Source organism: Trinickia sp., from assembly GCF_051954495.1.
GTDB lineage: Bacteria > Pseudomonadota > Gammaproteobacteria > Burkholderiales > Burkholderiaceae > Trinickia.
In genome coordinates, this window is sequence record NZ_JBQCHR010000081.1 from 1 (window position 1) to 49327 (window position 49327).

Below are 49327 nucleotides of genomic sequence, written 5' to 3' on the forward strand. Positions count from 1 at the left end.
GGCCGGCTGCTCCGCTTCGAGCAGAAAGGTCAGGTGATTGGAGAGCATCGCGCCGAAAAGTTAACAGCTCGGCGCGCGGTTTACAACATCTTCCTGACCCACATGCAAAAATGCCGTTCAGTGCTTAACTGAACGGCATTAGGGCCTAAGCCCCGTCTTTCCCATACGAACCGGCGCGCGGCTTAATGTTGCCCACGCCCGTTCGCTGTTCGACGCTTCAAACCGAAAACGACGAGCCGCACCCGCACGTGGTACTGGCGTTCGGATTCTTGATGACGAACTGGGCGCCGTTGATGTCGTCCTTGTAGTCGATCTCGGCGCCGACCAAATACTGGTAGCTCATCGAATCGATCAACAACTGCACGCCTGCTTTGTTCATGACGGTGTCGTCTTCGTTGACCGCTTCGTCGAACGTAAAGCCATACTGGAAGCCCGAGCAGCCGCCGCCTTGCACGAACACGCGCAGCTTGAGGTCGGGGTTGCCTTCCTCGTCGATCAATTGCTTCACCTTATCGGCCGCCGCGTCCGTAAAGACGAAGGGGCTCGGCATTTCGGTCACGGGGGTATCGGTGACGGCGCTCATTCGAACTCTCCAAAAAAACTTCTAAGCGCTATTGTAGGGCCCTTCGGCCACTCGTGCTGATCCTCGGTGCGGTAACCCTATGAATGCAATGGGTTCTCGCGCACGGGGCACAGCGGAAAAGCCAATGAAAAAGCAAAAAGCCGCCGTGCGTGCGCAGCGGCGGCTTTCTGCAGCAACCCGCCATGGGCGGGCGCGTCGAAGCGATTAACGCTTCGAGAACTGCTTGCGGCGACGTGCCTTGTGGAAGCCGACCTTCTTACGCTCGACTTCACGCGCGTCGCGCGTGACGAAGCCGGCGCTCGACAGAGCGGGCTTCAGCGTTGCGTCGTAGTCCATCAGCGCACGCGTGATGCCGTGGCGAACCGCACCGGCTTGGCCCGTTTCACCGCCGCCCGAGACGTTGACCTTGATGTCGAACGTCGTGCCGTGGTTCGTGAGCTCGAGCGGCTGACGCACGATCATCAGCGACGTTTCGCGCGAGAAGTAATCCGCGATGGGCTTGCCGTTGACGACGATCTCGCCCTTGCCAGCCTTGATGAAGACACGTGCGACGGCGCTTTTGCGGCGGCCCGTACCGTAGTTCCAGTTACCGATCATGTGGGCTCCCCTTAGATCTCGAGCGCTTTCGGCTGTTGCGCCGAATGCGGATGCGTGGCTTCAGCGTAGACCTTCAGCTTCTTGATCATCGCGTAGCCGAGCGGGCCCTTCGGCAGCATGCCCTTGACCGCCTTCTCGAGCGCGCGGCCCGGGAAGCGTTCTTGCATCTTGCCGAACGTCGTTTCATAGATGCCGCCCGGGTAGCCCGAGTGGCGGTAGTACTTCTTGTCCGTGGTCTTGTTGCCCGTGACCTTCAGCTTGCCGGCGTTGATAACGATGATGAAATCACCGGTGTCGACGTGCGGAGTGAACTCAGGCTTATGCTTGCCGCGAAGACGGCGCGCCACTTCGCTGGCGACACGGCCGAGAACCTTATCCGTCGCGTCAATCACGTACCATTCGCGCGTCACCTGTTCGGCTTTGGCGGAAAACGTCTTCATGATCGATCCAAAAAATTGACCTGCCCTTCGTATTTTTCCTGCTTGGATGTGACGCGTCGAGGCGTCGTGCAGGCTCTCCCTGTTCTTCTTCCGCGGGCATGGATGCGGAAAAGCCCTGAATTATAAAGGAATTTGCACTACCGAGTCAAAGGCGAGGATTCCCCGACGGAAAACGACGCTCAGCGGCGCGGAAACAGACCAAGTGCGAGGCCAAGTGCGGCAGGGTGCGGCCAAGCAACGATCGTACGAACCGACAGCCTGTCGGCCCCTTGGCCTTGCCCCGCCGAGACCCTGCCCCAAACAGGCGAAAAAAAGCCCGAACTCTCGGCTCGGGCTTAATCCACCTAAGGAGGAGGGTGGAGGAGACATGCGGAGATTGTCGAAGACGACAACCAATGAGGCGCATTGTACAGAGCGAACGGCAGCTAGGCAAGAAAATTTGCATTGCGAAACCAAACTTCATAATATGAAATTCAACTGAACTCACGGTGTCCGCTTATCCGATGCGCGGGGCAGCCGATCCCTCCTGCGCCGCGAGGCTACAATGCCAATCCGATCGGATGACAACGTACGAGAACACAGCGGGAGTCGTGCTATGGAATGCAAAGTAAGCTGGATGGGGCCGGACGGCATGGCCTTTGCCGCGGAGACGGGCAGCGGCCATTTGGCCATGATGGATGGCGCGCCGGAAGGCGGAGGCCGTAATCTGGCCCCGCGGCCCATGGAAATGGTGCTGCTCGGCACGGGGGGCTGCACGGCGTACGACGTCGTCATGATCCTGAAGAAAAGCCGTCAGGAAATCGCAGGCTGCTCTGTCACGCTAAAAGCCGAGCGTGCGAGCGAAGACCCGAAAATCTTCACGAAGATCCATTTCCACTTCACGGTGACGGGCCGGAACCTGAATCCGGCTACCGTCGAGCGCGCGATTAACCTGTCGCACGACAAGTACTGCTCGGCGTCGATCATGCTGGCCAAGACGGCCGAACTCTCGCATTCGTTCGATATCGTCGAAGCCTGAAGCATCAGGGCGCGACGCGCCGCGCGTTCGATATGAAAAAGCCGGCGCCTTTAGAGACGCCGGCTTTTCGGTATGGGAGGCAAAGTAGGCCGGTAAGCCGGATTCTGTGCGCTCCGGGCGCCTTGCGGCGCCCTGGAACGTGGCAGCCATTCCTCTAGGCGCGCCATTGCTGACGCGCTCGAGCTTCCTACCCGCAGGCAAGACGGGGGCCCCGCCTTGCATCCGAAGATGCGTGCCTGCCTATTTGGAATTGCTCCGGGTGGAGGTTGCCGTGCCGCCTGCGTCGCCGCAGCCGCGGTGCGCTCTTACCGCACCGTTTCACCCTTACCTGATCCCGGTTCGTCACCGGGCCATCGGCGGTTTGTTCTCTGTTGCCCTGTTCCGCGTGTCGCCACGGATGGCCGTTAGCCATCACCCTGCCCTATGGAGTCCGGACTTTCCTCGCCCTTCCGGAGTTGCCCCCGAAAAGCCGCGACTGCCTGGCCTGCTTTGCAGTCTGTGAGTCTACCACCGCGGGACATGGCGCAGAAAGCGATCGCAAACGTCCGCGCCAATGCCGACGGTGCGGCCGCCAGGTTCCGCTACGCACGCGCCGCGACGCCTCGAGCCCGCCGCCCCGGGCGAAAGACCGTCGCATCGTCATAGAACGCGGGCTCGGCGTTGGCTGACCAAAAACCAGGCACGCCGAGGACCGGCAGCGGCGAGTAACGGCTATTCTCGAGCACGGTCGCATCCGCAAGCGACGCAGCAACGGTCTCGTCCAGCCACGCGTCGCGCCGGTCGGTCTGCCAGCCGAAGTAATCGGCGGGCGCGGCGACGATCCACGCGTGCCCCGTGCAGGCCTTGTACGGAGCGACGAGCTTTTCGAGCAACGCGTGCCCGAATACGCGCGCTTCGCAGCGCGTGCCCCATGCGGCGCGCTCCTTAACGAACAAGCGCCGCCAATCGAACGCCGTGAGCGCCGCGCTCAAGGACGGATCGGCGCAGACGAACAACATCGCGTTTTCGTCGAACAGCGTGAGGAAATCGCGGGCGGCGCCGCGCGCACCCTGAACGCCGTCGCGCTCGATCTCTCTGGCTTGATGCGCGTTGAGCATCGCCTTCACGCGCGGGTGCGCGAACCACATCAGCGCGTTGAAAAAATCGTGCAGATTGTGCCGCGTCGGCACGCCGCCCGTTGCGGCGATGTGCGCCTCGTAGGCGGCGCCGACCGGCAGCTCGGCTTGTTCGATGAACGAGAGCGGGCGGCCTTTGCCGGTGAGATGGCCCGCTGCGCGGGCTTCGCGTGCGAGCATTGCGATGAAATCGGTGCCCTCCTCCACGCAGCGATGCCAGCGCGCCCCGCGGCGCGCATAGGGCGCAAGCCAAGGCGCCGACCAATCGACCTGCGAGAGCGTCGCGATCGACGAGCGCGATGGAATGCCCCCGTCGGCATCGACCCCGTCATCGGCGGTGGCACGGTGAGTCATGTCCACCTGGGCGATCCCTCTCTCAGACGAGGCGCCAACCAATCGGCTCGCCGCCGCGCAGCGGCACGACCAAGGCTTCGCCCGCGACGATTTCGGCCGGCAACGTCCAGCGCTCGCGCACGAGCGTCACCCGCTCGCGGCTGCGCGGCAAACCGTAGAAGTCCGGCCCGAAGAAGCTCGCGAATCCTTCGAGCTTGTCGAGCGCGCCGGCGTTGTCGAACACTTCGGCATAGAGTTCGAGCGCATGCAATGCCGTGTAGCACCCGGCGCAGCCGCATGCATGCTCCTTCAAACCCTTGGGATGCGGCGCGCTGTCGGTGCCGAGGAAAAAGCGCGGGCTGCCCGACGTGGCCGCTTCGACTAGCGCAACGCGATGCGTCTCGCGTTTGAGCACCGGTAGGCAGTAATAGTGCGGACGAATGCCGCCCTGGAAAATGGCATTGCGGTTATAGAGCAGGTGGTGCGCCGTGATCGTGGCGCCGAGCAACCCGGCCGGCGCGTCGTCGTCTCGGACGTATTGCGCCGCGTCCTTCGTCGTAATGTGCTCGAAGACCACCTTGAGCCCCGGAAAATCGCGGCGCAGTGGGATCATCACTCGGTCGATGAACACCTTTTCGCGATCGAACAGGTCGATCGACGAATCGGTCACCTCGCCGTGCACGAGCAACGGTAGCCCGACTTCCTGCATCGCCTCGAGCGTCTTCGCGCATTTGGACAAATCAGTCACGCCGAAATCGGAATTCGTGGTCGCCCCGGCGGGATAGAGCTTTACGCCATGCACGAAACCGCATTCCTTCGCGCGGCGAATCTCATCGGGGGGCGTGTTGTCAGTGAGATAAAGCGTCATCAACGGCTCGAACGTCGCGCCGATCGGCAGCGCGGCGACGATGCGCTCCCGGTAGGCGCGGGCCGCTTCGACCGTCGTCACGGGCGGTTTCAGATTCGGCATGACGATCGCCCGGCCGAACTGGCGGACGGTATGCGGCAGCACGGCGGCGAGCATTTCGCCGTCACGCAAATGCAAGTGCCAGTCGTCGGGACGGGCCAAGGTGAGCGAGGACGGCGCGCCGGTCGGCGGCGCGGCATTCGGGGACGAATCGGAAACGGTCATGGCGACGATCTGGCAAGTCTTGCAAGGGGGCCGGCGGGCAAGCCGCGCGGCGACAAAAAAGCGAATCGAGCGATGTGAACGAATAGCGTTGAGCCAAGCATGCGCGCCGCCATCGTGGAAAAACCGCAACGGACGCCCTAGGCGGCCCGGCGATTTCGCTTTTTTCGGCCGGCGGCTCGGTATATGCTTCAAAAAAACATATTGTAGCGGGTTCGCCTAGCGCGCCCGCCCGACCACACGCATCGCCAGCCTGTCCTATGTGCCAACTCCTCGGAATGAACTGCGCCGCGCCGACGGACGTCACGTTCTCCTTCACGGGCTTCGCTGCGCGCGGCGGCATCACCGATCATCACGCGGACGGCTGGGGCATCGCCTTTTTCGAAGACAAGGCATGCCGCTTGTTCATCGACCATCAATCGTCGGCCACCTCCCCGATCGCCGAGATGGTCAAGCGCTATCCGATCAAGTCGAAGAACACGATCGCGCATATCCGCAAGGCGACGCAGGGCCACATCCTGCTTGAAAATTGCCACCCGTTCATGCGCGAGTTGTGGGGCCGCCATTGGATCTTCGCGCACAACGGCGACTTGAAGGACTACAGCCCGGAGATCAACGGCGTTTTTCAGCCTGTCGGAACGACCGACAGCGAACTCGCCTTTTGCGCATTGATGCAAGGCTTGCGCCGGGCGTTTCCGGGGGCGCAGCCGCCGCTGCAAGAATTGTTCGATTCGCTGACGGCGCTGACGCGAGATATTACCGATTTCGGCGTATTCAACTTTCTCATGTCGAACGGGCAAGCCCTCTTCGCCCATTGCTCGACCCACCTGCACTACATCGTTCGGCGCTGGCCGTTCTCGACGGCGCACCTGATCGATGCCGACATGTCGATCGACTTCGCGCAATACACGACGCCGGAAGATCGCGTGGCCGTCATCGCGACGCAGCCGTTGACCGACGACGAGATCTGGACTGCGTTCGCGCCCGGCGACCTGCTGATGTTCCAAGACGGGGAAGTGGCCGCGCACGCGCATATCCCGGTGCCGCCTTCCGTATTGGAAAAAGCACGCAACCCGGCTTGCGATGCAAGCGCCTCGGCGCCCAGGCGCTTACCGGCCGCCGCCTTCGGCACGGCCGCCGATACTGGCGATACAGACGACATCGCGGCGTTCGAATCCTGAGCGATCGGAGCGCCTAGGCACCCTTGTGCTCAATGCAGAATCTTCGCTAGGAATTCCTTCGCGCGGTCGGACTTGGGATTGGCGAAGAACGCGTCCTTGCGGTCGTCCTCGACGATGGCGCCTCGGTCCATGAAGATGACGCGGTGCGCGACCTTCCTCGCGAAGCCCATTTCGTGTGTCACGCACATCATCGTCATGCCTTCTTGCGCAAGTTCGACCATCACGTCGAGCACCTCGTTGATCATCTCGGGGTCGAGCGCGGACGTGGGCTCGTCGAACAGCATCGCCACCGGATCCATCGACAGCGCGCGCGCAATGGCCACGCGCTGCTGCTGACCGCCCGAAAGCTGCGCCGGAAATTTATCGGCCTGCGCTTTCAGGCCCACCCGTTCGAGCAGTTTCAGGCCCTTGTCGCCCGCTTCATCCTTCGATCGGCCCAGCACTTTGATCTGCGCGAGCGTGAGATTCTCCATGATCGACAGATGCGGAAAGAGCTCGAAGTGCTGAAACACCATACCGACTTTCGCGCGCAGCTTCGACAAGTTCGTCTGCTTGTCGCCGAGCGATTGACCGTCGACGATGATCTCCCCTTGCTGAAACGGCTCGAGACCATTCACGGTCTTGATCAACGTCGACTTGCCTGAACCGGACGGCCCGCAGACGACGACCACCTCGCCCTTCGCGACTTCCGTGGTGCAGTCGGACAGCACCTGAAACGTGCCGTACCACTTCGAAACGTTCTTGATTGAAATCATCCGGTGATCCTTATCGCAAAAACCGTCGACGGCCGCTGCCCGGGCCGACGAAGCCTTCGCATGATACGCGGCCCGAGCCCGTGAGTAGAAATGGACGTCGAGATACGGCTACCGCTCGTCGGATGCCGAATCCAAGGTTCAACGCTACAGACACCGGTAAACGTAAAACGGGCGACACCTTGCGATGCCGCCCGCCGAGGGGAAGCCGGAAGCGCCGTGAGGGGCGCGCCGGCAAGCTAGACCCGTTTCGCTTGTGGCGAATAGGGAATCAGGGATAAAGGCCGCGCAGCTCGCGGGCCAGCAAAATTCTCTTACACGCGACGATGAACGCCGCCGTGCGCATCGATACCTTGTTGTCGCTCGCCACTTGCCAAACGGCGCTGAAGGCTTCGCGCATCACGCGCTCGAGGCGCTGGTTGATCTCGTCCTCGGTCCAGAAGAAGCTCGAGAAGTCCTGCACCCACTCGAAGTACGAGACGGTCACGCCGCCGGCGTTGGCGACGACGTCGGGGATCACGAGCACACCCTTGTCGTGCAGAATGTCGTCGGCCGCCGTCGTGGTCGGGCCGTTCGCGCCTTCGACGATGATCTTCGTCTTGATCTTGGCGGCGTTCTTCTCGGTGATCTGGTTTTCGAGCGCGGCCGGGATCAGGATGTCCGTTTCGATCATCCAGAACTCGTCGTTCGCGACCGGATCGGCGCCCTTGAAGCCGCCCACTCCGCCCGTGTTCGCCACGTGTTCCAGCAAGGCATGCGTATCGATGCCGCTCGCCTTGTGCAGCGAGCCCGTGTGATCCTGCACGGCGATGACCTTGGCGCCCGCCTCCTCGAACAAGCGCGCCGCGATGCCGCCTACGTTGCCGAAGCCTTGCACGGCGATGCGTGCGCCTGCGATATCGAGGCCCACGCGGCGCGCCGCTTCCGTGCCCACGACGAACACGCCGCGGCCCGTCGCTTCGCGGCGGCCGAGCGAACCGCCCAGCGAGATCGGCTTGCCCGTCACGACGCCCGTGGCCGTCTGGCCCTGGTTCATCGAGTACGTGTCCATCATCCACGCCATGATCTGCTCGTTCGTGTTGACGTCAGGCGCGGGAATGTCGGTGTTCGGTCCGATGATGATGCCGATTTCGCTCGTGTAGCGGCGCGTGACACGCTCGAGCTCGCCGCGCGACAGGGTGCGCGGGTCGACGCGGATACCGCCCTTCGCGCCGCCGTACGGCACGTTCACGGCCGCGTTCTTCACCGACATCCAGGCCGACAGCGCCATGACTTCGGAGAGCGTCACGTCTTGGTGATAACGCACGCCGCCCTTGCCCGGGCCGCGCGACACGTTGTGCTGAACGCGATAACCCTCGAAGTGCGCGATGGTGCCGTTATCGAGCTCGATGGGCACATCGACGATGAGGATGCGCTTCGGACGCTTCAGTGTTTCGATCCAACGCGACGACGAGCCGAGGTACGGCGCGACGCGATCGACTTGACGCAGATAGTTTCCCCAGGGGCCGAGATCGTCGGCATGAAGGTACGAGGGGATCGATTGTGCAGACGTGGTGGACTGCAGTTGCGAAGACATGAAGACTCCAACGGTCACGGAATGTGCGCCATTGTCGAAAAAGCCCATTCTGAAATCCAATGCCGTTTGGTCATCCCGTTATGCATTTCTTGCATAAGCTTCGGAAGGACGTAGGACGGCCGGCGGGCCGAGCTGCTACGCCGGCTTGACGCCGAGCTCGTCGGCGACGACCTGCCATAAGCGGCGCACGAGCTGTTGGCGCGGATCGTCGCCGCCCGCCGCGAGCTTGTCGCGATACAGGCGGATTTCCATCGTCAACGTGAAGCGATCGGCGGGCAGACCACGCGAGGCGGAGCGATCGAGCCGGATCAAATCGCCCGCGGCCACCGCGTCTTCCACCGCGCTGTGCGGCAGGAAGGCGACGCCGTGGCCGGCGAGCGCCATCGCCTTGAGCGCCTCGGCCATGTCGGTTTCGTAGATGCGGTCGAGATAAAGCCGCTCGGGCGCGTTCGCGACGATGACCTCGGTCATGCGCCCGAGATACGCATTCGGCGTGTACGACAGATACGGCACCGGCGCATCGGCCGTGCCCGGTAGCGTGTAGCGCGCACGCGCCGCACGCGACGGCGCCGAGAACGGACTGATGGGCTCGAAGCCGAGCGTGAGCATGTCGTAGCGGCCCGGGTCGAGCGCGACGGGATGGCTCGGATGGTGATAACCCATCACGAGGTCGCAGCCGCCCTCCACCAGCGACAACACGGCGTCGTGCACGTTCAGCGCGCGCAGACGCGTGTGCACCGGCCCCATCTTCGCTTCGATGCGCTGCAGCCATAGCGGGAAGTACGTGAGCGACAGCGTGTGCGGTACGGCGAATTCGATCGTCGCCGCGGGCGAGCGCACGTGGCCGCGCAGCAAAATGCGTGACTCGTGCATGTGCGACAGCATCGCGAGCGCTTGTTCGAGGAATACCTCGCCCGCTTGCGTGAGGCGCGTCGGATAGACCGATCGGTCGATGAGTTCGGTCGCGAGCCAAGCCTCGAGCGCTTGGATGCGACGCGAGAACGCCGGCTGCGTCACGTGCCGCAACTCGGCGGATCGGCTGAAGCTGCGCGTCTCAGCCAGCGAAACGAAATCTTCCAGCCACTTGAGTTCCATGCGAAAGGGCGGCCCTCTGGAGCCGAACGAGCGGTGACGACGCATTGTACCGGCGCGCCCGGTGGGAATATTTCAGCGCAATCTTGATGCAGCGCACCATCGCTGCGCGCCCCGGCACATCGTCAGTGCTAGGGCGCGCGGCGCAGGTGCGTCGCCGCGCGCGGCTCGCGACCGTCGCGGCTCGGAACGCAGCCGGCGCCAAGCCCATGCGCGGCGCCGCAACCGCACGCGGCGCCTAGCGCAGCGCCCGGGCCAACGCGGGGCGGCATGCCGATGGCATAGGGCTTGCATTGCCGAGCCGTCGCGCGCGTTCCGCTGGGCTGGACGCAGCGGCGTGCACCGCCCCTAACGATTCATCCGACATTCGATGCGAGGACGAAACATGAAGAACCTGCAACTTGCGCTACGGAGCGGCAACTGGCGCTCGCTCCTCGCATGCTTTCTCTACTTCGACACAGGCTTCACGGTGTGGGTCCTCTACGGGCCGCTGGCCCCGTTCATCGGCAAGAGCATTGCGATGTCGGCCGCACAGCAAGGTTTTCTCGTCGCTGTTCCGGTGCTTTCGGCCGCCATCTTGCGCGTCGCGCTCGGCAATCTCTATCAGTCGGCGAACGGCCGGCGCGTCGCGTTGATGGGCGTGCTGATCTCGGCGCTGCCGACGATCGTCCTGCCGCTGTGGCCGACGACGCCTTCGTACACGCTGCTGCTCGTGCTCGGCGTGTTTCTCGGCGTAGGCGGCGCGAGTTTCGCCGTCGCCTTGCCGATGGCCGGCAGCAGCTACCCGGCCAAGGTCCAGGGCCTCGTGCTCGGCCTGGCCGCGGCCGGCAACATCGGTGCGGTGCTCGACGGCTTCTTGTTCCCGCGCGTGGCCGACGCGCTGGGCTGGCAATACGCGACGGCGGCGGCGCTGCCGCTGCTGGCGATCGCCGGTTTCGCGCTGTTCGTCTGGGGCGACGACCGAGGGGAAAAGGCCGGTAGCGCGGCGCGCGCGATGGCGGGTTTCGCGACGATGCTCGCGGGCCTCGTCGCACTCGTGCTCGCCGTTCACGCGGGCCTATTCGGCGCGGGCAAGACGGGCGTGCTGCTGCTGCCGGTGCTCGGCGCCGCCGGCGCGATCGCCCTGCTGCCGGCGCGCTATCGCACCGTACTCGCCGAACGCGACACGTGGGTCATGATGCTCGTCTACAGCATCACGTTCGGCGGCTTCGTGGGAATGTCCTCGTACGTGACGCTGCTCCTCACGACGCTCTACCAGATGCCGAAGCTCGAAGCCGGATTGTTCATGTCGCTGCTCGCCTTCCTCGGCGCCATCGTGCGGCCCATGGGCGGATATTTGGCCGACCGCATCACCGGCGTGCGCGCATTGACCGCGTTGCTTGCGCTCATCTCGCTCGCGGATTTCGCGTTCGCCGCATGGATGCCTCCGCTCGCCGGCGGCATCGCGATCCTCGTCTGTTTGTATCTCGCGTTCGGTCTCGGCAACGGCGCGACGTTCCAGCTCGTCCCCCATCGCTGGAAAGGCAAGACGGGCCTGCTTTCCGGTGTCATCGGCGCGGCCGGCGGCATCGGCGGCTTCTATCTGCCCGTCGTGATGGGCATCGCCAAGGAAAGCACGGGCAGCTACCAAATGGGCTTCGCCACGTTCGGCGCGCTGGCCGCATGCGCCTGCGTGGCAATCCTCGCGCTGCGTGCGCAGTGGCTCGTCTGGGCCGCCCCGGGCAGCGCGAACTCGCCCGCCGCGCAAGTCCCGCACGTCGGACAAGCGGCGACGGCCAGCGAATGACCGGGCCGATCGAGCAGGCCGACGCCCGCCTGCTCGATGCCCCTTACGAGGGCGGCGCTCGGGCGGTGGTAAAATCGCGGGTTCTCCCCTGCTCCGAACCCGCGCCTCGAGCGCGACGTCTCATCATGTCCGATACCCGCGCCGATACGCTGTTTTCCCTTACCGCCCTCTCGCCGCTCGACGGCCGCTACGCCTCCAAGACCGAAGCGCTGCGCGATTGGCTCTCCGAAGCCGCATTCATGCGCCACCGCGTGACCGTCGAAGTCCATTGGCTCATCGCGCTGTCGCAAGCGGGCTTCGCCGAAATGCCGCGTTTTTCCGAAGCGGCGGAAACCTTTCTGCTCGATCTCGTCGCCCGGTTTTCGCCGCATGACGCCGCCCGCATCAAGGATATCGAGCGCGTCACCAATCACGACGTGAAGGCCGTCGAATACTGGCTCAAGGAATCGGTGAAGGGTCAGCCGGAGTTGGAGCGCGCGAGCGAATTCATCCACTTCGCCTGCACGTCGGAGGACATCAACAATACGTCGCACGGCCTGATGCTCTCCGGTGCGCGCGAACACGTGATCCTGCCCGCGCTGCGCTCGGTGCACGGCCGCCTCGTTGCCCTCGCCCATGCGCTGGCCGAGCAGCCGATGCTCTCGCGCACGCATGGCCAGCCGGCCAGCCCGACCACGCTCGGCAAGGAAATCGCCAACGTCGCCGCGCGTTTGGCCCGCGCGATCGATCGTATCGCCCGCGTCGAAATCCTCGGCAAGATGAACGGCGCGGTGGGCAACTACAACGCGCATTTGGCCGCCTATCCGGAATTCGACTGGGAAGCGTTCTCGCGCAACGTGATCGAGGCGCGGCTCAAGCTCACGTTCAATCCGTACACGATTCAAATCGAACCGCACGATTACATGGCCGAGCTGTTCGACGCCGTCGCGCGCGCCAACACGATCCTGCTCGATCTCGACCGCGACGTCTGGGGCTACATCTCGGTCGGCTACTTCAAGCAAAAGACGAAGGCCGGCGAAATCGGCTCGTCGACCATGCCGCACAAGGTCAATCCGATCGATTTCGAAAACTCGGAAGGCAACCTCGGTCTCGCCAATGCGACGTTGCGCCATCTCGCCGACAAGCTGCCCGTCTCGCGCTGGCAGCGCGACCTGACCGATTCGACGGTCTTGCGCAACATGGGTGTCGCGCTCGGCTATTCGCTGCTCGCCTACGATTCGCTGATTCGCGGCCTGGATAAGCTTGAAGTGAATCCGGCTCGCTTGAACGAAGATCTCGATCAATGCTGGGAAGTGCTGGCCGAGCCGGTACAAACGGTCATGCGCCGCTACGGCATCGAAAACCCGTACGAGCAGCTGAAGGAACTGACGCGCGGCAAGGGCATCACGCGCGAAGCGCTGCAGCAGTTCATTGCCACGCTGGCAATCCCCGACGACGCGAAAGCGCTGCTGGCGGCCATGACACCCGGGTCGTACACGGGCAAGGCGGCGGAGCTCGCCAAGCGGATTGCTTAAAAAACACCGCTTCCAGCGAAAAGGGCGCGCGGTGCAAACCGCGCGCCCTTTTTATTCGCCAGGCACTCAGCCGATTTCGAGCACCGCTGCGAGCTTGCAGCAAGGTCGCGCTATCACTGGCGCTGAAACCACATTTCGGCCTCTCGGGCGGCCTGCTTGACGTTGGTTCCTAGTTGCCGGCTAACGCCGGCCGCTATGACCAGCCGCAGCATCCGCCCCCGTGCATCAGACCCGAGTGCGCCGAAACGGCTTTCCGCGCGCGCGACGAACTCCTCGCTCTCGACCCGGGACGCGCCAAATAGGCTGCCTCGGGGAAGCGCGTAATTCTTATGCACCTCGAGTCGGCCTTCAACGAAACGCTCAATATCGGGCGAGGCCACATAGTCCTCCAGCGCTTCCATGAGGAGTGCGATCTGCGGCACGTCTTCCGAAGTCAGCGCGCGCCTGGACGTTACGTACCGAGGTACGAGACCGAGCGGATCGACACCTTTAGGTACGTGCCTATCACTTGGCCAAGCGAAGTACGAATCCTCGCGCAACACCGCTGGCCCATACCCCCATGGGTCGATAATGACATCCTCGCGGCTTGGATGAGGACTATCGAGCCGCACCTCCGTCCATCCGTGATCGCACTTCGATGAGTTGACCTGGTGGAGGGGCGGCCATCTTGGGTGTCTTAAACGACCGATCGTCGCGGCTACGGCAGCAAAGTCTCTGCAGTGGCCCGCCTCCAATTTCGTAGCGCAAACAGCACGGAGCTGCTCCAGATGGACTTCGGTCAGCCTCTTAGCGTCTCCGCTTTTCAGCGTTTCCGTCAGACGCTTATCGGGCTCGCTAAGGGCTTTACCAGCGTTAGCCTTCAATAAAAGCCTATTAAGCCGATCCTCGACCTCGCGCCTCAGCTCATAGGCGACTTTGACGTGGCGGGACGACGCACCGCGAGTATCCTCAATGTCATCGATCACGTTGCCGCGGCCAAGGTCGAGCTCTTCCCGCGTTTCATTGACGACATGGTTAGCCGCACGCAACCGATCGAACGAATCGCCTTCGATGGATCGGCCTTCCACCGCGCGGTACATCAAATATAGGAATAAGTCGTGCTCTTGCTTAGGCACGCGCTTGGCATAGGCACCTCTTCGATGCATGGCAACGAGTTCCGCGTTGCGCTCTTCGCGTATTTTGTCGGCCCATCGATTCCACGCCTCTTGACCGGGCTCCACCGCACCATCGACTTGCGGCGCCGCTGCCTGTCTTTCGCGTCTTCTTATGCTCATTCGAGATACCGCACGAGTCAACTGGTCTGGTTCCACGCGTGACTCCATCATCGGCTTGCAAATACCGGAAACGCACCTCCTCGGAGCAGCACGGCAGCCATGGCGGGAGCGCCTGCGCGGTGTCCGCGGCTATGCCCACCAGTCACTAGGCAACGATGCGCAAAGCCAAAGCCAGTTGTACTGCGCTTCATCTCTGCGATCGTAGCATCGCGCGTCCCGATGCAAGCGACGCCGCAGATCCAAGCTCTCGAAAAGCGTTCAAGCCTCTCACAATGTGCGTGCCCGTCAAGCAAACGGCGGGCGCTCCGACATGTGCTCGATGCGTTCCTCCCCAGCTTCTGCTCCTAACGCCTACAGGCACTTCACGACTTCATCGACGATCACCTCGGGAGCAAGCTCGATGCTGACCGTCACCGCTTCGTCGTCGCCAGGCTCCTCGAGCGTATCGAGCTGGCTTTGCAGCAGTGCTGGATTGAAGAAATGCCGGCCGCGCGTGGCGAGGCGCTCGTGCAACAGGTCGAACGAACCCTTCAAATAAACGAACCGCACGAGGCCGTCGCCTTGCGCGCCGCCGCGCAACACATCGCGATAGACGCGTTTGAGGGCCGAGCAGCCCACCACGAGCGATTCGCCCGCATGCGCCTTCTGCTCGATCGCCGCACGAATGGCCGCGAGCCAAGGCCAGCGGTCGTCATCGGTCAGCGCGATGCCTTGAGCCATCTTCTCTTTGTTCGCGGCGCTATGGAATACGTCGCCGTCCACAAAGCTGCACCCGATGCGCTCGGCCAGCATCTCGCCGATCCGCGTCTTGCCCGCGCCCGACACGCCCATCACGATCAAAATCATTGCCGTTCCACCGTTTCTAGATCGTCTACACGACCGTCGCGAGGGCGAACGTCAAGCCGAGGCCGAGCAGCGAGATGATCGTCTCGCACAGCGACCAGGTCTTGAACGTCTGCCCCACGGTCATGCCGAAATACTCTTTGATCAGCCAGAAGCCGCCATCGTTCACGTGCGAGAAGATCAGCGATCCGGAGCCCGTCGCGAGCACGAGCAGTTCCGGCTGCACGTGAATGGCGCCGGCCTTGGCGATTGGCGCGACGATCCCGCACGCCGTCGTCATCGCCACCGTGGCCGAACCCGTCGCCAGGCGAATCAATGCGGCGACGAACCACCCGAACAGCAGCGGCGACAACTGCGCCTGCGTGGCGACGGCGACGATCTGCTGCGAGATGCCGCTATCGCGCAGCACGCCGCCGAAGCCGCCGCCCGCGCCGACGATCAGCGTAATGCCGGCAATGGGCGCCAGACAATCGCCGCAAAATTTTTGAATCTGCTCGCGCGTGAACCCGCGTTGCGCGCCGAAGGTCCAGAAGCTGACGATCACGGCAATCAGCAGTGCGACGTCCGAATTGCCGACGAAGCGCAGCAAATCGTTCGCGGTCGATTTCGGTGCGAAGACAAGATCGGCCCAGCTGCCGACGAGCATGAGCAAGACCGGCAGCAAGATCGTGAACAGCGTAATGCCGAAACCCGGGAGGTCGCGCTGCTGCGCCTCGGCTTCGTCTGCCGTTTCGACGAATTGGGCCGCGAGCGGGTTGTGCGCGGGCAGCTTGACGTGCCGATGCACGAGCAGCGCAAACAACGGGCCGGCGACGATGGCGGTCGGAATGCCTACGATGAGACCGTATGCGATCGTCTTGCCGATGTCGGCGCCGTACGCCTGCACGGCGAGCAGTGCGGCGGGGTGCGGCGGAATCAAGCCGTGCACGACTGACAGGCCCGCCACCATCGGCAGACCGATCAAGAGCAGCGACTTGCCCGTTCGCTTGGCCACGTTGAACGCAATCGGAATCAAGAGCACGAAGCCCACTTCGAAGAACACCGGCAAGCCGACGATGATCGCCACGAACATCATCGCCCAGTGAATGTGCTTTTCGCCGAACCAGCGAATCAGCGTCGTAGCGACGCGCTCGGCGCCGCCCGATTCGGCCATCATCTTGCCGAGCATCGTGCCCAGGCCGACGACGATGGCGATGTGGCCGAGCGTGCCGCCGTTGCCGGTCTCGAACGACTTGACGATCTGGCCGACCGGCATGCCCGAGGCCAGCCCGAGCAGCAGCGAGACGATGATGAGAACCAGAAACGGATAGACCTTATACCGCGCGATGAGGAGGATGAGCGCCGCGATTGCGATCAGCGCGTATAGCAGCAAGAGTCCGCCGTGGACCGATCCCATGAAAAGTCTCCTTTACTTGTTCGAAACGAGGCAGGTGGACGAACGCGGGGGCTCGCAGGCATGGTCCGCCCCAACGCGGACGATGCATTGTAGTCGGCGCGGCATTTTGGCGATAGAACCGGTTCCATCAACCAAAACCCGTAGACATCGCTCGCGTCGAGCGCGAGAGGCAGCGTGTTCGGGAACTGCGGGACGCGGGCCGGCCGCATGGGAAGGCATCGCCCGGCGCCCGGGTCTGTCCGGGCGCCGCGGCAAGGCGGGTCAATGCTGATGCGCGGCGAGTTCGGAGGCAGCGCGGGCGAGGCGCGTGACCTCGTCCCAGTTTTGCGCGGCAAGCGCCGCTTTCGGCGTGAGCCAGGAGCCGCCGACGCAAACGACGTTCGGCAACGCAAGGAAACTCGGCGCCGTCTCGGTCGTGATTCCGCCCGTCGGGCAGAATTTGAGCGCGGGGAACGGCCCGTACAACGCCTGCAGCATCGGAATGCCCCCCGCTTGCTGCGCCGGGAAGAACTTGACCGTCTCATAGCCGAGTTCGAGCGCGAGCAGGATGTCGCTCGGCGTCATCACGCCGGGCAGCAACGGCAAGCCGGCATCCTGCGCGGCCTTGTGGATGTCACGGGTGAGGCCCGGCGACACGCCGAACTGCGCGCCGGCCTTTTTCGCCTGCGCGCAGTGCTCGGGCTTCGTGATCGTGCCGACACCGACGACGATGTCGGACGAAAGATGAGCCGCGCGTTCGATCGCACCGATGCCGGCCGGCGTGCGCAGCGTGATTTCGAGCACCTTGACGCCGCCCGCATGAAGCGCGCGCGAAACGTGCTCGCCCTGCTCGACCGTGTCGAAGGCCAGCACCGGAATGACGGGACCGAGGCGGACGATGTCTTCAACCTTTTTCATGCTGGGCTCCTTATTGCTCGTTTGCGTGGACCGGATGCGGGACATGGGCCGGCTCGCCTACGAGCGGCCCGAACACCGAGGCGCCCATTTCGGCGGGCGCCGCGGCTGCCCGAAAGACGCCGAACAACTCGCGGCCGAAGCCGACTTCGTTTTCGGCTTGATGCTTGGGTGCTTCGACGGCGCGCGCATTCCATTGCCCCGCGTCGATTTCGACGTCTAGCACGCCGTGTTCGGCGTCGATGAGGATCGTATCGCCATCTCGCACTTTGCCGAGCGGGCCGGCAAGCAGCGCCTCGGGCGACACGTGGATCACGGCGGGCACCTTGCCCGATGCGCCCGACATGCGTCCGTCGGTGACGAGCGCCACATGGAAGCCCTGATCTTGCAGCACGCCCAGCAGGGGCGTCAGGCGATGCAGTTCGGGCATTCCGTTCGCGCGGGCCCCTTGGAACCGCACGACGGCGACGAAATCGCGATTGAGCTCGCCCTTATCGAATGCCGCTTGCACGGCCTCTTGCGAATCGAAGACGATCGCCGGCGCGCGCACCATACGGTGTTCGGGCGCGACAGCCGAGATCTTGATGACGCCGCGGCCCAGTTTGCCCTGCATGAGGCGCAGGCCGCCGTCAGGCTGGAACGGTTCGCCGATCGGCCGCAGCACCTTGGCATCGCCGCTCTGCTCAGGCCCCGGCACCCAGGCGAGCTGGCCGTCGATGAGCTTGGGTTCTTCCGTATAGCGGCGCAGCCCCTTGCCCATCACGGTATTGACGTCCTCGTGCAGCAGTCCGCCTTCGAGCAGATTGCGGATCAGGAAGGCCATGCCGCCGGCCGCGTGATAGTGATTCACGTCGGCCTTGCCGTTGGGGTAGATCTTCGCGAGCAGGGGCACGGCTTGCGAGAGCGCGTCGAAATCGTCCCAATCGATGAGGATGCCCGCTGCACGCGCGATCGCCACCAGATGCAACGTGTGATTCGTCGAGCCGCCCGTCGCGAGCAGCGCGGCGATACCGTTCACGACCGCTTTTTCGTCGACGACATGGCCGATCGGCATGTACTGGCCGCGCTCGACCGTCAAATCGAGTACGCGGCGCGCGGCAGCCGCCGTCAGCGCATCGCGCAGCGGCGTATGCGGATGGACGAAGGCCGATCCAGGCAGATGCAGTCCCATGACTTCCATCAGCATTTGATTGCTGTTCGCGGTGCCGTAGAACGTGCACGTGCCGTGCCCGTGGTAGGCGGCCGATTCGGCTTCGAGCAGCGCGTCGCGTCCCACCTGCCCCGTCGCGAACTGTTGGCGGATCTTCGCTTTTTCGTCGTTCGACAGGCCGCTCGTCATCGGGCCGGCCGGCACGAAGACCGTCGGCAAGTGTCCAAACTGCAGGGCGCCGATCAGCAAACCGGGCACGATCTTGTCGCAGACGCCGAGGCATAGCGCCGCATCGAACATGTTGTGCGTGAGCGCGACCGCCGTGCTCATGGCGATGACTTCGCGCGAAAACAGCGAAAGCTCCATGCCGGCATTGCCCTGCGTGATGCCGTCGCACATCGCGGGCACACCGCCCGCGAATTGCGCGACGCCGCCTGCCTCTCGCGCGGCGCGCTTGATGATGTCGGGGAAGTCCTTGTACGGCGCGTGCGCCGACAACATTTCGTTGTAGGACGAGACGATGCCGATATTCGGCTCGCGCATCGCCTTGATCGCCAGCTTCTCGTTTCCTTCCAAGCCCGCGAAGCCGTGCGCGAGGTTGGCGCACGAGAGCGCGCCGCGAGCCGGGAACCGCCCTTGCGCCGCATCGATGCGCGCGAGGTAAGCGGAACGCGTGGCGCGGCTGCGCTCCACGATGCGGCGGGTGACTTCGGTCAGCGTGGGATGCAGCGAAACCATGGGAAAACGCTCCTTCCTGAAAGTCGGCGCACAGGCGCCGAGCGGGTGGCGCGATACGGCCTGGGGCCGCGTAGCTCGATTTTGGCGGTGCAAGTTTAGTAGAAAAACTACATGACAGCAATGCAAATCGACCGCCGTCACCTTTAAATACTTAAGCCTTCACCGAAAACCGATCGGCACGTCGGTAGAAAATACGTGTAGCTTTTCTACATTTCGCCGGTCATACTATCGCCATCGATAGAAAAACGATACACCCCATCCGGGGGTCTTTCAGATGCTTTCTAGAATTGAAGCGATGCGCGCGCAATTGCGTCCGTCGGAACGCAAGCTCGCCGATTACGTGCTCGAGGCGCCGCGCGAGGTGCTCGACCTGGCGATGACGGAACTCGCGCAACGCGTCGGCGTGAGTCAGCCGACTATCGCGCGGTTTTGCCAGGCGCTCGGCTGCGGGGGGTTTCGTGAATTCAAGATCCGGCTGGCGCAAAGCATCGCGCCGGGGCTGCCGTCCGTCTATCGCGACGTGCGGCCGGACGAGCCGGCTTCCGGCGTGGTCGCGAAGGTATTCGATCGGACGATCGGCGCGCTGATCGAAGTTAGGAACAGCTTGTCGGCGCACAGTGTCGCGAAGGCGATCGATCTGCTGGCGCGGGCGTCCCGCATCGAGTTTTACGGCGCGGGCGGTTCGGGCATCGCCGCGCAAGATATCCAGCACAAATTTTTCCGGCTCGGCATTCCGAGCGTCGCTTATGCCGATCCGCACACCTACACGATGTCGGCGGCGCTGCTGGGCGAAGGCGACGTGGTCGTGACAATTTCGAATACGGGCCGCACGCGCGACATCGTCGAGGCCGCTCGCTCGGCGCTGGCTTGCGGGGCAAGCGTCATTGCGATCACGAACAGCACCTCGCCGCTCGCGCAGATGGCGACGGTCAGCTTGTTCGCGAACGTGGCCGAGGAAACCGATGTGTTTTCGCCGATGACCTCTCGGGTATCGCATTTGGCGATCGGGGACATCCTGGCCGTCGGCGTGGCGCTCAAACGCGGACCGGAACTCGTCGACAAGCTCGCGCGCGCGAAGAAAGCCATTACGCGGCGCCGAATCGAGACCGGCCGCCCGCGCGAGGAAACGCCGGACTGAGCACGGTGAAGCCGCGCGACGCGACTAGAATGGCTTGACGACGACGAGTGCGACGGCCGCGATGAGGCCGAACACCGGCAGCTCGTTGAAGATCCGGTACCAGCGGTCCGAGCGTCGGTTTTCGCCGCGCTCGAACGCCGTCAGCAGGCGGCGGCAATAGGCGTGATAGGCGATCAGGAGCACGACGACGCCAAGCTTCGCATGCAGCCACCCTTGCCCTTGCCCGATGCCATACCCGAGCCAAAGCCAAAGCCCGAAAGCCAGCGCGAGCACGGCGATCATCGTCATGAAGCGGTAGAGCTTGCGCGCCATCGTCAGCAGCCGGGTGAGCGCGGCCTGATCCGACTCCATGGCGAGGTTGACGAAAATTCGCGGAAGATAGAAAAGGCCCGCAAACCAAGAGGCCACGAAAACGATGTGAAAGGTCTTTACCCAGAGCATCGGTATCGTACGTGTCGTCGTGCGTGGTGGATGGTGGCGCATCGGCGCTGCGTCGAGCACGCTCGCGATCGAGTCGCGCTCGCCCTGCGTCGATTGCCGCGCAATGTGCTACTGCCGAACTTCTCCGTGCCCGAGCACGATGTACTTGAGCGATGTCAGCCCCTCGAGCCCGACCGGTCCCCGAGCGTGAAGCTTGTCGTTCGAGATGCCGATTTCCGCGCCGAGGCCAAATTCGAAACCGTCGGCAAAGCGCGTCGACGCATTGACCATGACGCTCGCGGAATCCACTTCGCGCAAGAACCGCATCGCACGGTCGTGATCTTCGGTGACGATCGCATCGGTGTGCGCCGAGCCGTACGTGTTGATGTGCTCGATCGCGGCGTCGATGCCATCGACGATCTTGATCGCGAGCACGGGCGCAAGATACTCGGTGCGCCAATCTTCCTCGGTCGCGTCCACGAGCGCGAGCGGCGGCGCATCGCTTTCCCACGGCGCGGCTTCGAGCACCGCGCGTGCGGCCGCATCGACGCGCAGCTCGACACCCTTGTCGCGGAAAACGCGTGCAAGCGGCGGCAGCGCGGCGCGGGCAATGCCGCGCGCGACGAGCATCGTCTCCATCGTGTTGCACGTGCCGTAGCGATGCGTCTTCGCGTTTTCGCACACGGCGAGCGCCTTGCACAGATCGGCGCGATCGTCCACGTAGACGTGACAGATGCCGTCGAGGTGCTTGATCATCGGCACGCGCGCCTCTTCGATGAGCCGAGCGATAAGGCCCTTGCCGCCGCGCGGCACGATCACGTCGACGTATTCGGTCATCGTGATGAGCTTACCGACCGCCGCGCGATCGGCCGTTTCCACGACCTGCACGGCATCGCTCGGCAAACCGGCCGCGGCCAACCCTTCGGCGATCAGTTTGGCCAACGCGGTATTCGAGGCCAGTGCTTCGGAGCCGCCGCGCAAAATGGCGGCATTGCCCGACTTCAAACACAACGCCGCGGCGTCGATCGTCACGTTCGGGCGCGATTCATAGATGATGCCGATCACGCCCAGCGGCACGCGCATCTGGCCGACCTGAATGCCCGTCGGGCGGTATTTGAGGTTGCTGATCTCGCCGATCGGATCGGATAACGAGGCGACTTGGCGCAGGCCTTCGATCATGGTCCTCAAAGCCTTATCCGACAATGTCAGACGATCGACGAACGCTGCGTCCATGCCCTTCTCGCGCGCCTTGGCCACGTCCCGCGCGTTCGCGTCCTTGAGCGCCGTCTGCTCGCGCTCGATCGCGCATGCAATGGCCTCGAGCGCGTCGTTCTTGGCTTTCGTCGCGGCGCGCGCCATCGCGCGCGAAGCGGCGCGCGCGCGGCGGCCGATGCCGGTCATGTACTCGTCGATTTCCATCGTGAATTCTCTTTCGGGGCGCACGCGGCGCGGTCTACGCGGTCTGTCTTGACTGTGGCGGGAGGGCCAATGTTTAGATTCTAGCTGCTGGGGCCGGTTCGCGCGAATCGCGGAACCTCGACCTACGACACTCGCCTAGGCGCCGATCGCGCGGGACGGCCCGCGCTTACCCGGCGCCGCGACGAGCGCCGCCAGTTCGAACAGGCCTTCCCATGGGTCAGGCGGCAAGGCCGTCCGCCGGCGGCTTCCCGGCGCGGCGCCGGTCAACCCCTTGACCTGCCGATCGAGCGCCGCCGCAAGCGCAAGCCCTTCCTCGAGCAAGGGCTCGGTCACCCGTGACAGCGCCGGCCCGACGAGCCGTTCGCGCGGCCCCCAAACGCGGTTCTCGCGCAGGAGCATCGCCAGCGGCTTGCCCGCCGCCGCGCCGCGTTTGATCTTGAGCAGCGTGCGCAACTCCTCGGTCAGCGCCCACAGCACGAGCACGGCCGCCTCGCCTTCGCCCTTCAGACCGTCGAGCATGCGTGACAGGCGGCCGACATCCCCGGCGAGCATCGCCTCGTTGAGCTTGAAGACGTCGTACCGGGCGACATTGAGCACGGCGTCGTGCACTTGCTCGAATGTCAGCGCGCCTTGCGGGTACAGCAATCCCAGCTTTTGGATCTCTTGATGCGCCGCCAGCAAGTTGCCTTCGACGCGCTCGGCGATGAACTGCAGGGCCCGGCGGCCCTCATCGCCCGGCGCGACGCGCTGCCCTTGCTGTGCGAGCCGCTGTGCGACCCAGTTCGGCAATTGGGCGCGCTCCACGGGATCGATGCGCAGCGACACCCCGCTCTCCGCGAGCGCGGTGAACCAGGCCGACTTTTGCGTCGCGGCGTCGAGCCGCGGCAGCGTGACGAGCACGAGGACGTCCGGATTGCCGGCCGCGGCCAACGCCTTGAGGGCGTCGGCGCCTTCCTTGCCCGGTTTGCCCGAAGGGATCCGCAGTTCAATCAGTTGCCGATCGCCGAACAGCGACATCGATTGGGTCGCACCGAGCAGCGAACTCCAATCGAAGCTGCGCTCAACGGTGAAGACGTTGCGCTCGGTAAAGCCCGCCGCCCGCGCCGATGCGCGAATGCGATCGCACGCCTCCTGCGCGAGCAAATGCTCGTCGCCGTAGACGACGTATAGGCCGGCTAGGCCCTTCGCCAAGTGCGTATCGAGCGCGTCGAGTCGGAGTTGCATGACGAAATCGTACCGAGGGGCGCCGGCCGATCAGAGCGGCGGCGGCGGCAGCGGCGCGCGCGGCGCTACGCCCGGCGTCTGCTCGCCCGGCACCGGGTGCAGCGAATGGACGGTCGCGAGCCGGCGCGTCAGCTGATCGACCGCATCGTTTTGCATATCGGCATAAAGCAATTCGGCTTCCTGCGCCTTTGCCTGCGAGTACTGGGTCGCGTATGTCATCGCGCGATTGAGTGCGATCGCACTCGGCGGAATCAGTAAGGCGCCGTCCGCGCCCGTCAGCGAATAACTGAGCGTGTAGTTGAGCTGATACTCCGCCGCCACGCCGAGCGAATTGAGCGTCAGCACGCCTGATCCGCGGCCCTCGGCGACGCTCAGTATCGCATCCGCGTTGGCCGTCGACTCGACGATAACCGTGTCGCTGCCCCCTTGAATCATCCGAGTCAACCGCGCGGCGACGATGGGCGGCGCGCCCACGATGGCGAGCCGCTTGAATGCATAGTTTTGCTGCCCGCGCAGTTGAAAGCCGCAGCCGGCTAGCATCATCGCACCACACGCGAGCGCGAGAAACGATCGGCGAATCACATTGGCTCCTTGGTTGCCTACACGCTGCGGCTCGCGACTCGCGCGAACCGCCACCGCACATTGCGCCGTTAGACGACGACGTTCACGAGCCGGCCCGGCACGACGATGATCTTCTTGGGGCTCCTGCCTTCGCTGAAGCGCGCGACCATCTCGTGCGCAAGCGCCGCCGCTTCGATCGCTTCGCGCGGCGCATCCTTGGCGATCGTCAGCGCGCCGCGGACCTTGCCGTTCACCTGCAACACGAGTTCGATCTCGGCCTGCTCGAGCGCCTCTTCGTCGACCTTCGGCCACGGCGCGTCGAGCAGCGTCCCGAATTGATCGACGAAACCGAGCGTCTGCCACAGCGCGTGCGTGACGTGCGGCACGACCGGGTACAGCACACGCAGCAGGACGCTGTAGCATTCGCGCAGCACGCTCGGGCGCGCATGCTTGGCGCTCTCGAGTGCATTGAGCATCTTCATGGCCGCCGACACGACGGTGTTGTATTGAAGACGCTGGTAGTCGAAATCGGCCTGCTTGAGCACGCTGTAAATCTCGCGGCGCAGCGTCTTGTCGACTTCGGCAAGCTGCGCCGGATCGAATGTCTCGCGCGCTACGAGCTCGGCCTGATTGGCATGGCCGAACGCCCATACGCGGCGCAAGAAGCGGCTAGCGCCTTCCACGCCCGAGCCCGACCACTCGAGCTGCTGCTCGGGCGGCGCGGCGAACATCGTGAACAACCGTGCCGTATCGGCGCCGTATTGATCGATCAACAGTTGCGGATCGACGCCGTTGTTCTTCGACTTCGACATCTTCTCGACGCCGCCGAGCACGACCGGCTGCCCGTCGCTGTTCAGCGTCGCGCCGACAGGACGGCCCTTGTCGTCATGCTCGACCGTGACGTCCGCCGGGTTGTACCAAGTCTTCTTGCCCGCCGCGTCCTCGCGGTAAAACGTTTCGTTGAGCACCATACCCTGCGTGAGAAGGTTCTTCGCCGGCTCGCCGAACTTGACGAGACCCATGTCGCGCATCACCTTCGTCCAGAAGCGCGAGTAGAGCAAGTGCAGGATCGCATGCTCGATGCCGCCGATGTATTGGTCCATCGGCATCCAGTGATCGGTGCGCGAGTCGACCATCGTTTCCGCATCGGGACACGTGTAGCGCGAGAAATACCACGACGAATCGACGAACGTGTCCATCGTGTCGGTTTCGCGCTTGGCCGGCGCGCCGCATTTCGGGCATGCGCAATTCACGAACGCCGCCGACTTCGCGAGCGGATTGCCCGTGCCGTCCGGCACGAGATCTTCGGGCAGCACGACGGGCAGATCCTTTTCGGGTACCGGCACGTCGCCGCACGAAGCGCAGTGAATGATCGGAATCGGGGTGCCCCAGTAGCGCTGGCGCGAAATCCCCCAATCGCGCAGGCGCCAGGTGACTTGCTTGTCGCCGAGGCCGAGTCTTTTCAGATCGGCGGCCACCGCATCGATCGCCTGTTCGTAGCTCATGCCGTCGTAGCGTCCGCTATCGATGCACGCGACGTCTTCCTTCTCGCCGTACCAAGCCTGCCATGCATCGGTCGAGTACTCGCAGCCCGCCTTGGCGATCACCTGCTTGATCGGCAAACCGTATTTCTTCGCGAACGCGAAGTCACGCTCGTCGTGCGCGGGCACGCCCATCACCGCGCCTTCGCCATAGCTCATCAGCACGTAGTTGCCGATCCACACTTCCACTTGCGCCTGGGTGAGCGGGTGCGTGACGTAAAAGCCGGTGGGCATGCCCTTCTTTTCCATCGTCGCGATGTCGGCCTCGGCTACGCCGCCGTGCCGGCACTCGTCGATGAACGCCTGGAGTTCCGGTTTTCCCTGCGCCAAGCGCGCGGCGAGCGGATGCTCGGCCGCGATTGCGCAGAAAGTGACGCCCATGATCGTATCGGCGCGCGTGGTAAACACGCGCAGCAGATGACGCTCGCCATCGAGTTCATAAGGGAACCCGAAGTTCACGCCGAAGCTTTTACCGATCCAGTTTTGCTGCATGATCTTCACGCGCTCGGGCCAGCCGAGGCCGTCGAGATCGCTCAGGAGCTCGTCGGCGTACTGCGTGATGCGCATGTAGTACATCGGGATTTCGCGCTTTTCGACGAGCGCGCCCGAGCGCCAGCCGCGCCCGTCGATCACCTGCTCGTTCGCGAGCACCGTTTGATCGACGGGGTCCCAATTCACCGTGCCCGTTTTCTTATAGACGATGCCCTTTTCGAGCATCTTCAGAAACAGCCACTGATTCCACTTGTAGTAGTTCGGATCGCACGTCGCGACTTCGCGCGACCAATCGATCGCAAGCCCCATCGACTGCATCTGCCCCTTCATGTAGGCGATGTTGTCGTAAGTCCACTTCGCCGGCGGCACGCCGTTGGCCATCGCCGCGTTTTCGGCCGGCATGCCGAACGCATCCCAACCCATCGGCATCAACGTGTTGTAGCCGTTCATCCGCAGATAGCGGTACATGACGTCGTTGATCGTGTAGTTGCGCACGTGGCCCATATGCAGCTTGCCCGACGGATACGGCAGCATCGACACGCAATAGAACTTCGGCTTACCGGCGACTTCGGACGTGCGGTAGGCATTGGACGCGCGCCAGTCTGCCTGGGCGGCGGCTTCGATGTCGGCGGGTAAGTATTTTTCTTGCATAGCGGTGGTTCGGGCTTGGCTGTCTTGGCGCCTGACGGCGCGGGCGCGGCGAGATTCGGGACGCGGTTTTCCCGCGAACGGGGCAAACGTCGATTATACCGCCCATGGACGCTCGAACCGCACGCGCGCGCCGCCGCGGCGCGTTCTCAAGGCCGGGCGGGCGCGGCCGGGGCCGAATTCGGGGGCGGCGAATCAGCGGCGCGCGGCGGGTCGGTCACGAAGCCGATCCGCTCGAGCCCCGCTTGCTGCGCCGCGCCCATGACCTGCGCGATGATTTCGTAACGCGTCGCGCGCGATGCGCGCAGGTGAAGCTCCGGCGGCTGCGTCGCCTTGCCCGCTTCGGCGAGGCTCGCGCGCACGGCGTCGAGCGATAGCGGACGGCCATCCCAGTAGAGGCGCCCGGCGTCGTCGATCGACAAGGTGATGGTCTTGGGCGTTTGCGGCGCCGGGGCGGAGGCGACCTTCGGCAAATCGAGCCGAATCGCGTGCGTGAACAGCGGCGCCGTGATGATGAAGATCACGAGCAACACGAGCATGACGTCGATGAGCGGCGTCATGTTGATCTCGGCCATCGGCGCTGCCGAACGCGCTTTGTCGAATCCGCCGAATGCCACCTGTGCACGCTCCTCGTTCAGATTTCGCCGTCTTGCCGCACGCCTGTCAGACGCGCGCCTTATGCGCGCCGTGCGTCCCTCGCGTTTCCCCGCTCGCCGGCGCGGCGCCGGATCCGGCCGTCGTCTCGTCGGCTTCCGGCGCGCACACGTAGACGTGCAGATCATGCGCGAAGCCGTCGAGTTCCTCGGACAACTGCCTCTGCATGCGCCCGAGAACGTTATACGCCAGCACGGCCGGAATGGCGACGACAAGACCGAAGGCGGTCATGATCAACGCCTCGCCCACGGGCCCCGCGACATTTTCGATCATCGCTTGCCCGCTAGCGGCAATGCTGCCGAGCGCGTGGTAAATCCCCCAAACCGTGCCGAGCAGACCGACGAACGGCGCGGTGCTGCCGACCGACGCGAGCAGCACCTGGCCGAATTCGAGCCGCCGCTGGGAGGCGAGCAGCGCCTCGCGAAGCGCGCGCAATACACGCTCGCCGCGCTCCACGCGAGCGAGCAACGCCGACGATGCATGTACCTCCGAGGCTGCCAGCGCCGCCTCCGCGAGGGGCACGAACACGCGCTCCCGATCGGCGGCCCGCAACGCAAGCACCCCTTCGGACAGCGTGGACGACCGCCAAAACAGCGCGATGGCCCGCGGGCCCTGGCGCTTCGCTCGGCCGAGCATCCAAGCCTTCACGATCAGAAAGCACCAGCTCGCGATGGACATGGCCAGCAGCAGATAGGCGACGGCGTGCGTCAGCGCGTCGCCTGCCTGCAAATAGTGAACGATGCCGGAGTTTTGCATTCGGATTCGAAAACGTGATCGGATTCTTGCGCGCGAGCGCTTCCGCCGGCGCGTGCCACGCGTGCCGCGCGTCAGCGCAGGCCGAGGACGTCCTGCATGTCGTACAGCCCGGCGCCGTGCGCCGCCAGGAAGCGTGCGGCGCGCAGCGCGCCTTGCGCATACGATACGCGGCTGGCCGACTTGTGCGTGATTTCGATGCGCTCGCCGGTGCCCGCGAACAGCACCGTGTGGTCGCCGACGATATCGCCGCCGCGAATCGCGGAGAAGCCGATCGTCGACGGATCGCGCTCGCCCGTCACGCCATGACGCCCGTAGACGGCGCAATCCTTCAAGTCGCGTCCGAGGGCCCCGGCGATCGCCTCGCCCATGGCGAGGGCCGTGCCGGACGGAGCGTCCACCTTATGGCGATGGTGCGCTTCGATGATTTCGATGTCGTAGCCGGTGGAGAAGTAGCGAGCGGCGAACTCGAGCAGCTTGAGCGTCACGTTGACGCCGACGCTCATATTCGCGGCGAACATGATGCCGATCTTTTCCGAGGCTGCGCGCACGACGTCTTGCTGCGCCTCAGTCATGCCGGTCGTACCGATTACGAGCTTCGTCCCATGACGAAGAGCAGCTTCGATATGAGCCATCGTGCCTTCGGGCCGCGTGAAATCGATGAGGCAATCGGCGTCCGCCATCACGCGTTCGACGTCGTCGGTCAACGTGACGCCCGTGTGCCGGCCGAGAAAGGCGCCGGCATCTTCCCCAAGCTGCGGCGAGCCCGCTCTATCGAGCGCACCGGCGAGCGCCGCATCCGGATCGTTCAAAACCGCTTCGATCAGCATCCGGCCCATCCGGCCCGATGCGCCGGCAATGGCGATATTCATCGGCAACATGCATACCCCTTTATGAATGAAGACCGGCCGTCCGCGGCTGGCCGGCGGCGCTTGCGAAGCCGCCCCAGAAAAAACAAAGGCGGGCGGTGTCTCGCACGGCCCGCCTTTAGGAGAACGAACGATTAGCCGCCCGTGCTCGACGCGCCTTGCGACGACACGGACTGTTTACCCGCCCCGGAGCTGCCGGAAGAGGAGCCCGTCGGGCCGACCGGATTGCTTTGATCCGGCGAAGCGGGCTGCGGCTGCCGGTGGAACTGGAACTGCGGGGTCGCGCTGGGCAGCGCGCCCGAAGGCGACGGCGTGCCCGAGCGCACGGCCGGCTTGGAAGGCGTGGCCGGTACCTGATTGGTCGCGCGGTTGGCGGCCTGCGCCGCCTGCGCGTTGGCGGCCTCTTCGCTTGTGCTGCTCGCGCCGCTCGCGCCTTGGGCGGCAGCGGCAGCGCTCGAAGCGGGGGCAGCCGCCTCGGCGGCCGCCGAAGCCGCCGCCGCGCTCGAGGCCGGCGCGGCCGCCTTTGCCTTCTTGCCGCGCTTGTCGCCGTCGATGTCGGCTAGCAATTCGAGCTCGGAGGGCAGATTTTCGCCGCCCGACCAGCTCTCGACACGGTCGCCCTTGAAGTTGACGATGAAATCGCGCTGCTGCACGACGGCCGTGGAGCCACGCTTGAAGTAAAAGACGTAATCCCAGCGATCGTCATGGAACATGTCAGTGAGCAGCGGCGTGCCGAGCACGGCCTTGACCTCGTCGCGCGACATACCCACGCGCATCTTCTCGGCGGCTTCCTTCGAAACGAAGTTGCCTTGCACGATCGTGATGCGATACGGCGTAATGCTCTGCGCGACGCGCTGCGTGAGGCTGTCGTAGGTCGAACATCCCGAAACGAGCGCGACCATCGAGGCAGCGATCAACAGGTTACGCACGTGACTCCCCCCGCGCTTCTTAAGAAAAATTGGATTCATTTCACCCACCGTGCGGGCTGCGTTTTGCGTATCGACGAGCCGCGCGAGTTTCACCGAAGATGTTCTGAACAGCAAAAACCCATTACTATTCGAATCGTGCATTGTACTCTAGGGATGCCTAGCCATGACCAATCCGACCGATCTCAAAAACATCGGGCTGAAGGCGACCCTACCGCGCCTCAAAATCCTCGAAATCTTCCAGCGCAGCGCCGTACGGCATCTGACCGCCGAAGACGTCTATCGCAGCTTGCTGAACGAGGAACTCGACATCGGCCTCGCCACCGTCTACCGCGTGCTGACGCAGTTCGAGCAGGCGGGCCTGCTCTCGCGCAGCAATTTCGAATCGGGCAAAGCCGTGTTCGAACTCAACGAGGGCTCGCATCACGACCACCTCGTCTGTATCGACTGCGGACGCGTGGAGGAGTTCTTCGACCCTGAAATCGAAAAGCGCCAGCAGAAGATCGCGGAAGAACGCGGCTTCAAGCTGCAGGAACACGCGCTTGCGCTGTACGGCGTATGCACCAAGGAAGCGTGCCCGCACCGCAAGCATTGATTGTCGGTCGAGCGCACGCGCGGTCGGCACGTGCGGCGCCGAGGCATCGGTACCCGCCGGCACGCCGCGGTGCAGCGCCCCGGAAATGACAAGAGCCGCCTTCGAACGAAGGCGGCTCTTTTCTTTGAGCGGCTCGGCGGCAAGCCGAGCCGTTGGGTACCGTGCTTACTTGGCCGTGGCGAGCGCGACAGCCGTATCGAGCATGCGGTTCGAGAAGCCCCACTCGTTGTCGTACCAGCTCGACACTTTCACGAGACGGCCGGCGACCTTCGTGAGCGTCGCGTCGAACGTCGACGAAGCCGGGTTGTGGTTGAAGTCGATCGAAACGAGCGGCGCCGTGTTGTAGCCGAGAATGCCCTTGAGCTCGCCTTCGGCCGCTTCCTTCATGATCGCGTTGATTTCTTCGACCGTCGTGTCGCGCTTGGCGATGAACGAGAGGTCGACGATCGACACGTTGATCGTCGGGACGCGAATCGCATAGCCGTCGAGCTTGCCGGCCAGTTCGGGCAGCACAAGGCCAATGGCGGCGGCGGCGCCCGTCTTCGTCGGGATCTGGCTGTGCGTGGCCGAGCGCGCGCGACGCAGGTCCTCGTGATAGACGTCCGTCAGCACTTGATCGTTCGTGTACGCGTGGATCGTCGTCATCAAGCCCGTTTCGAGGCCGATCTTTTCGTTCAGCGGCTTGACGAGCGGCGCCAGGCAGTTCGTCGTGCACGATGCGTTGGACACCACGGTATGCGCGGCCTTCAGCGTGTTGTGGTTCACGCCGTAGACGATCGTCGCGTCGACATCCTTGCCGCCGGGCGCCGAGATCAGGACCTTCTTCGCGCCGCCGGCCAAGTGCGCGCTGGCCTTTTCCTTCGACGTGAAAAAGCCCGTGCACTCCATCACGACGTCGACGCCGAGCTCGCCCCACGGCAATTCGGCCGGGTTGCGGTTCGCCAGCACGCGGATCTTGTCGCCGTTGACGACGAGGTTTTCGCCCTCGACCGCCACCTCACCGGGGAACGGGCCATGCGCCGTGTCGTACTTCGTCAGGTGGGCGTTCGTCTTCGCATCGCCGAGGTCGTTGATCGCGACGATCTGCAGATCGTGCTTCTTGCCGCTCTCGTAGAACGCACGCAGCGTGTTGCGGCCGATACGGCCATACCCGTTGATTGCAACGCGTACCGTCATGTTGGTTCTCCTGATATTTGGGCTGAAAAAACCTGTCGTACCTCATGCTTTTCGGGCCAGGCGCCGAGCGAGGGGCGCTCGCGCGGGCGGCGCCGCCCCGAAAAGCCGTATTGCGTCTTCGCGTCAGTCTATCGTCACTCGAGCGCGGCCTTGGCCGCTGCGACAACGTGCTCCACCGTGAAGCCGAAATGCTTGAACAGCACGCCGGCCGGAGCCGACTCGCCGAACGTATCGATACCGACCACGCCGCCCTCGAGGCCGACGTACTTGCGCCAGAAATCGCTCACACCCGCTTCGATCGCGACGCGACGCACGCCCTTGGGCAGTACGCGCTCGCGGTACTCGGCGTCTTGGCGATCGAAGACCATCGTGGCCGGCATCGACACCACGCGCGCCGCAATGCCTTGCTGCGCGAGCGGCTCGACCGCCGCCAACGCGAGTTCGACCTCCGAACCCGTTGCGATCAGAATGATCTTGCGCGCCACGATCTCGTCGTTCCAATCGCGCAGCACGTAGCCGCCCTTGGCGATGTTGGCGATCTGCGCATCGCTGCGCGGGGAGAACGGCAGATTCTGCCGGCTGAAGATCAGGCAGGACGGCCCTTGATACTCGACCGCCTGCGTCCAGGCCACCGCCGTCTCCACCGTATCTGACGGACGCCAGACGTGAAGGTTCGGAATCAGGCGCAAGCTCGCGACGTGCTCGATCGATTGGTGCGTCGGGCCGTCTTCGCCCAGACCGATGGAATCGTGCGTGAATACGAAGATCGACGGCGACTTCATCAACGCCGCGACGCGCAACGCATTGCGGCTGTAGTCGGAGAACGTGAGGAACGTGCCGCCGAAAGCCTTGTAGCCGCCGTGCAGCGCGATGCCGTTGATGGCGGCGCTCATGCCGAATTCGCGCACGCCGTAGTTGATGTGATTGCCCCACTCGATGCCGTGCTCGCCCGCGCGCACGGGCTTGCTCGCCTTCCAGTTCGTGAGGTTCGAACCCGTCAAGTCGGCGGAGCCGCCCAGCAGTTCCGGCAGCACGGCGGCAAGGCCTTCGATCGCCTGTTGCGATGCCTTGCGCGTGGCCACCGTTTCGGCGCGCTCGTTCGCGCCGGCGATGATCGCTTGGGCCTTGGCCGCCCAGTCGGCCGGCAGCTTGCCCGCTGCGCGGCGCTCGAACTCCGCCGCTTCCTGCGGGTATTTCGCGCGGTATTGAGCAAACGCATCGTTCCACTGCGTCTCGCGCTGCGCGCCCGCTTGCTTCGCATCCCATGCCGCATAAACTTCCTGCGGAATCACGAACGGCTCCCACTTCCAGCCGATCGCCTCGCGCGTGGCCGCGATTTCCTGGGCGCCGAGCGGCGCGCCGTGCGCGTCGTGACCGCCCGCCTTGGTGGGCGCGCCCTTGCCGATCACCGTCTTGCAGCAGATGAGCGTGGGCTTGTCCGACGTCTTGGCCTGCGCGATAGCGGCGTCGACCGCCTGCACGTCGTGCCCGTTCACATCGCGAATGACGTTCCAGCCGTATGCTTCGAACCGCTTGGGCGTGTCGTCGGCGAACCAGTATTCGATATGGCCGTCGATCGAGATGCCGTTGTCGTCGTACAGGGCAATCAGCTTGCTGAGCTTCAATGTGCCGGCGAGCGAGCAGGCTTCGTGCGAGATGCCTTCCATCAGGCAGCCGTCGCCGAGGAACACGTAGGTGTGGTGATCGACGATGCGCGCGTCGGCCTTATTGAACTCGGCGGCCAGCAGCGATTCGGCGAGCGCCATGCCGACGGCATTGGCCAGGCCTTGGCCGAGCGGACCCGTCGTGGTCTCGACACCGGGCGTGATGCCGTACTCGGGGTGGCCCGGCGTCTTCGAATGGAGCTGGCGGAAATTCTTGAGCTCGGCGAGCGGCAGGTCGTAGCCCGTCAGATGCAGCAGCGAGTAAAGCAGCATCGAGCCGTGGCCGTTGGACAGCACGAAGCGATCGCGGTCGGCCCAGTGCGGGTTGGCCGGATTGTGCTTCAGATGGCGCGCCCAAAGGGCGACGGCGATTTCGGCCATGCCCATCGGCATGCCGGGGTGGCCTGAGTTCGCTTGTTGCACGGCGTCCATCGCGAGCGCGCGGATCGCGTTCGCCATGAGAGCGGTGGGAGCGGTAGACGAGGTCGTCATGTCGAGTCCGGAGAACGAGTCGAGAAAGCGTGCGCGCGGTGGACCGCTGCTCGTATCGAACCGCCGCCCGCGCGGATGGGCGCGCGCCGCGGCGCAAGGCGGGAAGAGCAAGCGGACAGGGCTGCAAAGCATGCCATTCTAACAGATGGCGCCCGCCCGCTCCCGACCCCGCACGGCGGCGCGGTCGCGGAAACGACGGCCGCGGCGCCTCTATAATTCGATCATCGCGCCCTGCTCGCCGTCGTTCGTCCACTCGTGTTCTCTCGCGCCGACTCGCCGCTTCTCTTTCATCCCGCTCCCGGCGCCGTTTACGGTTTTCCGGGCGCGCGCCGCATTGCGTGGGTCGATTCCGCCTACCAGCGCATCGAAGTGTGGGACACGCCGCAGCTTGGGCGCTTGTTCACGCTCGACGGCCGGCCGATGACCTCGGTCGGCGACGAGCACATCTACCACGAGTGCATGGTGCATCCCGCCGCGCTGGCGCATCCCGAGCCGCGCAAAGCACTCGTCCTCGGCGGCGGAGACGGCGGCGCCGCGCGCCAATTGCTCGCCCATCCGAGCATCGAGCGGATCGTCGTCGCGGAACTCGACGACGCCGTGGTCGGCATGGCGCGTCGGCATTTGCAGGCGGTGCATCAAGGCGCGCTGGACGATCGGCGCGTGCAGGTCGTCATCGGCGATGCGGCGCGCTTCGTCGCGACGAGCGCCGAGCGGTTCGACCTCGTCGTGTTCGATTTGACGCCGCCCGATTCGCCCGCGGCCGAACTGTATTCGTCGGCGTTCCTTACACGCCTCAAGGCTGTGCTGGCGCCGCGCGCGATGCTTTCGATGCATCTTGGATCGGCGCAGTTTCACCTCGAACGGGCGGCGGCGCTCGTGCGCGATCTGCGCGCGTGCTACGCCACGGTGAATGTCATGTCGGCATCCATACCGCTCTATGGTTCGCTCTGGCTCATGGCCCTCGCGAGCGATACACTCGACGCCGCATCGCTGTTCAGGCACGACATACAGGACCGGCTGTCCGCGCGCGGCATCGACGCGTTGCGCTACTATGACGCCGCGCTGCACCCGGCGTTGTTCACGCTGCCGCGCGGCGTGCGGGACAGACTGCGCTAAAGCGCGTCGGCGCACTTCGCGGTATGGCGATGATCGGCCGGCCGCTGGCCGCCCATCGCCGATTGCCCGTGACGCCTTCCAATCATCGATTTCGAACGCCGCTTTATGCCCCGCTTTTTTGTCGATTCCCCCTTCGCCACCGGCGATGTCCTCGCACTGCCCGATGAAGTCGCTCGACACGTCCAAGTGTTGCGGCTGCAGACCGGCGACGCGCTGACCTTGTTCAATGGGCGCGGCGGACAGTACGAGGCGCGCCTCGTCGAGGTCGGTCGCCGCAACGCGCTGGTCGAAGTGGGCGCCTTCGAGGCCATCGAAGCGGAGCCGCCGTACAGGATCACCCTAGCGCAAGGGGTCGCGGGCGGCGACAAGATGGATTGGCTCGTGGAGAAAGCGATCGAACTCGGCGTCGCGCGAATCGTGCCGCTCGTCACGGCGCGGGGCGTCGTACGCCTGTCGGGCGAACGGGCGGCCCGACGTCACGCGCACTGGCAAGGCATCGCGCGAGCCGCCTGCGAGCAGTGCGGCCGAAACCGCCTGCCCGCTATCGATCCGGCGAGCGACCTGACGAAATGGATGGAAGGGCTGCCCTCGCGCGGCGGCCCCGGTGCGATGCGCTATATGCTGTCGCCGCGCGGCGCCCAGCCGTTCGACTCGCTGCCGGACACCGCGCCGGACGCGGAGGTCATCCTGCTAATAGGGCCGGAAGGCGGGCTCGCACCTCACGAAGAGGAAGCCGCGATCGCCCACGGGTTCGCGCCGCTTTCGCTGGGCCCACGCATCCTGCGCACGGAAACGGCAGGCATGGCCGTTCTCGCGGCGCTGGCCGCGCGTTGGGGCGGATGGTAAACGAAGGCCCGCGCGACGGCGGGCCTGGAAGATATCGGTGACCGCATCGACAGGCGCGGCGCGCTTCGCACACCGGCACGCGCGCCGATCAGGCGAACGAGTAGAAAACGCGGAACGCGACTTTGCGCTCGGCCCAGAATTCGGCCGCTTCGCGGAAGACGTCGAGCAGCGTCTCGCGCCCCTCCTTGTCGAACTTCTGGGCAATCGGCAACGCTTCCAGAACGATGACGAAACCCGGCTGCGCGCCCGCCTTGTGCACGAGATCGGTCAGGCAGTCGTACAGCGCGTCGTAGTTCTTGCCGAAGTGCTTAGGGAACAGGAACGACGTGGCGATCGTTTCGAGCACTTCCTGCTTCGATGCGGCTTGGCCGCAATAAGCGAACAGGAAGTGCTGCTCGAGCCGTTGTGCTTCGTCGGCGAGGTCCTGCACGCGAAACGCCCGGATCGATTGGACGATGTTCGGTCGCACAGTCGCGAAAAGGCTCATGGGCTCCTCGCTCGGTGAATGCCCGGATGCCGCGTCGCCCTGCACGCTCTGGCCGCGCTCGGCCATGCGCATCTGCATGACGCGCTGAAAAAGGTTGCCGTCGCCGGCCGCGAACAGATCCGTCGCGGCTGCGGTTTCGTGCGCGTAGACGTTGTCGCTCATGCCGTTCATCCCGATGTCATTCAACAATGCGTTTAAAACTGGTGTAGTGGTCGTCTGAGTAAAAGCAGTTGTCGGTCCGCCTCAAAGGCCCGCCGCACACGATACGGCGCGCGCCGCGGTTTTTCGATCGCGGCGTGGGAACCGTGTACTCATGGTAGTAACCGCGCCGATGCGGTGGCAGCAGCCGCTCGAAGTTGCCGAATACGACGCCGTCCTTCGCATAGGGGTAAGGACCGCCGGCCGAGATCAAATTCAAGGTGGTCACCGCCTCGGGCGGCAATTGCGCCTGTTCGATCGTGCCCGACACCCCCGCCGCCGGCGCCTCACGCGCCAGAGCGACGGACTGGGTCAGCGGAGCGCCCGGCCCGCCGACGCCGGCCCAGCCGGCTGCGGCCACGAACGCCGCAAGCGCGCCGTGACGAAGCCATTTACCAGCTCGTTCGCGTTTTCCCGCGCGTGCCATCGGCCAGATTTCCTGCTGCTCGATCAGATATGAACGACCACGAAAAGCGTAAGGGTATCGCTAACCGCCTCTCGACGCAATCTTTGTCTGGAAAATGAAAGGTTTAGCGCGTTTTTAGGGGCCAAGAAAGCCCACTTTTCGACCTGCCGATGGTCCTATTTTTTCGCGAAAACGAACAATTTAGCCCAGACAAGATAAACTGCGTCTCGACGGTGCCCGATGCGGTGAGCCTTTGCCTCCTCATCGCGGCTTTCAATCGGAAATCGTCGTTTCACGCACTTTGGGGCGGCAGCCTCTCTTTTCGCCCCCGGCGTGCCCGCAATGGGCACGCCGTTTTTTCTTTTGTGCTGCCGCCTGCCGATCGAGCACGGTGGTTCATGCGGCGTTTCGCCACGCGCTCGACGGCTATATCAATAAATCGAACCGACAGACCGGCCGCTATGCACGCTACGCACGCGATGCCGCGCTGACGTCGGCCACGAGCAGCGCCGCCATGTTGACGATCCGGCGCACCGTCGCCGATTCAGTCAGCACATGCACCGGCTTGGCGGCGCCGAGCAAGATCGGGCCGATCGCGATGTTGTTGCCCGCCGCCGTTTTCAGCAGGTTGTAGGCAATGTTCGCCGCATCGATGTTCGGCAGCACGAGCAGGTTGGCCTCGCCTTCGAGCGTCGATTCGGGCAGCACCTCGCGGCGCAGCGCGGGGTCGAGCGCGACGTCGCCATGCATTTCGCCGTCCACCTGCAGTTCGGGCGCTCGCTCTCTGAGAATGGCCAGCGTATCTCGCATCTTCTGCGCGGACGGCGCATTGCTCGTCCCGAAATTGGAGTGCGACACGAGCGCAACCTTCGGCTCGATGCCGAAGCGGCGCACTTCCTCGGCGGCCATGATCGTGATTTCAGCGAGTTCGGCCGGGGTGGGATCGACGTTCACATGCGTGTCGACGAGGAAGATTTGACGGCCCGGCAGGACAAGCCCGTTCATCGCGCCGAATACCGTGCAGCCTTCGCGCTTGCCGATCACCTGATTGATGAAGTGCAGATGGCGATGCGGCGTCGAAATCGTGCCGCAAATCATGCCGTCGGCCTCGCCCTTGCTGACGAGCATCGAGCCGATCAGCGTCGTACGTCGACGCATTTCGACCTTCGCCAATTGCTGGCTGATGCCCTTGCGCGCCATCATCTTGTAATACGTCTGCCAGAAGTCGCGGTAGCGCTCGTCATGTTCCGTATTCACGACCGTGAAATCGACGCCCGGCGTCAGCCGCAACCCGTAACGCTCGATGCGATGCTCGATCACGGAGGGCCGGCCGATGAGCACCGGCGTGGCGAGCTTTTCGTCGACGACGATCTGGACCGCGCGCAACACGCGCTCCTCCTCGCCCTCGGCGAACACGATGCGCTTCTTGCCGGGCTCGACGCTGCGCGCCTGCTGGAAGATCGGCTTCATCGTCGTGCCGCTGTGGTAGACGAACTGCTGCAGATGCTGCTTGTAGGCGTCCATGTCCTCGATCGGACGCGTCGCGACACCCGAATCCATCGCCGCCTGCGCGACGGCCGGCGCGATCTTGACGATCAGGCGCGGATCGAACGGCTTCGGAATGAGGTACTCCGGCCCGAAAGAGAGATCTTGAATACCGTAAGCCGTGGCGACGATGTCGCTTTGCTCCTGGCGGGCGAGTTCGGCGATCGCGTTCACCGCCGCAATTTCCATTTCGCGCGTCACCGTCGTCGCGCCCGCATCGAGCGCGCCGCGGAAGATGAACGGAAAGCACAGGACGTTGTTGACCTGATTCGGATAGTCGGTGCGGCCCGTGGCGAGCACGGCGTCCGGGCGCACTTCCAGCGCGACCTCGGGCAAGATTTCGGGCGTGGGGTTAGCCAGCGCCAAGATCAGCGGCTTGGGCGCCATGGCCTTGACCATCTCCGGCTTGAGCACGCCGCCGGCCGACAAGCCGAGAAAAATATCGGCGCCCTCGACCACTTCGGCGAGCGTACGCGCGGAGGTTTCGCGCGCGAAGCGCTCCTTGTCCGGATCCATCAGCTCCGTGCGGCCCTTGTAGACGACGCCGGCCAAATCGGTGACGAGGATGTTCTCGATCGGCAGACCGAGATCGACGAGCAGATCCAGACACGCGAGCGCGGCGGCGCCAGCCCCCGAGGCGACGAGCTTGACGGACGAAATGTCCTTGCCGACCACCTTCAGGCCGTTCGTCACGGCTGCGGCCACGACGATGGCGGTACCGTGCTGATCGTCGTGGAAGACCGGGATTTTCATTCGCTTGCGGCACTCGCGCTCCACGATGAAGCAATCGGGCGCCTTGATGTCTTCGAGATTGATCCCGCCGAAGGTTGGCTCGAGCGCGGCGATGACGTCGACGAGCTTATGCGGATCGGATTCGTTCAGCTCGATGTCGAACACGTCGATACCGGCGAACTTCTTGAACAGCACGGCCTTGCCTTCCATCACGGGCTTGGACGCGAGCGGACCGATATTGCCGAGGCCGAGCACCGCGGTGCCGTTCGTGACCACACCGACCAAATTGCTGCGCGCCGTGAAGCGAGCCGCGTTGAGCGGATTTTCAACGATCTCCTCGCAGGCGAAGGCGACACCGGGCGAATACGCTAGCGCGAGATCGCGCTGGTTGATCATCTGTTTCGTCGGAGCGATGGCGATCTTGCCCGGCGAAGGAAATTCGTGATAATCGAGCGCGGCTTCGCGCAGCTTCGCCTTGGCGGCAGCGGGGTTCGTAGACATGAGGTCGAAAGTCCAGTCTTTGTTACGCGGATTAGAATGAATGTTCGACGGCATTGTAGCGCCAATCGCCCTGCGCCCCGACAGCCCGGTCAGTTGGGGCAGTGGCCGCGAGCAGCCCGGCCGCCGCGCGCGAGGCGCCCCCGCTCACCCTTATCGCAGCTGATTTATGTCACTTTCCGAGTTCTCGCTGATTGAGCGTTTTTTCGCGCGACGGGCCGAGCGCGGCCCGCAGCGGGCCGTTCTCGGCATCGGCGACGACTGCGCATTGCTCGCGCCGGCGCCGGGCCAAGTCCTCGCCGTGTCGACGGACATGCTCGTCGAAGGGCGGCACTTCCTGCCGAGCGTGGATCCCTACTGCCTCGGCCACAAAACACTGGCCGTCAATTTGTCGGATCTCGCCGCGATGGGCGCGAAACCGCGCGCGTTCACGCTCGCGCTGGCCATGGAAGCGCCGCGCGAGGCGTGGCTCGAAGCCTTCGCCGAGGGCCTGTTCGCGCTGGCCGATCGCTTCGATTGTCAGCTGATCGGCGGCGACACGACGCGCGGCCCACTGAACCTGTGCGTCACGGTCTTCGGCGACGTGCCGACGCAGGCGGCCTTGCGCCGCGACGGCGCGCGCGAGCACGACGATGTCTGGGTGTCCGGCACGCTCGGCGATGCGCGGGCCGCGCTGGGCGTGCTGCGCGGCGAGTGGCCGTCGAACCTTTTCGATGAGCGGGAACTCGCCTCGTTGCAGCACGCGCTCGACAAGCCCGAGCCGCGCATCGCGCTCGGGCTCGCGCTACGCGGGCTCGCGCATAGCGCGCTCGACGTCTCGGACGGCTTGGCCGGCGACTTGCTGCATATCCTCGAGCGCTCGCGGATGAACGCGCGGATCGACGTGGACGCCGTGCCGCGCTCCGACGCGGTGCGCAAACTGCCGCTGGATGCGCAAAGGCAGTGCACGTTGGCGGGCGGCGACGACTATGAGCTGATTTTCACGGCGCCGCCCAGCGCACGCGAAGCGATCGCCGACGCCGGCGCGCGCGCGGATGTCGCCGTAACCCGTATCGGTACAATAAGCGCCCTGCGTCATGCGGCTAACGAGCCGGCTATCGCGTGGCACGATGCCTCGCATGCGCAGCTTTCCTTGACGCTGCAAGGCTTCGACCATTTCGATGCAAACTGATCCGACGCTCGAGAGTCACGAGGACGGCCCGCCGCCTTCGTCGCCCTCACCGCCCCCTCCGCCGTCATCGCGTTATTCGGCGCCGCCGCCCAAGCGGCGCGCGAGTGCGCGCTTCATGCTGTCGCATCCGTTCCATATCCTGTCGCTCGGCTTCGGCAGCGGGCTCTCGCCCATCATGCCGGGCACGATGGGCACGCTGTTCGCTTGGGCTTCGTTCGCCGCGCTCGACGCGCGTCTCACGGTCGTCCAATGGGTTGTGCTGATCGTCGTGGGTTTTTTCGGCGGATGCTACGTGACCGGGTTCACCGCTCGCAAGATGGGCACCGACGATCCCTCTCCCGTCGTGTGGGACGAAATCGTCGCCTTCTGGCTCGTGCTGGTGTTCGTCACGCCGGAAACGTTCGCCGGCCAGCTTTGGACGTTTCTGGTGTTCCGCTTTTTCGACATGGTCAAGCCGCCGCCGATCCGTTATTTCGATCGCCATGTCAAAGGCGGCGTCGGCATCATGCTCGACGATCTCGTCGCCGCGTTCTTCACGCTGCTCGTGATCGCTCTGTGGCGCATGACGATTTAATCCGCCGCTTTTGCGACCCGAACCCCAGACCGGCCCGGGTCGCGCCAATACCCGACATCAACGAGCCAACGAGATCACCGCGATGCCCACTGATTCCGTCGTTCATCAACTCGCCGTGCGCGTCGGCAACAAGCTCAGGGAAACGCGCCTTTTGCTGACCACCGCCGAGTCGTGCACGGGCGGCATGGTCGCGACCGCCGTCACCGACATTTCGGGCAGCAGCGGCTGGTTCGAAAGAGGTTTCGTGACCTATTCGAACCAGGCGAAAACCGAAATGATCGGCGTGCCGTCCGAGCTGATCGACAAGCACGGCGCGGTGAGCGAGAACGTAGCGCGCGCCATGGCCGAAGGCGCGCTGCGCAACAGCCGCGCACAGGTGTCGCTCGCCATCACGGGCGTGGCCGGCCCCGGCGGCGGCACCGAGACCAAGCCCGTGGGGATGGTCTGCTTCGCCTGGAGCAATCGGCTCGAAACGTCCGCCGAGACTCTCGTATTCAAGGGCGACCGCGAACAAATTCGCGTACAGGCCGCCGCGCATGCGCTGCGTGGCCTGCTCAAGCATATCGACGACAACGAGCGATAAGCGCCTGCGCAGCCCGAGCCGGCCGGCGTCGATTCAGCGGTAAGCGTTGATCTTGTCGCGCGTGTCTTGCGCGGCGCGAGCCGCCGCCTCGGCGAAACGTTCGTCCTTGCCGGCGTACAAGATCGCGCGCGACGAATTGATCATCATGCCGGCGCCGGCGCTCGTGCGGCCCGCGCGCACCGTCGCCTCCACATCGCCGCCCTGGGCGCCGATGCCCGGAATCAAGAGCGGCATATCGCCGACGATCGAGCGCACGACCTCGATCTCCTTAGGAAACGTGGCGCCGACCACCAGAGCGAGCTGCCCGCTCGCATTCCATTTCTCGGCGGCAAGCGCGGCGACGACCTGGTACAGCGGCCGTCCGTTCGTTTCGAGAAACTGAAGGTCGGAGCCGCCGGGGTTCGACGTCCGGCACAAGACGATGACGCCCTTGCCCTCATGCGCGAGGTACGGCTCGATCGAATCGAAACCCATATACGGATTGACCGTCACGGCATCCGCCCGATAGCGCTCGAATGCCTCGCGCGCGTACTGCTCGGCCGTGCTGCCGATGTCTCCGCGCTTTGCGTCAAGAATGACCGGCAGCCCCGGATGCTTGTCGTGAACGTGCGCGATCAGCGCTTCCAGCTGGTCTTCCGCGCGGTGCGCGGCAAAGTAGGCAATCTGCGGCTTGAACGCGCTCGCGTACGGCGCCGTTGCATCGACGATGTCGCGGCAAAAATCGAAGATCTTGTCGGCGCGGTTCGCGAGCGCAGCCGGAAAACGCGACGGTTCGGGATCGAGGCCGACGCACAGGAGCGAGCCCGTGCGCTGCCAAGCGTCGTTGAGCGAGCGGACGAACGAGTAGGAAGTGGACATGACGAGGACGCGATACGTGCCGGTGGCGGGAAAGGCCCGTATTCTACCCGCGACGCTACCGCCCCACGGGCTCGACCATAAAGCGAAATTCGCGTACGAGCGATTCGCCCGGCGCCAGCACGGTCATACCGTGCTCCCCGGCGCCCCCGGGCAAGTTCACCGCGTTGATCGGATGGTCGACCGGCTCGAAGCAGAAGAAATCCTCGCCGGGCGGCGTATACAGTACGTAATAGTCTGCATCGGCCGCGATCGTGACCGACAACCGTTTGCGCGGCCAGACGACGCAAGCGCGGCCGCTCCACTGCGTGAATGCATGGTTCACGAGCGTATCGGGCAGCGGGTAGGCGACGCCGAAGGTCCAGGCGGGCGGCGCGGGCACGTGGCGCACCGGCAGCCAGTCGGCGTCCGGAAGCCACAAGCCGCCGGCGGCCGCCGACAATTTCGTATCGGCGTCGCGCGGCAGGAACGGATGGAGCCCGAGTCCGAAGGGCAATGGCTCGCGCCCCGCGTTCTCGACGGCAAGGGTGACGATAAGCGTGGCATGGTCCAGCGCGTAGGAAAGTCGCGCACGGTAGGCGTGAGGCTTCGCGCGCTCGCGCTCGAGGGAAAGCGTCGCATGGGTATCGCCGCGTTCGACGACGCGCCAAGCGCGCAGCCAGCCGTCCCCATGAATCGGCAGCGGCTCGGCCGCCCGGTTACGGGGCACGTTCACCTCGCGCCCGTCGAATTCGAAGCGCGCACCGCCGATGCGATTCGAGTAGGGCAAGAGCGGATAGCAAGCCAGCGCGTTAGGGTCGGTGTCCGCGTTCGCGGAAGGACACCCGCGGAAAATCGGCGTCGGCGCGCCGCCGTCTCCATGCCATTCGAAGCGCGTCATGCCGCCGCCGAGCGCGGGGGCAAGATCGATACGCAGCTGATCGTTGGCGAGCGTCAGCGCAGCGCCCTGGCGCGAGCCGGCCGCGCTTCGCGCGATGACCGACGTCGCGGGCCCCGGGTGAACGGGCTGCACGAGCGCCGCCAGCTTCGCGTTGCGCGTTTCCGCGGGACGCCGGCGGTGTCGCTCGGACGCGAGCGCGCCCCTCGGGGCGATGGCATCGGAATTCGCAGCGGTCATGATGAGCTCCGTCGAGAGGCGCCCCACCGGCTACGCACCGGCATGGCAGGCATGATGCGGTGGCGTGTCTTGTGCCGCCTTTGACTCGTGATGTCGGTTTCCGTTTAACGGCATCGACCTCGGGTTTACCGCCAGGTTCCGAGAAACAGAGGCTCGGGCAAGCCGCGCCGCCCGCTCGGCGCCGTAAAGATCCCGCCGGCGGCAGGCTCGGCCGCGAGCGACGCGGCATCGAGTTCGACCCGCGCCGTCGTGATGTAGAGCGTGGAAAGATCCGCGCCGCCCAGCGCCACGCAGCTAGGTTGACTCACCGGCACGCTCACGCGATCGGTTTGAACGCCATCGGGCCCGTAGCGCACCACGCGAGCGCCGCCCCACTGCGCATTCCAAAGCCCGCCTTGCGCATCGACCGTCGAGCCGTCGGGCACGCCGTCGGCATCGCGCAGCCGGACAAAGACGCGCACGTTGCCGACAACGCCGTCGGCGCCGTAATCGCAAGCGAGGATTTCCCGCGTGGGCGAATCGCAAAAGTACATCGTGGCGCCGTCGGGGCTGAACGCGATGCTGTTCGAGATGGCCGGCGACGGCAGCGGCAGCCGCTCGAGCGATAGATCGCGCCCCAGCCGATAGAACCCGCCGACGCTCTGCAGGTCCGCCCCTTCGTGTTTGGTGCCGAAGACGAAGCGTCCCTGGCGATCGCAGCGACCGTCGTTGAGCCGTGTGTCGAGTTCGGGCTCGACGTCGACGATCCGCTGCATCTCACGCGTCGACAGGTCGAAAAAGGCCAAATGTGTCGCCAGGCCGAGCAATAGGTGTTGCGGATCGGCGCACAGCGCAAAAGTCGCAAGCCGTTCTGGCATGTCCCAGAGCGCGTGTTCGCCCGTTGCCGGGTCGTAGCGATGAAGACACGCGCCTTCGATGTCGGTCCAGTAAAAACGGCCGCTGCGGGCGCACCAAGTCGCGCCCTCTCCCAGCGCGCACTTTACGGCGACTTCGAGCGACGCGCTCAGGCCATCCCCGCTCATACCCATCCTCCATCGACGATGAAATCCTGCGCCGTGATCATCCGGCTGTCGTCGGCCGCGAGGAAGAGCGCCATGCGGGCCAAATCTTCGGGCATCAACTCGCCGTCGAGGCATTGCCCTTCTTTCAGCGCCCGCTTGCCCGCTTCGTCCAGCCACAGCCGGCGCTGCTTTTCGGTCAACACCCAGCCGGGCACGAGCGCATTCACGCGAATGCCGAACGGCCCCAAATCGCGCGCCAGCGCGCGCGTGAGCCCTTGGATCGCCGCTTTCGCGGTCAAATAAACGGGCATGCCGCCTTGCTTGAGCATCCAGCTGATCGAACCGAGATTGATGATCGAGCCGCCGCCGGCGCGCTTCATATCCTCGACGACGGCCTGCGCGGCGAAGAATTGATGCCGCAAATTGACGGCGATGCCCGCATCGAACGAGCCCGGCGTCACGTCGGCGAGCGCGTGCCGCACGTCGTTCGCCGCGTTGTTGACGAGCGCCGCGACCGGACCGAAAGCCGCTTGCGCGTCGGCGATCGCGCCGCGCAGCGCATCGATGTCGGTCACGTCGCAAGCGAGAAACAGCGGCTTTTCGGGCGCGTCGCCGAGCAAATCGGCCAACGCCTCGCCCGCGCTCGAATCGATGTCGCAAAATGCGACGCGCGAGCCTTGCCGAGCGAAGTGTTCGACGAACGAAGCTCCGATGCCGGTCGCGCCGCCCGTGATGAACACGGTGCGCCCGCCGAGGCTCGGGTAGCGTGCGTAGGGGCCCAGTTGCGGATGATCGGGAAGCGCCATCGTGAAGTATCTCCGAAAATTTCGGCGTCCGCGTTTGCCGGCGGACGCCGCATGCACTCGATCGCTCAGTCGCGCGAACCGCGATTCTTGAGCTGGTCGAGCAGCACGGCCGCGAGCAGAATCGCGCCGCGCACGAGATATTGATAGAACGCGTCGATGTTCATGAGGTTCATGACGTTTTCGACGGTACCCATGATGAGCACGCCGATCACGACGCCGGAGATCGTCGCGCGGCCGCCGAGCAGCGACACGCCGCCGAGCACGCAGGCCGAGATCACGTTCAGCTCGAAGCCTTCGGCCGCGTTGGGTTGCCCCGACGTGATGCGCGAGGCGAGAATCACGCCGGCCAGCGCCGTCACCGCGCCTTGAACCAGGAAAATGACGACGCGCGTGCGCTCGACGTTGATCCCCGCCAGGCGCGACGCCTCGGGGTTGCCGCCGATCGCGAGCGTGTTGCGCCCATATACGGTCTGATTGAGCAGCACGCCGAAGACGATGAAGCAGACGAGCGTAACCCAGATCGGCAGCGATACGCCCAGCATCGTCAAGCCGCCCAGTGCGATGAACGTATCGGAGGACACGCCCACGGCTTGCCCGTGCGAGACGATGAAGCCGAGGCCGCGCACGATTTCCATCGTCGCGAGCGTCGTGATCAGCGCGTTGATGCGCAGATAGGCGATGACCGCCCCGTTGACCCAACCGATGACCGAACCGGCCGCCACGGCCGCGACGATCGCGAGGAACGTGTTGTTCGTCGCGTTGAGCACCATCGCGCAGAGCACGCCCGCGAACGCGACGGTCGATCCCACGGACAAGTCGAAATCGCGCGAGGCCAGACAGAACATCATGGTGCAGGCGACCATGCCGATCTGCGAAATCGACAGGGCGAGCCCGAGCATGTTCTCGATCGAGAAGAAGTGATCGACCGTCAGCGACGTCGTCACGAACATCACCGCGAAAATGAGGATGAGGCTGTATTCGGTGATCTGCTGCCACCACTTCTGCCGGTCGTTCGGCTGCGGGATCAGCGCTTCGGCCGCCCGCTTGGCGCTCGCCTGCGCCAGGTTTTCTCTTGCTTGCATGTCCTGACTCCTTCGCCCCGTTCGCGACGGGTTTTCATTGCATCCGTTTCTCGTTCCGGCGTCGCTCGTCGGCAACGCCTCGCTAAAGCCGCGCCGAGCCTTGTTCAAGCCGCATCGAGCGCCGCTGTCGCTCGCGACCCTTGGGGCAGCGCGAGTTCCAAGAGCGCCGGCTCGCTGGCCTGCTCGCGCGCCAACTCGCCCGAGATCCGTCCCTCGCGCATGACGACGATGCGGTCGGACACGCCGAGCACCTCGGGCAACTCCGACGACACCATCACCACCGCGCAGCCGCGCTCGGCAAGTTCGTAAATGACGTTATAAATCTCGTGCTTCGCGCCCACGTCGATGCCGCGCGTCGGTTCGTCCAGGATGACGACCTTCAAATCGGGCTCCGCCAGCCAGCGCGACAAGATCGCTTTTTGCTGATTGCCGCCCGAGAGCAGCCGGATTTTCTGCCGGCGGCTCGGCGTCTTGATCTTGAGCAGCTTGATGAAGCGTTCGGCCGTCTCGACCTCTTTCGCGCTATTGAGAAACAACCCCGCGCGAAGATCGTGCCGTCGGCAGCTGATGTTGATGTTCTCCGCCACCGAAGCCATCGCGACGATGCCCTCTTCTTTCCGATCTTCCGGGCACAGCACGATGCCGTTGCGAATTGCCTGGCCGGGGCTCTTGACGTCGAGCGCTTTGCCATCGAGCGTCAGTCGTCCGCCGCGATGCTTCTGCGCGCCGTAGACGAGGCGCATGAGTTCACTACGCCCCGCGCCGACGAGCCCGAAAAAGCCGACGATTTCACCGGCGCGCACCTTGAAGCTGGCGGGCGCGGAAAGACCGTGGCCTTCGAGCGCATCGACAGAGAGCCGCACCTCGCCGTGCTCGCGCGACCGATAGCCGTAAATGTCGGAAATCTCTCGCCCGACCATCTCGGCGACGATCGTCTCGCGCTTGACCTCGGCCAACGCCTGATGCGACGCCACCTTTCGTCCGTCGCGAAAAATCGTGCAGGCGTCGCACAGTTCGTAGATCTCGTCCATGCGGTGCGAGATGTAAATGAGCGCGCGCCCGTCGGCTCGCAGCTCGCGCACGAGCTTGAAGAGCACTTCCGTCTCGCGGTGCGACAGCGAACTCGTCGGTTCGTCCAGCGCGATCACGCGCGCATTGCGCAGCAGCGCCTTGCAGATTTCGACCATCTGCCGTTGCGCGATCGAGAGCCGGCCGAGCCGCGCTTTGGGGTCGAGATCGACGCCCATTTGCGCGAGCCGCTCTTCGACGAAGCGCTTCGCCTCGCGCTTGTTGACCCAGCCGAGCGCATTGGGCAGCCGGCCGAGCAGCAGGTTTTCCGTCACCGTCAAATCGGGGACGTACTGGAGTTCTTGGTGGATCACGGCAACGCCGGCCGCGATCGAAGCGGCCGCGCTCGGAAAGCGCACTTCCTGGCCGTCCATCATGATGCGCCCGGAATCGGGCTGATACTCGCCGCCCAGAATCTTGAGCAGCGTCGACTTGCCCGCGCCGTTCTCTCCCATGAGCCCGTGCACCTGGCCGGCATTCACTTCGAACGACACGCCGTCGAGCGCGCGCACGCCCGGAAACACCTTGCCGATATCGTCGAATCGCAAAGTTGCTGACATCTGTTCTTACCTCGCACTGAAGGATCGTCCGAGCCGGCGCGGGCACCGTTCTCGCCCGCGCCGGTCCGGGAAGCCGCGCCTAGACTTACTTCGCAGCCAGACCCATCTCTTCACGCACCTTGGCGACGTTGTCGCGCGTCGCCAGCATGCCCGTCGTCAGCGTGAGCTTCGGCGGTTCCTTGCCTTGCGTGATCCAGGCGTACATCAGTTCCGACGTCTCCTCGCCGTGGCGCTTCGGGCTGATGATGACCGTGCCGAAAAAGCCCGTCGGGTTCGGCTTCTTGAACTCGTTGAGCGCCGAATCCGAGCCGCCGATACCGATGCCGATCATGTTGTCGGCCTTGAAGCCCCGGCCTTCCGCGGCGCGCACCGCGCCGAGCACCGCTTCGTCGTTCAGGCCGTAGGCGACCCAGTGCTTGAACTGCGGGTTTTTCGTGATCGCGATGTTGGCGGCGTTGAACGCGTTTTCCGTGTCGGTCTTTGCTTGCGGCGCGGCGATCACGTTGGCCTTCGGGAAGCCGGCGGCGAGCAGTGCGTCGGTGGCCCCGCTCGTGCGGTCATGCGCGGTCGGCAGCTGTTCGTACGTCACGTCGATCGCGCCGACGTCCTTCATGTCCCAGCCGCGCTTCTTGATTTCGTCGACGATGCCCTTGCCCACTTGCTGGCCGATGTTGTAGGCCGAGATGCCCATGTGCGGCA

At 64.6% G+C, this 49327-nt stretch carries 44 protein-coding genes, 1 other RNA gene and 1 pseudogene; 11 read left to right on the forward strand and 35 right to left on the reverse strand.

Annotation, left to right across the window (positions count from 1 at the left end):
* Positions 1-217 precede the first annotated feature (217 nt).
* The 3 genes from erpA to rplM form a co-directional block, all read right to left on the reverse strand.
* Positions 218-583 carry an iron-sulfur cluster insertion protein ErpA gene (gene erpA / locus ACTHNR_RS11000; RefSeq protein ID WP_440547636.1) on the reverse strand — a complete coding sequence of 122 codons (366 nt, stop codon included), beginning with the start codon at positions 581-583 and terminating at the stop codon, positions 218-220.
* A 204-nt stretch (positions 584-787) separates the two neighbouring features.
* On the reverse strand, positions 788-1180 hold the full coding sequence (rpsI, locus tag ACTHNR_RS11005) for a 30S ribosomal protein S9 (protein ID WP_440547637.1): 393 nt from the start codon (positions 1178-1180) through the stop codon (positions 788-790).
* 11 nt (positions 1181-1191) lie between these two features.
* The gene (gene rplM / locus ACTHNR_RS11010) at positions 1192-1620 is read right to left on the reverse strand and encodes a 50S ribosomal protein L13 (protein WP_102643875.1); all 429 of its coding nucleotides are present in this window, start codon (positions 1618-1620) and stop codon (positions 1192-1194) included.
* Positions 1621-2215: 595 nt separating this feature from the next.
* Between rplM and ACTHNR_RS11015 the strand changes: the two genes are divergently transcribed.
* The gene (locus ACTHNR_RS11015; protein ID WP_440547638.1) at positions 2216-2638 is read left to right on the forward strand and encodes an OsmC family protein; all 423 of its coding nucleotides are present in this window, start codon (positions 2216-2218) and stop codon (positions 2636-2638) included.
* 77 nt (positions 2639-2715) lie between these two features.
* Here ACTHNR_RS11015 and rnpB read toward each other — a convergent pair.
* From rnpB to pyrC, 3 genes are all read right to left on the reverse strand, one after another.
* Positions 2716-3129: RNase P RNA component class A (rnpB, locus tag ACTHNR_RS11020), an RNA gene on the reverse strand.
* Between the two features lie 90 nt (positions 3130-3219).
* Positions 3220-4107, reverse strand: a complete 888-nt coding sequence (locus ACTHNR_RS11025) for a DUF3025 domain-containing protein (RefSeq protein ID WP_440547639.1) — start codon at positions 4105-4107, stop codon at positions 3220-3222.
* Between the two features lie 22 nt (positions 4108-4129).
* Positions 4130-5218 carry a dihydroorotase gene (pyrC, locus tag ACTHNR_RS11030; RefSeq protein WP_440547640.1) on the reverse strand — a complete coding sequence of 363 codons (1089 nt, stop codon included), beginning with the start codon at positions 5216-5218 and terminating at the stop codon, positions 4130-4132.
* 257 nt (positions 5219-5475) lie between these two features.
* Here pyrC and ACTHNR_RS11035 point away from each other — a divergent pair, with 257 nt between their 5' ends.
* Positions 5476-6396 carry a class II glutamine amidotransferase gene (locus tag ACTHNR_RS11035; RefSeq protein ID WP_440547641.1) on the forward strand — a complete coding sequence of 307 codons (921 nt, stop codon included), beginning with the start codon at positions 5476-5478 and terminating at the stop codon, positions 6394-6396.
* 29 nt (positions 6397-6425) lie between these two features.
* On the opposite strand, the gene ACTHNR_RS11040 is transcribed toward ACTHNR_RS11035, so the two are convergent.
* The 3 genes from ACTHNR_RS11040 to ACTHNR_RS11050 form a co-directional block, all read right to left on the reverse strand.
* Positions 6426-7151 carry an amino acid ABC transporter ATP-binding protein gene (locus ACTHNR_RS11040; protein WP_440547642.1) on the reverse strand — a complete coding sequence of 242 codons (726 nt, stop codon included), beginning with the start codon at positions 7149-7151 and terminating at the stop codon, positions 6426-6428.
* Positions 7152-7419: 268 nt separating this feature from the next.
* Complete coding sequence (locus ACTHNR_RS11045) at positions 7420-8724, reverse strand: Glu/Leu/Phe/Val family dehydrogenase (RefSeq protein ID WP_440547643.1); 1305 nt, start codon at positions 8722-8724, stop codon at positions 7420-7422.
* Positions 8725-8859: 135 nt separating this feature from the next.
* Positions 8860-9819, reverse strand: a complete 960-nt coding sequence (locus tag ACTHNR_RS11050; protein ID WP_440547644.1) for a LysR family transcriptional regulator — start codon at positions 9817-9819, stop codon at positions 8860-8862.
* Between the two features lie 382 nt (positions 9820-10201).
* On the opposite strand from ACTHNR_RS11050, the gene ACTHNR_RS11055 reads away from it, so the two are divergent.
* Together ACTHNR_RS11055 and purB are read left to right on the forward strand one after the other, a co-directional pair.
* Positions 10202-11602: an MFS transporter gene (locus ACTHNR_RS11055; protein ID WP_440547645.1), complete on the forward strand. Its 1401-nt coding sequence runs from the start codon at positions 10202-10204 to the stop codon at positions 11600-11602.
* 125 nt (positions 11603-11727) lie between these two features.
* Positions 11728-13116, forward strand: a complete 1389-nt coding sequence (gene purB / locus ACTHNR_RS11060) for an adenylosuccinate lyase (RefSeq protein WP_440547646.1) — start codon at positions 11728-11730, stop codon at positions 13114-13116.
* Positions 13117-13229: 113 nt separating this feature from the next.
* Here the strand turns inward: purB and ACTHNR_RS11065 are convergent, their stop codons facing one another.
* From ACTHNR_RS11065 to edd, 5 genes are all read right to left on the reverse strand, one after another.
* Entirely contained in the window at positions 13230-14426 is a 1197-nt protein-coding gene (locus ACTHNR_RS11065; protein WP_440547647.1) for a hypothetical protein, read from the reverse strand.
* A gap of 315 nt (positions 14427-14741) precedes the next feature.
* Complete coding sequence (locus tag ACTHNR_RS11070; protein ID WP_440547649.1) at positions 14742-15236, reverse strand: gluconokinase; 495 nt, start codon at positions 15234-15236, stop codon at positions 14742-14744.
* A 25-nt stretch (positions 15237-15261) separates the two neighbouring features.
* Positions 15262-16629, reverse strand: coding sequence for a GntT/GntP/DsdX family permease (locus ACTHNR_RS11075; protein ID WP_440547650.1), 1368 nt, complete (start codon positions 16627-16629; stop codon positions 15262-15264).
* 261 nt (positions 16630-16890) lie between these two features.
* Positions 16891-17526, reverse strand: a complete 636-nt coding sequence (locus ACTHNR_RS11080; protein WP_440547652.1) for a bifunctional 4-hydroxy-2-oxoglutarate aldolase/2-dehydro-3-deoxy-phosphogluconate aldolase — start codon at positions 17524-17526, stop codon at positions 16891-16893.
* Between the two features lie 10 nt (positions 17527-17536).
* The gene (edd, locus tag ACTHNR_RS11085) at positions 17537-19411 is read right to left on the reverse strand and encodes a phosphogluconate dehydratase (RefSeq protein ID WP_440547653.1); all 1875 of its coding nucleotides are present in this window, start codon (positions 19409-19411) and stop codon (positions 17537-17539) included.
* A gap of 274 nt (positions 19412-19685) precedes the next feature.
* Between edd and ACTHNR_RS11090 the strand changes: the two genes are divergently transcribed.
* Complete coding sequence (locus ACTHNR_RS11090; protein ID WP_440547654.1) at positions 19686-20549, forward strand: MurR/RpiR family transcriptional regulator; 864 nt, start codon at positions 19686-19688, stop codon at positions 20547-20549.
* A 24-nt stretch (positions 20550-20573) separates the two neighbouring features.
* Here ACTHNR_RS11090 and ACTHNR_RS11095 read toward each other — a convergent pair whose 3' ends face one another.
* The 9 genes from ACTHNR_RS11095 to ACTHNR_RS11135 all read right to left on the reverse strand — a co-directional run bounded on the left by ACTHNR_RS11095 (position 20574) and on the right by ACTHNR_RS11135 (position 30098).
* Positions 20574-20990, reverse strand: coding sequence for a CopD family protein (locus ACTHNR_RS11095; protein ID WP_440547655.1), 417 nt, complete (start codon positions 20988-20990; stop codon positions 20574-20576).
* Positions 20991-21098: 108 nt separating this feature from the next.
* Positions 21099-22388 (reverse strand): glutamate-5-semialdehyde dehydrogenase, encoded by a 1290-nt coding sequence (locus ACTHNR_RS11100; protein ID WP_440547656.1) that lies wholly within the window; start codon positions 22386-22388, stop codon positions 21099-21101.
* Between the two features lie 135 nt (positions 22389-22523).
* A complete protein-coding gene (holA, locus tag ACTHNR_RS11105; protein ID WP_440547658.1) occupies positions 22524-23612 on the reverse strand; it encodes a DNA polymerase III subunit delta in 1089 nt (362 codons plus the stop codon).
* Between the two features lie 30 nt (positions 23613-23642).
* Positions 23643-24194 carry an LPS-assembly lipoprotein LptE gene (locus ACTHNR_RS11110; protein ID WP_440547659.1) on the reverse strand — a complete coding sequence of 184 codons (552 nt, stop codon included), beginning with the start codon at positions 24192-24194 and terminating at the stop codon, positions 23643-23645.
* Positions 24195-24262: 68 nt separating this feature from the next.
* Positions 24263-26857 carry a leucine--tRNA ligase gene (leuS, locus tag ACTHNR_RS11115; RefSeq protein WP_440547660.1) on the reverse strand — a complete coding sequence of 865 codons (2595 nt, stop codon included), beginning with the start codon at positions 26855-26857 and terminating at the stop codon, positions 24263-24265.
* 146 nt (positions 26858-27003) lie between these two features.
* Positions 27004-27471, reverse strand: a complete 468-nt coding sequence (locus tag ACTHNR_RS11120; RefSeq protein ID WP_440547661.1) for an ExbD/TolR family protein — start codon at positions 27469-27471, stop codon at positions 27004-27006.
* 46 nt (positions 27472-27517) lie between these two features.
* Positions 27518-28264: a MotA/TolQ/ExbB proton channel family protein gene (locus ACTHNR_RS11125; protein WP_440547663.1), complete on the reverse strand. Its 747-nt coding sequence runs from the start codon at positions 28262-28264 to the stop codon at positions 27518-27520.
* Positions 28265-28335: 71 nt separating this feature from the next.
* Positions 28336-29133: a 4-hydroxy-tetrahydrodipicolinate reductase gene (gene dapB, locus ACTHNR_RS11130; protein ID WP_440547682.1), complete on the reverse strand. Its 798-nt coding sequence runs from the start codon at positions 29131-29133 to the stop codon at positions 28336-28338.
* Between the two features lie 131 nt (positions 29134-29264).
* Positions 29265-30098 carry an outer membrane protein assembly factor BamE gene (locus tag ACTHNR_RS11135; protein ID WP_440547664.1) on the reverse strand — a complete coding sequence of 278 codons (834 nt, stop codon included), beginning with the start codon at positions 30096-30098 and terminating at the stop codon, positions 29265-29267.
* Positions 30099-30222: 124 nt separating this feature from the next.
* On the opposite strand from ACTHNR_RS11135, the gene fur reads away from it, so the two are divergent.
* Positions 30223-30651 (forward strand): ferric iron uptake transcriptional regulator, encoded by a 429-nt coding sequence (gene fur, locus ACTHNR_RS11140; protein ID WP_440547665.1) that lies wholly within the window; start codon positions 30223-30225, stop codon positions 30649-30651.
* A 165-nt stretch (positions 30652-30816) separates the two neighbouring features.
* On the opposite strand, the gene gap is transcribed toward fur, so the two are convergent.
* Positions 30817-31827: a type I glyceraldehyde-3-phosphate dehydrogenase gene (gap, locus tag ACTHNR_RS11145; protein ID WP_440547666.1), complete on the reverse strand. Its 1011-nt coding sequence runs from the start codon at positions 31825-31827 to the stop codon at positions 30817-30819.
* A gap of 134 nt (positions 31828-31961) precedes the next feature.
* Positions 31962-33983, reverse strand: coding sequence for a transketolase (tkt, locus tag ACTHNR_RS11150; protein ID WP_440547667.1), 2022 nt, complete (start codon positions 33981-33983; stop codon positions 31962-31964).
* A 255-nt stretch (positions 33984-34238) separates the two neighbouring features.
* On the opposite strand from tkt, the gene speE reads away from it, so the two are divergent.
* Positions 34239-35099, forward strand: a complete 861-nt coding sequence (gene speE, locus ACTHNR_RS11155; RefSeq protein ID WP_440547668.1) for a polyamine aminopropyltransferase — start codon at positions 34239-34241, stop codon at positions 35097-35099.
* Between the two features lie 105 nt (positions 35100-35204).
* Positions 35205-35945: a 16S rRNA (uracil(1498)-N(3))-methyltransferase gene (locus ACTHNR_RS11160; RefSeq protein ID WP_440547669.1), complete on the forward strand. Its 741-nt coding sequence runs from the start codon at positions 35205-35207 to the stop codon at positions 35943-35945.
* An 88-nt stretch (positions 35946-36033) separates the two neighbouring features.
* On the opposite strand, the gene ACTHNR_RS11165 is transcribed toward ACTHNR_RS11160, so the two are convergent.
* The 3 genes from ACTHNR_RS11165 to ACTHNR_RS11175 form a co-directional block, all read right to left on the reverse strand.
* Positions 36034-36594 carry a barstar family protein gene (locus ACTHNR_RS11165; protein ID WP_440547670.1) on the reverse strand — a complete coding sequence of 187 codons (561 nt, stop codon included), beginning with the start codon at positions 36592-36594 and terminating at the stop codon, positions 36034-36036.
* A gap of 16 nt (positions 36595-36610) precedes the next feature.
* A complete protein-coding gene (locus tag ACTHNR_RS11170) occupies positions 36611-37057 on the reverse strand; it encodes a ribonuclease (protein WP_440547671.1) in 447 nt (148 codons plus the stop codon).
* Between the two features lie 447 nt (positions 37058-37504).
* Positions 37505-39868: an NADP-dependent malic enzyme gene (locus tag ACTHNR_RS11175; RefSeq protein ID WP_440547672.1), complete on the reverse strand. Its 2364-nt coding sequence runs from the start codon at positions 39866-39868 to the stop codon at positions 37505-37507.
* Positions 39869-39980: 112 nt separating this feature from the next.
* Here ACTHNR_RS11175 and thiL point away from each other — a divergent pair, with 112 nt between their 5' ends.
* The 3 genes from thiL (at position 39981) to ACTHNR_RS11190 (ending at position 42139) form a co-directional block, all read left to right on the forward strand.
* Positions 39981-40982, forward strand: a complete 1002-nt coding sequence (gene thiL, locus ACTHNR_RS11180) for a thiamine-phosphate kinase (protein ID WP_440547673.1) — start codon at positions 39981-39983, stop codon at positions 40980-40982.
* A complete protein-coding gene (locus ACTHNR_RS11185) occupies positions 40972-41556 on the forward strand; it encodes a phosphatidylglycerophosphatase A family protein (RefSeq protein ID WP_440547674.1) in 585 nt (194 codons plus the stop codon). Before thiL ends, ACTHNR_RS11185 begins: the two co-directional genes overlap by 11 nt.
* 82 nt (positions 41557-41638) lie before the next feature.
* Entirely contained in the window at positions 41639-42139 is a 501-nt protein-coding gene (locus ACTHNR_RS11190) for a CinA family protein (protein WP_440547675.1), read from the forward strand.
* Positions 42140-42172: 33 nt separating this feature from the next.
* Here the strand turns inward: ACTHNR_RS11190 and pyrF are convergent, their stop codons facing one another.
* From pyrF to ACTHNR_RS11225, 7 genes and pseudogenes are all read right to left on the reverse strand, one after another.
* Positions 42173-42997: an orotidine-5'-phosphate decarboxylase gene (gene pyrF, locus ACTHNR_RS11195; protein ID WP_440547676.1), complete on the reverse strand. Its 825-nt coding sequence runs from the start codon at positions 42995-42997 to the stop codon at positions 42173-42175.
* 55 nt (positions 42998-43052) lie between these two features.
* Positions 43053-44111 (reverse strand): aldose 1-epimerase, encoded by a 1059-nt coding sequence (locus ACTHNR_RS11200; RefSeq protein WP_440547677.1) that lies wholly within the window; start codon positions 44109-44111, stop codon positions 43053-43055.
* 125 nt (positions 44112-44236) lie between these two features.
* Complete coding sequence (locus ACTHNR_RS11205; RefSeq protein ID WP_440547678.1) at positions 44237-45133, reverse strand: SMP-30/gluconolactonase/LRE family protein; 897 nt, start codon at positions 45131-45133, stop codon at positions 44237-44239.
* Complete coding sequence (locus ACTHNR_RS11210; RefSeq protein WP_440547679.1) at positions 45130-45918, reverse strand: SDR family NAD(P)-dependent oxidoreductase; 789 nt, start codon at positions 45916-45918, stop codon at positions 45130-45132. The genes ACTHNR_RS11205 and ACTHNR_RS11210 overlap by 4 nt, the downstream gene beginning before the upstream one ends.
* 65 nt (positions 45919-45983) lie before the next feature.
* Positions 45984-47000: an L-arabinose ABC transporter permease AraH gene (gene araH, locus ACTHNR_RS11215; protein ID WP_440547680.1), complete on the reverse strand. Its 1017-nt coding sequence runs from the start codon at positions 46998-47000 to the stop codon at positions 45984-45986.
* 104 nt (positions 47001-47104) lie between these two features.
* The gene (gene araG / locus ACTHNR_RS11220; protein ID WP_440547681.1) at positions 47105-48628 is read right to left on the reverse strand and encodes an L-arabinose ABC transporter ATP-binding protein AraG; all 1524 of its coding nucleotides are present in this window, start codon (positions 48626-48628) and stop codon (positions 47105-47107) included.
* Positions 48629-48713: 85 nt separating this feature from the next.
* Positions 48714-49327, reverse strand: a pseudogene (locus tag ACTHNR_RS11225) (arabinose ABC transporter substrate-binding protein); the annotation flags it as partial.

Excerpts from the sequence above, each read along its gene's own strand:
- ACTHNR_RS11090 (WP_440547654.1), top strand. The coding sequence starts at position 19,686 with ATGCTTTCTAGAATTGAAGCGATGCGCGCGCAATTGCGTCCGTCGGAA.
- ACTHNR_RS11015 (WP_440547638.1), top strand. The coding sequence starts at position 2,216 with ATGGAATGCAAAGTAAGCTGGATGGGGCCGGACGGCATGGCCTTTGCC.
- edd (WP_440547653.1), bottom strand. The coding sequence starts at position 19,411 with ATGGTTTCGCTGCATCCCACGCTGACCGAAGTCACCCGCCGCATCGTG.
- araG (WP_440547681.1), bottom strand. The coding sequence starts at position 48,628 with ATGTCAGCAACTTTGCGATTCGACGATATCGGCAAGGTGTTTCCGGGC.
- ACTHNR_RS11050 (WP_440547644.1), bottom strand. The coding sequence starts at position 9,819 with ATGGAACTCAAGTGGCTGGAAGATTTCGTTTCGCTGGCTGAGACGCGC.
- thiL (WP_440547673.1), top strand. The coding sequence starts at position 39,981 with ATGTCACTTTCCGAGTTCTCGCTGATTGAGCGTTTTTTCGCGCGACGG.
- ACTHNR_RS11185 (WP_440547674.1), top strand. The coding sequence starts at position 40,972 with ATGCAAACTGATCCGACGCTCGAGAGTCACGAGGACGGCCCGCCGCCT.
- ACTHNR_RS11055 (WP_440547645.1), top strand. The coding sequence starts at position 10,202 with ATGAAGAACCTGCAACTTGCGCTACGGAGCGGCAACTGGCGCTCGCTC.
- holA (WP_440547658.1), bottom strand. The coding sequence starts at position 23,612 with ATGCAACTCCGACTCGACGCGCTCGATACGCACTTGGCGAAGGGCCTA.
- pyrF (WP_440547676.1), bottom strand. The coding sequence starts at position 42,997 with ATGTCCACTTCCTACTCGTTCGTCCGCTCGCTCAACGACGCTTGGCAG.
- ACTHNR_RS11160 (WP_440547669.1), top strand. The coding sequence starts at position 35,205 with ATGCCCCGCTTTTTTGTCGATTCCCCCTTCGCCACCGGCGATGTCCTC.
- ACTHNR_RS11040 (WP_440547642.1), bottom strand. The coding sequence starts at position 7,151 with ATGATTTCAATCAAGAACGTTTCGAAGTGGTACGGCACGTTTCAGGTG.
- gap (WP_440547666.1), bottom strand. The coding sequence starts at position 31,827 with ATGACGGTACGCGTTGCAATCAACGGGTATGGCCGTATCGGCCGCAAC.
- ACTHNR_RS11080 (WP_440547652.1), bottom strand. The coding sequence starts at position 17,526 with ATGAAAAAGGTTGAAGACATCGTCCGCCTCGGTCCCGTCATTCCGGTG.
- ACTHNR_RS11190 (WP_440547675.1), top strand. The coding sequence starts at position 41,639 with ATGCCCACTGATTCCGTCGTTCATCAACTCGCCGTGCGCGTCGGCAAC.
- ACTHNR_RS11045 (WP_440547643.1), bottom strand. The coding sequence starts at position 8,724 with ATGTCTTCGCAACTGCAGTCCACCACGTCTGCACAATCGATCCCCTCG.
- erpA (WP_440547636.1), bottom strand. The coding sequence starts at position 583 with ATGAGCGCCGTCACCGATACCCCCGTGACCGAAATGCCGAGCCCCTTC.
- ACTHNR_RS11170 (WP_440547671.1), bottom strand. The coding sequence starts at position 37,057 with ATGGCACGCGCGGGAAAACGCGAACGAGCTGGTAAATGGCTTCGTCAC.
- pyrC (WP_440547640.1), bottom strand. The coding sequence starts at position 5,218 with ATGACCGTTTCCGATTCGTCCCCGAATGCCGCGCCGCCGACCGGCGCG.
- ACTHNR_RS11095 (WP_440547655.1), bottom strand. The coding sequence starts at position 20,990 with ATGCTCTGGGTAAAGACCTTTCACATCGTTTTCGTGGCCTCTTGGTTT.
- ACTHNR_RS11025 (WP_440547639.1), bottom strand. The coding sequence starts at position 4,107 with ATGACTCACCGTGCCACCGCCGATGACGGGGTCGATGCCGACGGGGGC.
- dapB (WP_440547682.1), bottom strand. The coding sequence starts at position 29,133 with ATGAATATCGCCATTGCCGGCGCATCGGGCCGGATGGGCCGGATGCTG.
- ACTHNR_RS11100 (WP_440547656.1), bottom strand. The coding sequence starts at position 22,388 with ATGGAAATCGACGAGTACATGACCGGCATCGGCCGCCGCGCGCGCGCC.
- purB (WP_440547646.1), top strand. The coding sequence starts at position 11,728 with ATGTCCGATACCCGCGCCGATACGCTGTTTTCCCTTACCGCCCTCTCG.
- fur (WP_440547665.1), top strand. The coding sequence starts at position 30,223 with ATGACCAATCCGACCGATCTCAAAAACATCGGGCTGAAGGCGACCCTA.
- araH (WP_440547680.1), bottom strand. The coding sequence starts at position 47,000 with ATGCAAGCAAGAGAAAACCTGGCGCAGGCGAGCGCCAAGCGGGCGGCC.
- ACTHNR_RS11205 (WP_440547678.1), bottom strand. The coding sequence starts at position 45,133 with ATGAGCGGGGATGGCCTGAGCGCGTCGCTCGAAGTCGCCGTAAAGTGC.
- ACTHNR_RS11200 (WP_440547677.1), bottom strand. The coding sequence starts at position 44,111 with ATGACCGCTGCGAATTCCGATGCCATCGCCCCGAGGGGCGCGCTCGCG.
- ACTHNR_RS11165 (WP_440547670.1), bottom strand. The coding sequence starts at position 36,594 with ATGAGCGACAACGTCTACGCGCACGAAACCGCAGCCGCGACGGATCTG.
- ACTHNR_RS11035 (WP_440547641.1), top strand. The coding sequence starts at position 5,476 with ATGTGCCAACTCCTCGGAATGAACTGCGCCGCGCCGACGGACGTCACG.
- leuS (WP_440547660.1), bottom strand. The coding sequence starts at position 26,857 with ATGCAAGAAAAATACTTACCCGCCGACATCGAAGCCGCCGCCCAGGCA.
- ACTHNR_RS11070 (WP_440547649.1), bottom strand. The coding sequence starts at position 15,236 with ATGATTTTGATCGTGATGGGCGTGTCGGGCGCGGGCAAGACGCGGATC.
- ACTHNR_RS11175 (WP_440547672.1), bottom strand. The coding sequence starts at position 39,868 with ATGCCGTCGAACATTCATTCTAATCCGCGTAACAAAGACTGGACTTTC.
- ACTHNR_RS11135 (WP_440547664.1), bottom strand. The coding sequence starts at position 30,098 with ATGAATCCAATTTTTCTTAAGAAGCGCGGGGGGAGTCACGTGCGTAAC.
- ACTHNR_RS11075 (WP_440547650.1), bottom strand. The coding sequence starts at position 16,629 with ATGGGATCGGTCCACGGCGGACTCTTGCTGCTATACGCGCTGATCGCA.
- ACTHNR_RS11125 (WP_440547663.1), bottom strand. The coding sequence starts at position 28,264 with ATGCAAAACTCCGGCATCGTTCACTATTTGCAGGCAGGCGACGCGCTG.
- tkt (WP_440547667.1), bottom strand. The coding sequence starts at position 33,983 with ATGACGACCTCGTCTACCGCTCCCACCGCTCTCATGGCGAACGCGATC.
- ACTHNR_RS11210 (WP_440547679.1), bottom strand. The coding sequence starts at position 45,918 with ATGGCGCTTCCCGATCATCCGCAACTGGGCCCCTACGCACGCTACCCG.
- rplM (WP_102643875.1), bottom strand. The coding sequence starts at position 1,620 with ATGAAGACGTTTTCCGCCAAAGCCGAACAGGTGACGCGCGAATGGTAC.
- rpsI (WP_440547637.1), bottom strand. The coding sequence starts at position 1,180 with ATGATCGGTAACTGGAACTACGGTACGGGCCGCCGCAAAAGCGCCGTC.